This window comes from Streptomyces sp. NBC_00576, from assembly GCF_036345175.1.
In the GTDB taxonomy this organism is placed as follows: Bacteria; Actinomycetota; Actinomycetes; order Streptomycetales; family Streptomycetaceae; genus Streptomyces.
The window spans coordinates 4,487,062-4,544,732 of the sequence record NZ_CP107780.1 but is presented as its reverse complement, the minus strand read 5'-3'; the positions used below and the strand labels follow the sequence as shown (position 1 = coordinate 4,544,732).

General features: G+C 68.7%; 42 protein-coding genes and 1 pseudogene (2 of these 43 only partly in view). 27 read left to right on the top strand and 16 right to left on the bottom strand.

The annotated features are described in order from the left end of the window. Positions 1–948, top strand: partial view of an alpha/beta hydrolase gene (locus OG734_RS19275; protein ID WP_330288757.1) — the 3' portion only. The gene continues 21 nt to the left of window position 1, outside the view; 948 of the gene's 969 nt are visible here — the last part of the coding sequence; its start codon lies off the left edge, out of view; its stop codon occupies positions 946–948. 408 nt (positions 949–1,356) lie between these two features. On the opposite strand, the gene OG734_RS19270 is transcribed toward OG734_RS19275, so the two are convergent. The 3 genes from OG734_RS19270 to OG734_RS19260 all read right to left on the bottom strand — a co-directional run bounded on the left by OG734_RS19270 (position 1,357) and on the right by OG734_RS19260 (position 6,134). Then, positions 1,357–4,446, bottom strand: coding sequence for a S8 family serine peptidase (locus OG734_RS19270; RefSeq protein WP_330288756.1), 3,090 nt, complete (start codon positions 4,444–4,446; stop codon positions 1,357–1,359). 304 nt (positions 4,447–4,750) lie between these two features. Further along, entirely contained in the window at positions 4,751–4,945 is a 195-nt protein-coding gene (locus OG734_RS19265) for a zinc-binding dehydrogenase (RefSeq protein WP_330288755.1), read from the bottom strand. 241 nt (positions 4,946–5,186) lie between these two features. Beyond that, positions 5,187–6,134: an alpha/beta hydrolase gene (locus OG734_RS19260; RefSeq protein ID WP_330288754.1), complete on the bottom strand. Its 948-nt coding sequence runs from the start codon at positions 6,132–6,134 to the stop codon at positions 5,187–5,189. 657 nt (positions 6,135–6,791) lie between these two features. Here OG734_RS19260 and OG734_RS19255 point away from each other — a divergent pair. Both OG734_RS19255 and OG734_RS19250 read left to right on the top strand, forming a co-directional pair. Continuing rightward, a complete protein-coding gene (locus OG734_RS19255; protein ID WP_330288753.1) occupies positions 6,792–8,120 on the top strand; it encodes an MFS transporter in 1,329 nt (442 codons plus the stop codon). Positions 8,121–8,163: 43 nt separating this feature from the next. After that, positions 8,164–10,686 carry a family 78 glycoside hydrolase catalytic domain gene (locus OG734_RS19250; RefSeq protein ID WP_330288752.1) on the top strand — a complete coding sequence of 841 codons (2,523 nt, stop codon included), beginning with the start codon at positions 8,164–8,166 and terminating at the stop codon, positions 10,684–10,686. 54 nt (positions 10,687–10,740) lie between these two features. Here OG734_RS19250 and OG734_RS19245 read toward each other — a convergent pair whose 3' ends face one another. Both OG734_RS19245 and OG734_RS19240 read right to left on the bottom strand, forming a co-directional pair. Continuing rightward, positions 10,741–11,334 (bottom strand): TetR/AcrR family transcriptional regulator, encoded by a 594-nt coding sequence (locus tag OG734_RS19245; protein ID WP_330288751.1) that lies wholly within the window; start codon positions 11,332–11,334, stop codon positions 10,741–10,743. A gap of 184 nt (positions 11,335–11,518) precedes the next feature. Beyond that, positions 11,519–11,785, bottom strand: a complete 267-nt coding sequence (locus OG734_RS19240; RefSeq protein ID WP_330288750.1) for an HAD-IA family hydrolase — start codon at positions 11,783–11,785, stop codon at positions 11,519–11,521. Between the two features lie 183 nt (positions 11,786–11,968). Between OG734_RS19240 and OG734_RS19235 the strand changes: the two genes are divergently transcribed. The 3 genes from OG734_RS19235 to OG734_RS19225 all read left to right on the top strand — a co-directional run bounded on the left by OG734_RS19235 (position 11,969) and on the right by OG734_RS19225 (position 13,624). Beyond that, complete coding sequence (locus OG734_RS19235) at positions 11,969–12,856, top strand: helix-turn-helix transcriptional regulator (RefSeq protein ID WP_330288749.1); 888 nt, start codon at positions 11,969–11,971, stop codon at positions 12,854–12,856. 92 nt (positions 12,857–12,948) lie between these two features. Next, positions 12,949–13,083 (top strand): hypothetical protein, encoded by a 135-nt coding sequence (locus OG734_RS19230; RefSeq protein ID WP_330288748.1) that lies wholly within the window; start codon positions 12,949–12,951, stop codon positions 13,081–13,083. Between the two features lie 76 nt (positions 13,084–13,159). After that, positions 13,160–13,624, top strand: coding sequence for a PaaI family thioesterase (locus tag OG734_RS19225; RefSeq protein ID WP_443064876.1), 465 nt, complete (start codon positions 13,160–13,162; stop codon positions 13,622–13,624). 177 nt (positions 13,625–13,801) lie between these two features. Here the strand turns inward: OG734_RS19225 and OG734_RS19220 are convergent, their stop codons facing one another. Next, positions 13,802–15,178, bottom strand: a complete 1,377-nt coding sequence (locus tag OG734_RS19220) for a metallophosphoesterase (protein WP_330288747.1) — start codon at positions 15,176–15,178, stop codon at positions 13,802–13,804. Between the two features lie 397 nt (positions 15,179–15,575). On the opposite strand from OG734_RS19220, the gene OG734_RS19215 reads away from it, so the two are divergent. Beyond that, on the top strand, positions 15,576–16,556 hold the full coding sequence (locus OG734_RS19215; RefSeq protein ID WP_330288746.1) for an aldo/keto reductase: 981 nt from the start codon (positions 15,576–15,578) through the stop codon (positions 16,554–16,556). Between the two features lie 1,048 nt (positions 16,557–17,604). Here the strand turns inward: OG734_RS19215 and OG734_RS19210 are convergent. Further along, positions 17,605–20,250 (bottom strand): cellulosome protein, encoded by a 2,646-nt coding sequence (locus OG734_RS19210; RefSeq protein WP_330288745.1) that lies wholly within the window; start codon positions 20,248–20,250, stop codon positions 17,605–17,607. Between the two features lie 784 nt (positions 20,251–21,034). On the opposite strand from OG734_RS19210, the gene OG734_RS19205 reads away from it, so the two are divergent. The 6 genes from OG734_RS19205 (at position 21,035) to OG734_RS19180 (ending at position 30,441) form a co-directional block, all read left to right on the top strand. Then, positions 21,035–22,090 (top strand): LacI family DNA-binding transcriptional regulator, encoded by a 1,056-nt coding sequence (locus OG734_RS19205; protein ID WP_330288744.1) that lies wholly within the window; start codon positions 21,035–21,037, stop codon positions 22,088–22,090. Between the two features lie 140 nt (positions 22,091–22,230). Next, on the top strand, positions 22,231–23,478 hold the full coding sequence (locus OG734_RS19200; RefSeq protein ID WP_330288743.1) for a sugar ABC transporter substrate-binding protein: 1,248 nt from the start codon (positions 22,231–22,233) through the stop codon (positions 23,476–23,478). Positions 23,479–23,498: 20 nt separating this feature from the next. Then, a complete protein-coding gene (locus OG734_RS19195; protein ID WP_330288742.1) occupies positions 23,499–24,482 on the top strand; it encodes a carbohydrate ABC transporter permease in 984 nt (327 codons plus the stop codon). After that, on the top strand, positions 24,479–25,324 hold the full coding sequence (locus OG734_RS19190) for a carbohydrate ABC transporter permease (protein ID WP_330288741.1): 846 nt from the start codon (positions 24,479–24,481) through the stop codon (positions 25,322–25,324). Before OG734_RS19195 ends, OG734_RS19190 begins: the two co-directional genes overlap by 4 nt. Before the next feature lie 66 nt (positions 25,325–25,390). Beyond that, a complete protein-coding gene (locus OG734_RS19185) occupies positions 25,391–27,160 on the top strand; it encodes an amylo-alpha-1,6-glucosidase (RefSeq protein ID WP_330288740.1) in 1,770 nt (589 codons plus the stop codon). A gap of 86 nt (positions 27,161–27,246) precedes the next feature. After that, positions 27,247–30,441: an RICIN domain-containing protein gene (locus tag OG734_RS19180; RefSeq protein WP_330288739.1), complete on the top strand. Its 3,195-nt coding sequence runs from the start codon at positions 27,247–27,249 to the stop codon at positions 30,439–30,441. Positions 30,442–30,927: 486 nt separating this feature from the next. On the opposite strand, the gene OG734_RS19175 is transcribed toward OG734_RS19180, so the two are convergent. After that, on the bottom strand, positions 30,928–32,358 hold the full coding sequence (locus tag OG734_RS19175; RefSeq protein ID WP_330288738.1) for an MFS transporter: 1,431 nt from the start codon (positions 32,356–32,358) through the stop codon (positions 30,928–30,930). Between the two features lie 282 nt (positions 32,359–32,640). Next, on the bottom strand, positions 32,641–33,618 hold the full coding sequence (locus tag OG734_RS19170) for an aldo/keto reductase (RefSeq protein ID WP_330288737.1): 978 nt from the start codon (positions 33,616–33,618) through the stop codon (positions 32,641–32,643). A gap of 310 nt (positions 33,619–33,928) precedes the next feature. On the opposite strand from OG734_RS19170, the gene OG734_RS19165 reads away from it, so the two are divergent. Both OG734_RS19165 and OG734_RS19160 read left to right on the top strand, forming a co-directional pair. Then, positions 33,929–34,870, top strand: coding sequence for a helix-turn-helix transcriptional regulator (locus OG734_RS19165; RefSeq protein ID WP_330288736.1), 942 nt, complete (start codon positions 33,929–33,931; stop codon positions 34,868–34,870). 731 nt (positions 34,871–35,601) lie between these two features. Beyond that, the gene (locus tag OG734_RS19160; protein ID WP_330288735.1) at positions 35,602–38,892 is read left to right on the top strand and encodes a S8 family serine peptidase; all 3,291 of its coding nucleotides are present in this window, start codon (positions 35,602–35,604) and stop codon (positions 38,890–38,892) included. Between the two features lie 278 nt (positions 38,893–39,170). Here OG734_RS19160 and OG734_RS19155 read toward each other — a convergent pair whose 3' ends face one another. After that, complete coding sequence (locus tag OG734_RS19155) at positions 39,171–39,404, bottom strand: helix-turn-helix domain-containing protein (protein ID WP_190151577.1); 234 nt, start codon at positions 39,402–39,404, stop codon at positions 39,171–39,173. Beyond that, a complete protein-coding gene (locus OG734_RS19150; protein WP_330288734.1) occupies positions 39,404–39,955 on the bottom strand; it encodes a DUF2975 domain-containing protein in 552 nt (183 codons plus the stop codon). The genes OG734_RS19155 and OG734_RS19150 overlap by 1 nt, the downstream gene beginning before the upstream one ends. Positions 39,956–40,191: 236 nt before the next feature. Here OG734_RS19150 and OG734_RS19145 point away from each other — a divergent pair, with 236 nt between their 5' ends. Together OG734_RS19145 and OG734_RS19140 are read left to right on the top strand one after the other, a co-directional pair. Next, entirely contained in the window at positions 40,192–40,644 is a 453-nt protein-coding gene (locus OG734_RS19145; protein ID WP_190151575.1) for a hypothetical protein, read from the top strand. 412 nt (positions 40,645–41,056) lie between these two features. Further along, positions 41,057–41,548: a transposase family protein gene (locus OG734_RS19140; protein WP_330293709.1), complete on the top strand. Its 492-nt coding sequence runs from the start codon at positions 41,057–41,059 to the stop codon at positions 41,546–41,548. 219 nt (positions 41,549–41,767) lie between these two features. On the opposite strand, the gene OG734_RS19135 is transcribed toward OG734_RS19140, so the two are convergent. The 5 genes and pseudogenes from OG734_RS19135 to OG734_RS19115 form a co-directional block, all read right to left on the bottom strand. Further along, entirely contained in the window at positions 41,768–42,340 is a 573-nt protein-coding gene (locus OG734_RS19135) for a response regulator transcription factor (RefSeq protein WP_330288733.1), read from the bottom strand. Positions 42,341–42,784: 444 nt separating this feature from the next. Then, positions 42,785–43,048, bottom strand: a pseudogene (locus OG734_RS19130) (SDR family oxidoreductase); the annotation flags it as partial. Positions 43,049–43,072: 24 nt separating this feature from the next. Continuing rightward, positions 43,073–43,771: a flavodoxin gene (locus OG734_RS19125; RefSeq protein ID WP_330288732.1), complete on the bottom strand. Its 699-nt coding sequence runs from the start codon at positions 43,769–43,771 to the stop codon at positions 43,073–43,075. A gap of 68 nt (positions 43,772–43,839) precedes the next feature. Beyond that, a complete protein-coding gene (locus tag OG734_RS19120) occupies positions 43,840–45,114 on the bottom strand; it encodes an FAD-binding oxidoreductase (protein WP_330288731.1) in 1,275 nt (424 codons plus the stop codon). A 741-nt stretch (positions 45,115–45,855) separates the two neighbouring features. Then, on the bottom strand, positions 45,856–46,806 hold the full coding sequence (locus OG734_RS19115) for a helix-turn-helix domain-containing protein (RefSeq protein WP_330288730.1): 951 nt from the start codon (positions 46,804–46,806) through the stop codon (positions 45,856–45,858). 215 nt (positions 46,807–47,021) lie between these two features. On the opposite strand from OG734_RS19115, the gene OG734_RS19110 reads away from it, so the two are divergent. The 10 genes from OG734_RS19110 to OG734_RS19065 all read left to right on the top strand — a co-directional run. Next, complete coding sequence (locus OG734_RS19110) at positions 47,022–47,591, top strand: ester cyclase (protein WP_330288729.1); 570 nt, start codon at positions 47,022–47,024, stop codon at positions 47,589–47,591. 187 nt (positions 47,592–47,778) lie between these two features. After that, the gene (locus tag OG734_RS19105; protein WP_330288728.1) at positions 47,779–48,546 is read left to right on the top strand and encodes an SDR family NAD(P)-dependent oxidoreductase; all 768 of its coding nucleotides are present in this window, start codon (positions 47,779–47,781) and stop codon (positions 48,544–48,546) included. A gap of 44 nt (positions 48,547–48,590) precedes the next feature. Then, positions 48,591–49,436, top strand: coding sequence for an SDR family oxidoreductase (locus tag OG734_RS19100; protein ID WP_330288727.1), 846 nt, complete (start codon positions 48,591–48,593; stop codon positions 49,434–49,436). Between the two features lie 50 nt (positions 49,437–49,486). After that, entirely contained in the window at positions 49,487–50,254 is a 768-nt protein-coding gene (locus OG734_RS19095; RefSeq protein WP_330288726.1) for a glucose 1-dehydrogenase, read from the top strand. Between the two features lie 248 nt (positions 50,255–50,502). Beyond that, entirely contained in the window at positions 50,503–51,156 is a 654-nt protein-coding gene (locus OG734_RS19090) for a (2Fe-2S)-binding protein (protein WP_330288725.1), read from the top strand. A gap of 12 nt (positions 51,157–51,168) precedes the next feature. Beyond that, positions 51,169–52,149, top strand: coding sequence for an FAD binding domain-containing protein (locus tag OG734_RS19085; protein WP_330288724.1), 981 nt, complete (start codon positions 51,169–51,171; stop codon positions 52,147–52,149). Beyond that, positions 52,146–54,338 carry a xanthine dehydrogenase family protein molybdopterin-binding subunit gene (locus OG734_RS19080; RefSeq protein ID WP_330288723.1) on the top strand — a complete coding sequence of 731 codons (2,193 nt, stop codon included), beginning with the start codon at positions 52,146–52,148 and terminating at the stop codon, positions 54,336–54,338. The genes OG734_RS19085 and OG734_RS19080 overlap by 4 nt, the downstream gene beginning before the upstream one ends. Before the next feature lie 209 nt (positions 54,339–54,547). Then, complete coding sequence (locus OG734_RS19075) at positions 54,548–55,696, top strand: XdhC family protein (RefSeq protein WP_330288722.1); 1,149 nt, start codon at positions 54,548–54,550, stop codon at positions 55,694–55,696. 271 nt (positions 55,697–55,967) lie between these two features. Next, a complete protein-coding gene (locus OG734_RS19070) occupies positions 55,968–57,080 on the top strand; it encodes an NADH:flavin oxidoreductase/NADH oxidase (protein WP_330288721.1) in 1,113 nt (370 codons plus the stop codon). Between the two features lie 164 nt (positions 57,081–57,244). Continuing rightward, positions 57,245–57,671 carry the 5' end (the start) of an NADP-dependent oxidoreductase gene (locus tag OG734_RS19065; protein WP_330288720.1) on the top strand. It continues 560 nt past the right edge of the window, so 427 of the gene's 987 nt are visible here — the first part of the coding sequence; the start codon lies at positions 57,245–57,247; its stop codon lies off the right edge, out of view.

Here is a 57,671-nt window from a genome sequence, read left to right as displayed (position 1 = left end):
TTCGACCCCGAACTCGCCGCCGTTCTGGAGGTTGTCGCCGAGACGCTTCCTTCGACCTTCACGATCGACATGGTGCCCGCGATACGCCAGGGCATCGCAGCGGCCAGGCCAGATCCGGAGGCACTGGACCACGACGGGTTCTTCGAGGTGGAGGACCGAATCGTGCCGGGCCCCGAGGGCGCGCCCGACATCTCGCTGCTGATCGCCCGCCCGGCCGCATCCGCCGGTGCCCGCCCGGTCTTCTACCACGTCCACGGCGGCGGAATGGTCCTCGGCGACAACCGGACCGGGGTCGACATGGTGCTCGGCTGGGCGCGGGAGCTGGACGCGGTGGTGGTGTCCGTGGAGTACCGCCTGGCGCCCGAGAACCCGTACCCGGCTGCGATCGAGGACGTCTACGCCGGTCTGGTGTGGACGGCGGAGCACGCGCAGGAGATCGGCGGCGACGCTGAGCGGATCGTCATCGCGGGAGCCAGTGCGGGCGGCGGCCTGACCGCGGCGCTGGCCCTGCTGGCCCGGGACCGCAAGGGTCCGCAGCCGATCGGCCAGCTGCTGATGTGCCCGATGCTGGACGACCGCAATGACACGGTGTCCAGCCACCAGATGGCGGGCCTGGGCGTGTGGGACCACGCCTCCAACGAGATGGGCTGGACCGCGCTGCTCGGCGACCGGTGCGGCGGCCCGAACGTGCCCGCCTACGCCGCTCCGGCCCGGGCCGAAGACCTGTCCGGGCTGCCTCCGGCCTTCCTGGATATCAGCTCCGCGGAGACCTTCCGGGATGAGACCGTTGCATACGCCTCAAGGATCTGGCAGGCGGGTGGGGTCGCCGAACTCCACGTGTGGCCCGGCGGTTTCCACGGCTACGACATGATGGCACCGCACGCCGAGGTGTCCCAGGCGACCCAGGCGGCACGACTGCGGTGGCTGGGCCGTCTTCTCGGGGAGTGAGGAACGCGGAGCTCACCGCGCCATGAACGGATGAGAGAGCTTGCCGGGTGCCTGACCGCGCCGCCCCGGACGCCCGGTGCCGCGTCCAGGACAGGGCGCTCGGACCTCCCGCCCGTCCGTAACGGCGATGAACGCGTTTCGCTCCTCGCGGACGATCCGCCACATGTCCTTCGGCCAGAAAGGGTCAGGGCGGGCGAGCCGGTGATCTCCGCGACCCGGGCACCGGGCCGCTCGATGTCATCGGCGTTGTAGGCCGGTATCCATGCCTTCTTCGACCAGAGAGCTGACTTGTGTATTGCGGCGCCGTCGGGCGGGCGGTTCTGACCGCCCGACGGCCGAGTTAGTCGGGTAGTCCGCGTCGCCGCCCTGTTGGTACGTGGCGGCGGGCGGAGTTCCGTCGGGAGTCGGTTACTGCGTGAAGGTCAGGGTCGTGCGACCCACGGTGCTGGAGCCGTCGCCGTACTCGACGACCCCGAGATCGCGCTCACCCGGTACGGTCCCGGGCCAGGTGACCGTCAGGTCGCGCAGGTCACCGGCAACGACCTGCTGGGTGGCGGGGGTGACCACGGCGCGGACGGCCGGGGTGTTCTGGCCCACCTTCCAGGTCCACAGGGTGAACTGCTGGCTCGTCGAGCCCTCCGGGAGTTGGGACTGGACGACGTACACGTCGTAGTCGCCGGGCGGCAGGTCGGCGTGTTCGTCCGACCCCGCCTTGGTCGAGGCACTGAAGAGTGTGCCGTCGGCGTCGAACGCGTACAGGTCGAGGTCGCTGCCGGGCATGTGGTCGGCCTCCGTGGTCGCTACCCGGGTGAACGGGGCGTCCTGTGGGACGTGGATCTGTGTCTTCGCCACCGCGTCCGACGTGTGCGGGTCGGCCGCGAAGTCGGTGGTGTCGGTGCCGGTGAGGGTTCCGGTAGTTTTCTCCGGGGTGTAGATGTCCGCCTTCGCGGTCAGGTCGCCTGTCCAGCCCACCCGGGTGGTGAGCGTGGTGGGGTTCCGGCCGTCGACGGAGACCTCGTCCGGTGCGGCGAGCAGGGTAGCGCGCAGGGCGATCGGGCTGGTGACCCGGTGGTGGCTGTGGGCGTCGCTCCAGGTGAGGGAGCCGTCCGACCAGTCGCCGTAGGCGGCGTCGGTGCGGGTGAGCTTCACCTTGTAGGTTGCCGACTCGCCCGGCCTCAGGGTCAGCCGCTTCGGGGTGACCTGCGCCGTGTAGCCGGGTGGGGTCTGGAGGGTCGCCTGGTAGGTGGCGGTCGCCGTGGCCACGTTGGTGACGGTACGGGTAAGTGTCTGGTGGCCGGCCAGGTCGCCGACCGCGATCGACGCGTAGTTCAGGTCGCTCGGGTCGGTCCTCGGGGCGGTGGCGCAGGCGTCGGTGCCGTCGTCCGCGGTCGGCTCCTGGCCGATGGAGCACAGGTATGACGTCCAGTCGGCGGAAGTGGAGTCGTAGACCAGGCCGGGGTCGGCGGCGAGGGCCGGCCGGACCTGGCCGGCGCCGTAATCGAGCGGGGTCGCCGAGTCCGCACCCTGCTGGCCTGTGGGACGCTGCCGGCCGATGGGCTTGCCCTCGTTGTCGGTTGCCGAGGCCGTCGTCATCAGGGCCGACTTGACCTCCATCGGCGACCAGCCGGGGTGCAGGGACTTCAGCAGCGCCGCGAGGCCCGAGATGTGCGGGGTCGCCATCGACGTGCCGTCCATGAAGCCGAAACTGCCCGCGAATCCGGCGGCGCCTCCTGGCACGGTGCCCGCGGCGATCATGCTGCCCGGTGCGGAGAGGTCGGGTTTGAGCAGGTCGCCGTTACTGAAGGGGTCGGGACCGCCGGAGGAGAACTCGGAGACGGCGGGAGCCTGTGTGCGGACGCGCTGCGAGGGGGTGAGTTCGGCGGCGGCGCCCTCCGTCGCGGCGTATGCCCTGACCTTCGCGCCGTCCTCCTGGCCCAGCGGGAACATGGGGACGGAGAAGTCGCCCCAGAGGGAACTCTGGGAGCTGGACGGCGTGTTGGAGACGATGACCGCCACACCTCCGGCGTCCCGCACCTCGTCGGCCTTGTCGACGATAAGGTTGACGCCGCGGTCGCAGGCGACGATCTTCCCCTTCGCCTTGGCCGGGTCCAGCGTGCCTGTGAAGCACATCGCGGCCTCGGTGGCGTCCGCCGACTCTTTGCGAGCGTCGACGGCGTTGATCAGCGGGGCCGAGGGAACTCCCGTACTGAAGCCGCTGTTGGGGAACCGGCTTCCGTCACCCAGGACCAGCGCGTAGTCGTACTTCGTGTCATGGGTCGTGGCCGCCACCGTCGTGACCCAGGGGGCAGTGTTCTCCACCGTGTTCGGACCCGAGTTGCTGGCTGCCGCGGAGACGAAGACTCCTGCCTTGGCCGCGTTGAACATGGCCATGGAGGTCGGATCGCTCAGCGTGTTGCCGATGGAGAAGCTGATGACGTCGACGCCGTCCGCCACCGCCCGGTCGATCGCCGCCGCGGTGTCCACGTCCTGGCAGTACCTGTCCCAGCAGGCCTTGTAGACGGCGAGCCGGGCCGCCGGTGCGACGCCGCTGAGTGTGCCGCTGACGTTGGTGCCGGGGATCGACGCCGGGGTGTCGTAGTTTCCGGCGGCGGTGGTGGCGGTGTGGGTGCCGTGGCTGTCCGTGTCCAGGGGCGAAGGAACCTCGGCGCCGCTGGGCCCGGGTGCGCCCGCGTGGAACCAGTCCGCGCCGATCACCTTGTTGTTGCAGGTGATCATGGCCTCGGGGGCACTGTCGTCGCCCTCGACGCAGCGGCCGTGCCACTTCTTGGCGATGACCTCCGCGTCCGGGCGCGGTTCCGGAAGCGGGGCGAGCATCGGGTTCTCGGGGTCGAATCCGGTGTCGATCATCCCGATGATCATGCCTTCGCCCGCGTGCTCCGGGCCGCCGGCCTTCGACCACAGGCCCTTCTTCCCGGACAGGCCAAGAAAGCGGGGTATGTCGGGTGGCGGTGCTGTGACCGATCCCTCGGCGGCAGTCGCCGGCGTGATCGACTTCGTGATCGTGGTCGCTGTCGGGGCGGTGGGTGCGGAGTCGGCCGGGGCCATGCGGTCGGCCGGGGGCGTGATTCGGTGGCCCTTGCTGGGGGTCACCGACACCACGCCGGGAGTGTTGGCCAGCCTCGTGGCCTGCCTGCCGGTGAGGCGGGCGGCAAACCCGTTGAGCGCGTAGTCGTAGTCGTACAACTTCTTGACGCCCGGGACAGCGTCCAGCACGTCGTCACGGCGGGTGTCCAGGTGTCGCAGGTAATTCTTGACGGCGCCGGAGTCGGCATCGAACCGCTTCCCCGATTCGGGAGCGGTCTGCTTCAGGCGGGGCAGTCCGCCCTCGTACGTGGCGACCGGTTCATCGGAGAGTTGCACGACGTAGGTGCCCGCGCTGTAACTGCGGTTCGTCTGGCTGGAGTCGGGTGAGTCGGCGGCGGCGTGTGCGGACGCCGTACCGGCCAGTGTGAGGGATCCTGCGAGGAGAGGAGCCAAGAGCGCGGCGACGCCTCTCGGATGTCTATGACGGTGCATCAACTATGGTCCCAGTTGGTCGACTTGGCGTGACTTAACCCCCTGATCCCGACTGTCGCAGAAGTTGACACCGCGAGAAATCTTGAAAGTTTAAAATTCACCCACATTCACGGTAGCTGCACAGAGAAACGCTGCAGGGCTCGGCTGCGGAGTGACTGGCGGAACTTGTGTCGTCATCACCGGAAACACCTCCGGGCCGACGGGTGGGAAGCCCTTTTCGGTGGGCTTTCCACCCGTTGCCGAGCGACGACACTCGCGGTGATTCTCAGGTGGCTGCTGCGGGCGGGAACTCGAGGACGAGCCGCCCCCGCAGGCCGCCCTTCTCGAGCTGCCGATGAGCCTCGGCTGCCTGGTGCACAGGCAGGGTTGCCGCGACTCGGAGGGTGAGTTCACCTGACTCGACCTGTTCGCGCAGCTGGGTGATGGCCGCCGTGTCGGTGACGCGTGTGCGGACGTTCATGGGATACACGGTGATGCCGCGGCCGGGATCGGCGTCCCAGAAACACAGGACCGCGGGCTTACCTGGACCCAGGCGGAGCGCGCCAAGGGCCAGGCGTGGGGTCTGAAGACCATCGAGTCGTTCCACACGCACGGCACACCGCCGGTCGGCTGAGGGGACACGCTGCGGACCGGACGCGGCTCAACTGCCGCCAAGATCATTGACAAAAATGTTGCCCCTCCTGCGGCTACCCAGCGTCTGGCTACGAGGTCTCCTCCCCGAACGCCCGCCGCACCTGCTCCGCGATCAACGGGTACACCTCGCGCGCCCTGGCCTCGTCCTGGGCGTCGTAACCGTGGTCGGCGCCGGTGACGTCGTGATGGCCGACCAGCGATCCGGCCCTGCGGAGCCGGTCGGCGTAGGCCACGCCCTCGGCCTTGAGGAGGTCGTACTCGGCGGTGACGACGAAGGCCGGCGCGATGCCCTTGAGGTCGGCGGTGTCCGAGGGATGCGCGGGCGAGACCAGACGGTCGCCCCGCTGCTTCGGATCCGGGACGTACGCGCTGTCGAAGACGTCCGCCATCCACGGGCGCAGTGCCGGCTTGGGGATCGCGGCCCGCTTGTCGCGGCCGGCGGTGACGAGGTCGAGCGGCGCATAGTGCAGGACCTGGAGGGCGATCGACGGGCCGCCCTCCTCCAGCGCCTGGCGGGCCACCGCCGTCGCGAGGGCGCCGCCCGCGCTCTGGCCGCCCACGGAGAGCCGCTCGCCGTCCCACCCGTGTTCGCCCCCGTGCTCGGCGACCCACCGGACGACCTCGAACGCCTGCCGGGGCGGCGCGGGGAACTGGTGCTGCGGGGCGACCACGTAGTCCACGTTGAGCACGGCCACACCTGCCTCGACGACTATGCACCGGCACAGCGCGTCGTCCAGCTCGATCTGCGGCATGACGTAGCCGCCGCCGTGGAAGTTGACGTGGACCGGCGGGGGAGGGGTGCCCTCGGTGTCGGCGGGCAGGTACAGCACGGCGCGAGCGGGGCCGACCTCGGTCGGGATGGTCAGCTCACGCTTGGTGCACGTGTACTCGGGCAGACGGGCGAACCACGAGGCCTGTGAACCCCGCCCGCTTGCACGGCTGTTCGCCAACGCTACGACACGTTGCATGGCCTTGGCCGCGAAGGCGGCTACCGCCGGACGGGCGAGAAGGGGCACGGGAGTCTCCGTTCGGTCCGAGCGCTCGACCGCCACCGGGAGCGCACCTTGATTGATGAGAACAACAATCAGGAATCCTGTCAATCGGTGACCGGCCTTACCGAGCCTCTGCCGTTTCGGCCACGGCGAAATCAACGGCGGGCCGGTCTGACCGTCGAGCCTGGTGTCGTGCCGACCGAAGGCAGCCGTACCTACTCGGTCGAGTTGAACCGGGCCATGATGCCGACAGGGTTGTGTACCGGCCAACGCGGCGACGAGGCAGCTCGCCTCCGGGTCGGCCGCTTCCGTCGGCGACACGGCGGTCTGCCCCTCCCGGGTGCCTCCGAAGTGGTTTTCGCGCGACGCCGCCTGCCTTCTCGACGCTCCCACCCGCAAGACCGGCAGCTCATTCGCCAAGCACGTCGGCCCGCCAGGAAGCCGCTGATTCTCATGTAAGTGCCGAAGTCAACCTCCGATTCATCGGCATGACAGCGATCTTGCCTTGATCGCCCAACGGCCACGTGGGCGAGTCGGTGCCGATGGAGGTCACGAAATTACTTCGCCTCGATACCTACCAACTAGTTGGGAGCTTGTGCTCTACTGTGCCCACCCGATGGCGGAAACATGCCGTTCACCGCCCGGTATCCCCGTAGCAAAGGTGCTTCGAGAGGTGTTCCCATGCCGCACCAGCCTCTGATTCCAGCCACACCCGCCAAAGCGGACCGCTCCCCAGGCCCGTACAAGATCGCCGTACTCGGCGGTCTCGCTTCCTATCTGGACGCTGCCACGATCGTCTCGACGGCGGTCTCCCTCGTCCTGTTCCAGTTCGCCTTCGGGCTCACCCCGCTGACGATCGGCATCCTCTCCGGACTGCTGACCGTGACCATCGCGATCGGTGCCGCGATCGGCGGCCGACTCGGCGACCTCGTCGGTCGCAAGCGGGTCTACACGCTCGATCTGCTGGTGTTCACCGTCGGCGTCGCGGTGCTCTTCAGCGCGGTCAACACGCCCATGCTGTACGTCGGAGTGATCATCGCCGGCCTCGCCATGGGCGCCGACCTGCCGACGTCACTCGCCCTGATCGCCGAGAACTCGCCCGACGGCCTCAAGGGCCGCATGGTGAGTGTCACCTCGCTGCTGTGGTTGGGCGGCGTCGTGGTGGTCTCCCTGATGGCCGGAGTCGTCGCGCCGTACGGAGTGACCGGTGCCCGGATCCTCTACGCACACGTCCTCGTGGTGGCGATCGTCACCTGGTTCCTGCGCCGCTCGCTGCACGAGTCCACCGAGTGGCAGGCGGCACGCGCGCCCGGAAAGGCGGAGGCGCTCGGTGACGAGCGTTCGATGCGTGCCCTGCTGCACCCGAAGCTGCTGGTGCCGCTGCTGGTCACCGCCCTGTACTGCGCCTTCTGGAGCTTCACTGCGAACACCATCGGTGCCTTTCTGGGCTTCCTCTACGTCAACGTCGCGCACGTCTCCCTCAGTCAGGCCTCGCTGCTGGGGCTGGTGTCCGTGCCCTTCACGCTGGTGAGCGCGTTCGTCTTCCTCAAGGTCGCGGACTCCCGGGCCCGCCGCGCGTTCTTCGTCTTTGGCTCGGTGGTCCAGATCGTCGCCTGTGCGGCACCGCTGGTCATGGGATTCACCTCGGTGTCGTTGTTCCTGCTGGGCACCGGCTTCGGCATCGGCGGAGCGTTCGCCGGCGAGGGGATCTACAGGGTGTGGTCGCAGGAGTTCTTCCCGACCCTGTTGCGCGGGACGGCCCAGGGGATCACCCATGGCATCACCCGGGGCCTGGCCGCCGGCTTCGCCGTCATCACCCCGACGATCGCTGTCAGCAACCCACGACTGCTCGTCGCGCTGCTCGTCGTCTTCCTCGTGGTCAGCGGACTGATCGGCGCGATCGCCGTCCCCGCTCTCGAACGCTCCCGGCGCACCGCGCCGTGGGACCGGGAACCCGCCGGGAACGACACGCCCGTCGCCGACCCGGTCGGCGTGCCCGGCACCGCCTGACCGTATTCCGTTCGTACAACGCACCCAACGGAGCAATTCTCTCGTGATCGACAACCTGGCGGCCCAGCCCCCCGGAACCGACCATCGATCGCCGGCCCACATCCCCGGAGTCCCGCGGAACACGGCCTGGCGCGCACACTGGATCGGCCCCCACACCCCGGACCACGGGCCGGGACCCGCGGGGTTCGGGCCGCCAGACACCCGTGGCCCCTTCGGTCGCTACCTGTTCCGTACGACGTTCACCCTCGACGCCGTGCCGGAGGTCATCCCGGCCAGAATCACCGCCGACTCCCGTTATGTCGTCCACCTCAACGGCCGGGAAGCGGGCCGAGGTCCGGTGCGATCGCAGCCCCGGCGCCTGGCATACGACACCCTCGACCTCGCACCGCTCGCCCGCGCCGGCGAGAACACCCTGGTCGTCCTGGTCACCTACTACGGCAAGGCCAACTCCTTCTGGCAACCCGCCGCCGCCAACGGCGCACTCGGCAGGGACGCCGTCCTGGTCCTCGAGGCCGACCTCGGCGACCGGCTGCTGGTGACGGACGACACCTGGCGGGTACTGGCCCCCGGTGCCTGGCACAGCGCGGAGGCAGAGGGGATGGACGGCATCCCCGTCGAGTGCCTCGACGCCCGCCTGCTGCCCTCGGACTGGAAGTCGGGGGCGCCCGGCGCCGACTGGCAGAAGGCACGCATCGTGCCCGCACTCCATCTCGGCTCACTCGCCCGCTCGACACCGCCCGCCGATCCCTACGGGCCGCTGCGGCCCCGCCCGATCGGCCCGCTGGGCGGCGACACCGTCACCCCGGTACGCATCGCCGTGTCACCGCCCGCCGCCGTACCCGACGACCCTCATCCGGTCGGACATGTACGGACGTATCTGTCCACGCCGGACCTGCCGGACCCCGTGGCCACCTCCCTTCCCCTCACACTCACTCCCGGCACCGGCCGTGCCCACCACGTGGTCGTCGACATGGGCCGGATCGTCTGCGGCTTCGTGCGCCTCGACCTGACCGCTCCCTCCGGGACGCAGGTCGACCTCATGTACCGCGAGACGCCCCCCGCGCCCGGCGCGAACGACCCCTTCTCGGCCCCCAACACCGGTGCCCGGTACATCGCCCGCGGCCACGACGACAGCTTCGAGGCGTGCGAGGTGAACGGCTTCCGTTATCTGCACGCCCTCGTCACCTCCGACGGACCGGTCCACATCGACGCGATCGCCGTCCGCGAACACCTCTACCCGCGCGCCGGAGCGGCGTACTTCCGCAGCAGCGACCCCGAACTCGACGCCCTGTACACCGCCGGGGTGCGCACCGTCGCCCTCACCTCGCACGACGCCTTCGTCGACTGCCCCACTCGGGAGCAGCGCGCCTGGGTGGGCGACGCCGTGGTCCACCAGATGGTGCAGCTCGCCACGTCCACCGACTGGCGCCCGGCCTGGCACTACCTCGACCTGGCCAACTCGCCCCGCCCGGACGGCATCTTGCCGATGAGCGTCGTCGGGGAGATCGAACAGGGCGGCGGCACCACCATCCCCGACTGGTCCCTGCACTGGCTGCACGGCGTACACAACCTCTACCGCCACGGCGGTGAGCACGAACGCGACCGCCTCGCCGAACTCGCCCCCACCGCCCGGCGGATCCTCGCCTGGTACCTGCCGTTCCGGACCAACGACGGGGTGCTGAGCGATCTGCCGGAATGGAACCTCGTGGACTGGTCCAGCGTGTTCACCACGGGAACGAGCTCCATCGTCACCGCGCTGTGGGCGCGCGGCCTGCGCGAGTACGCCGAGATCAGCACCCTGCTGCGCAACGACGGCGAGGCCTCCTGGGCCCGACGGCACTGGGAAAGGGCGCGCAAGGGGTACGAAATGTTCTGGGACGAGCGTCGCGGCACCTACGTCGATCACCTGCTGAGCGGTGTCCAACAGCCCCCGGCCTCCCAGATCGCCGGCGCCGCCGCCATCGCGTCCGGGCTGGCCCCCGCAGCACGTCACCACCGGATCATCGACCGGATCATGGACCCCGGCCGGCTGGTCACCCGTTCCTGGATCGGTGGGGAGGGCGGCTACGACGCGGAGAAGATCCACGACGAGATGCGCGGCGTGCGGCGCATCGACTGGGACTCCGAGGAACAGGTCGTCCGGGCCCAGCCCTTTCTCAGTTACCTGGTCCACGACGCCGCGGCCCTCACCGGGCGGGTCCCCGAACTGGTCGGCGCCCTGCGGCGCTGGAGCCGCTTTCTGCACGACGGTTACGACACGTTCGGCGAGTGCTGGGGGTGGGGCACCCCGGCCCACGGCTGGAGTTCCACTCCGGCACGCGACCTCATGACGTACGTCCTGGGCGTCACGCCGGCCGAACCCGGTTTCGGACGAGCCCGTGTCGCCCCCGCCTACGGTGTCGTGGAACGCGCCGAGGGCGCGGTGCCGACACGCGACGGACTGCTGCACATGGCCTTCGACTCGTCGGGCGTCGAGGTCGACAGCCCCGTGCCGCTCACCCTCCTGCTCCCCGGTGGGCAGGAACGCTCATACGGAACCGGGCACACGCGCGTGCCCTTCATCTGATCCGAGGAACTCAGGAAGATCGTCCGTCCGGCGGCTCGCCGGGCGGACGATCCGTCAGGGCCTGGCCGCCTCACACAGCAGGCGCAACTGCCGAATCACCGTGACCGGATCCACCGTGTCCGGGCTCACCAGCCACTGGTTCTCCGCCCCCTCGCCCACGGCCAGGACGAGCGCCGCGAACGCCTCCGGGTCCACGTCCGCACGCAGTTCACCGGCGTCCACCGAGCGCCGTACGGCATCCGCCAGCGCGCCACGCAGCGTCGCGTACCGCCGGGCGACCCACTCCCTGGCCGGGTGCTCCTCACCCGAGGCCTCCGCGGTGAGGATGTGCGCAAGCTGGACCATTGCCCGGTTTCCGACGGCCTGAGCGGTGAAGGCGTCCATGTTCTCCAGGACCTCGAGCAGCGTCATCCCCAGCTCGGGCTCGGCGACCTGCAGCTCGGCGTCCCGGTGCTCCAGAAGCGCCAGCAGTACGGCCTGCTTGCTCGGGTAGTAGTGGAGCAGCCCGGCCCGCGTCAGCCCTGCCGCCTCCGCGATGTCATTGAGGCTTCCCGCACGGAAGCCGCGTGCGGAGAACACCTCCAGTGCCGCCACGAGAATGCGCTCGCGTCCGTCGCCTGAGCCGCGGACGCGGCCGTTGCTGCCCATTCGTCCATAGTAGTGAGGCTGATCACTTCCTCCATGACCGGGGCTCACGTCGTGCCGGCGGAACACCGGACCACGAGGACGACGTCGCCGAGGCCGGTGCGGCGTCGGTGAGGACGGCGGCGCGCAGTCCGTCGGCGAACGGGGTAGTCCGTCCGGCGCCCCACGGCGGATGCGTAGGGCAGGGTCAGAACCGCAGCAGGTCCGCGGCGGCGAGGCTGAGGACGCCGTCGCGCCATGTCAGGCCGCGCAGGTCGCGGACGACGATGGTGGCGTCGGTGGCCAGGCCGCGCTGCCCGACTCCGATGACGGTCGCGCCCGCCGCGGCTCCGGCTTTCGCCCCCCCCGCGGTGCTGTCCTCGAAGACGACAGTCCGCGCTGCGGCGAAGCCCAGCTTCTCCGCCGCCGAGCGGTAGCCGTCGGGCGCCGGTTTACCGTGACTCACGTCGCCCACGGTGATGAGTACGCGGTGCGGGCAGTCCCGCCGCCGTGAGACGGGCCCGGGCCAGGACGGTGACCCCGGATCTCACCACCGCCCACCGCTCGCGCGGCCTCGCGCGGGCGCCCGTTCTTCCGGGGGTCTGGCAGTACCCCTTTCAAGGGGTGAGGGGGCGGAAGTCCGCCGTACGGTGAGTGCATGGACCGCAGCACCGAGATCCGTGAGTTCCTGCGCACCCGCCGGGCCCGGGTCACCCCCGAGCAGGCCGGCCTCGCCCCGCATCCGGGCGCCCGTCGGGTGCCGGGGCTGCGCCGCGAGGAGGTCGCCCAGCTCGCCGGGGTCAGCGTCGACTACTACGTCCGTCTGGAGCGGGGCCGCTCCCAGGGCGTCTCCCAAACCGTCCTGGATGCCGTTGCCCGCGCCCTGCAGCTGGACGACACCGAACGCGCCCACCTCTTCGATCTCGCCCGGCCCACCGCGGCCCGTGCACGGAGTCGGCGGCCACCGGCGCCGCAGCGCGTGCGCCCGGCCGTGTACCGGGCGCTGGACGCACTCGCAGTCCCCGCCATGGTGCAGGGGCGGCGCATGGACATCCTGGCGGCGAACCGACTCGGTTACGCCCTCATCGCGGACTTCCAGGCCCGGCCCCACCGCGAGCGCAACGCCGCACGCTTCGTCTTCCTCGACGAGGCCGCCTCCGCGTTGTACACCGACTGGGAACGCGTTGCCGGGGACTGTGTGGCCACGCTGCGCCTGTACGCCGGACGCCATCCCGACGACCCGCAGCTCACCGAGCTGATCGGCGAGCTGTCCCTGCACAGCGACACCTTCCGCCGTCTGTGGGCCGACCACGACGTCCTCGCCCACACCACCGGCAGCAAACGCCTCCACCACCCCCTCGTCGGCGACCTCACCCTTGAGTACGTCGTCCTCGCCGTCGAAGGCGACGCAGACCAGAACCTCATCATCTACACCCCCGAACCTGCGTCCCCCTCCGCCGAGGCCATCGGCATCCTCGCCAGCTGGACCAACACCCCTACCGCCGCACCACTCGCCCCCGAACAGGCACACAAACCAGCCGACTGACCATCGCAAGGCGACTGCGCCACCGTGCTGCGAGGCCTCGATACTGCCGATGCCATCGCGCCGTCATGGGCGCCGACACTTTCGATGGCGCCGTGGGGAGCACCGTTTTGCCCGGCATCGAACTGAGTGCCGACCAGCTCGCCAATCTCGACAACCTCACCCCGGCAGCCAGCCCAGCAGCCAGCAACAGCCACAACGAGGCGGGCAAGCGGCTCCTGGAACGCTAATCTCACCCATCCGATGCCCCGCGCCGCGTCCGGCTGGCTGGTGATCCCAGCCCGCGTGGCGGCACCATGAAGGAGAATGATGCGAGAGCACCCCGCGCAGGAACAGCAAGAAGCGAGCCCTCAGACTCAGGCGCGCGTCCGGGACAGCTTCGCCCGCCAGGGCCTAATGCGCCACCTCGGCGCTGAGATCACCGAAATTGCCCCGGGCCGTGTTCGTATCGTCCTGCCAAGCCGACCCGAAGTGACCCAGCAGCACGGCTATATCCACGCCGGCGCCACCAGCGCCATCGCGGACAGTGCCGGCGGCTATGCCGCACTCACCCTGTTCCCCGAGAACAGCGAAGGCCTCACCGTCGAGTACAAGCTCAACCTCCTCTCGCCCGCCCTTGGCGATCAGATCGAAGCGGTGGGCACGGTCTTGAAGTCAGGACGTACGCTCACCGTGTGCCGACTGGAAGTGTTCGGAATACGCGACGGGCAGGCCAAACTCGTCGCGACCGGTCAGCAGACCATGATCCGCGTGGACACCCTCGCACCGTAGGCGCTCATCATCCCGGCGGGCCGAGACCGGCCGCCGTACCCGATAGAGCCCAGGCATGACATCACTCAACCGAGTTCCGGCAACGGCTGCAACTCCCCTCGCAGACACGCAATCTACGAATCGTCGCAGTTCAGAGCCAGTCAACGAGCTACTGCGGTTGGTAAGGCCGAGGCTGAATCAGGCCTGACTCGAGGCGAGTTCAACAACGGTGATGTCCGAGGGCGCGCCTACGCGGACCGGCGGGCCCCAGGCTCCGGCGCCGCGGCTGACGTAGAGCTGGGTGTCGCCGTAGCGTTCCAGGCCCGCGACCGTCGGGTTCGCCAGTTCGGCGATGAGGTTGCCGGGCCACAGCTGGCCGCCGTGGGTATGGCCGGACAGCTGGAGATCGACGCCGTGACGGACGGCGTCATGGATGACGACGGGCTGGTGGGCGAGGAGGACGGCGGCGCGGGAGCGGTCGCGGTCGCCGAGGGCCCGGGTGAAATCGGGGCCCTGGCCCTCATCCGTGCCGGCCAGGTCGTTGACACCCGCCAGGTCGAAGCCGGGCATTTCCGTGCGGGCGTTCTCCAGCGGCCGCAATCCCAGATCCCGCACTTTCTCGACCCATTGCTCGGCGCCGGAGAAGTACTCGTGGTTGCCGGTGACGAAGAACGCTCCGTGGCGCGCTCGCAGCTGTGTTAGGGGTTCGGCGGCCCGGCCGAGGTCCTCGACGCTGCCGTCGACCAGGTCGCCGACGACGGCGATGAGGTCGGGCTGGGTGGCGTTGATCGTGTCGACGACCTTCTGGGCGAAGCCGCGGCCCAGAACCGGGCCGAGGTGGATGTCGCTGACCACGGCGATCCTGAACCCGTGCGCGCTGCGCGGGAGTTTGGCCAGCGGAACCGTGAGGCGCTTCACCTTGGGGCCGCGGAGCACGCTGTACGTACCGTGGCCGACCGTGCCGACGGCGACGGCCGCGGCGGTACCGCCCACGACACGGGAGACGAACAGGCGACGCGAGGTACTCGCCGTTCCGGGGCGCGGCGGGGAACCGACCTCAGGTGTGCGCGGGTGCTCCGCCACGGTTTCGGGTGCCGCGATGTCCGGAGTGACGGTTCCGGACCCGCCGTGCGCGTCCGTCACCAGCCTGGGCTCCACGGGGGCGACGAGTTCCGGGTTCCGATCCGCCCTGGACCCGCCGGGCGGGGTGGCGACAGTCCCCACCGCCACGGGGGTGTCCTCGTGCGTGCCGGTGTCCCGCCGTACGAGGAGGCGCCGCAGCACAGGCCGGACGGCCTCACCCGCGAGCAGCGCGAGCACGAGGTACAGGAACAGCGCCATCCACAGGTACCCAGGCCAGGCAAGGCTCTGTTCGAGTAGGAACGGGGCTCTCGTCTCGGCTGCCAGGGCGCCAACGGTCAGCAGCGGCCCGGCCACGAAGACAGAGCTTCCGGCTCGCCGCAGGAGCGAGCCCAGGGGTGTCGTGTCGCGTACGAGACGGCGCCAGGCGTACAGGTGAAGCGCGCCGAACGCCGTCAGCAGCGCGATCCAGACGAGGGGGACGACGATGACCACGGCTGGGCGCAGTCCTTCCTTGAGACGTTCATGGGACGCATGGCTCCCACGACGACGTGTGACCGACCGCGTCTGATGACCTGTCGGGCGGTGCCCGTCACAGCCCGCGGAGCGACGACCCGTCGGCGGCCCCCGACATGTCAGGCAGCGTGCTGCGCAGGAACTCACGGATCTGGGTGCTGCGGTCCATGCACTCACCGTACGGCGGACCTCCGCCCCTCTTCCCCCGTGAAAGGGGTACTGCCAGACCCCCGGAAGAACAGGCCCCCGTACGGGCGCCCGCGCGAGGTCCTCGGGTGGTTGTCTGGATGGCGGGCCCACCGCACCGCACTGATCATGCATTTACAGGTCATGATCACCGACTGGGCCTGACGATCGCTACCGCAAGGAATACCTGATGAAGCACGTATCGCTGGGCGGACTGGATGTTTCGCGCATCGGTCTGGGCGCCATGACGATGGCCGGCACCTACACCACCGGCGGAGGGCTCGACGACTCCGAGTCGATCCGGACCATCCACCGGGCGCTGGACCTCGGGGTCACCCACATCGACACCGCCGAGATCTACGGCCCCTTCCACAGCGAGGAGCTCGTCGGCAAGGCCATCAAGGGCCGGCGCGACGACGTCGTCGTGGCGACGAAGTTCGGGCTCGTCTCCCACTCCGGTGGCGGCCCCGGCGTCACCGACAGCAGCGCCGCCAACGTGAGGACCGCCGTCGAGGGCTCCCTCAAGCGGCTGGGCACCGACCACATCGACCTGTACTACCAGCACCGCGTCGACCGGAGCACGCCCATCGAGGAGACCGTCGGCGCGCTGGCCGAGCTGGTCGCCGAGGGCAAGGTGCGCCACATCGGGCTCTCCGAGGCCGGCCCCGAGACGATCCGCCGCGCGCACGCCGTGCACCCGGTGGCTGCACTGCAGACCGAGTACTCGCTGTGGACCCGCGACGTCGAGGCCGAGATCCTCCCACTGCTGCGCGAGCTCGGCATCGGCTTCGTTCCGTACTCGCCGCTCGGGCACGGCCTGCTGACCGGGCAGATCCGCACGGTCGACGACTTCGCTGACGACGACTGGCGCAAGTCCAACCCACGCTTCATCGGCGAGAACTTCCAGCGCAACCTGCGCATCGTCGACGAAGTGCAGGCCATCGGCGCCGAGATCGGAGCCACCCCCGCGCAGACCGCGCTGGCATGGCTGCTGACCCGCGGCGACGACATCGCCCCCATCCCCGGCACCCGGCGGGTCGCGCGCGTCGAGGAGAACACGGCCGCCGACGGCATCGAGCTCAGCGCCGCTCAGCTCGACCGCCTGAACAACCTCACCCCCGCCTCGGGTGAGCGTCACAACGAGGCGAGCATGGCCGGCATCGAGGGCTGACCGCTGTGCGGCGCAGTCTCCGAAACGACTGAGGCGGCTGCTCGCGCCGGGCACGAGCAGCCGCTGATTCCGCCGGTATCGGCGTCCAGGATGCGTTCCCCGGCAGGGCTCGCGGCCATTGCGGTCGCGAGCGGTGTTGCGATGCAAGTCGTTGTGTGATGCCCGACGCTGCCTGCGTCAGTTCCTCTTCTCGCCCCCGTACAGGCGCTGCTGCGGTCCCGCAGCAGCATTACCGGCACTGGCACTGGAGAATGGTCGTTGCCTGGCGAGGCCAACACGCCATCTATTGCGTCGAGAGGTAACTGAGCCTGAGTGCAATCCTCAGCAAACCCCGTAAGGCGGCCGTGATGGCCGCCGCGGTGTGCGGCATCCTCGGAGCCGCGCTGTTCTCGCAGGCGCCGGCCTACGCGGGCTCTGTGCACGGCTCGACGAGCTGCTCCGCAGGCTCCGTCTTCAACGGATCGACCTGTGTTCCTCGATGACCGAAGGTGAGGCCTCCGGGGTGGTTGGGCCTCGCTCTCTGCCACGCCGGAGGCCTCGCTGTCACGGACGATGAGCGGCTGACCGGGCGGATCGCCTCTATGCGCCGGGGCTGTGTCTGACGGGCTTCGTATGAGGCTGGGCGCGGGCCTGCTTTGCAGTCGCGTGCGGACCGCCGCGTGACGCCCATTTCGTCATCGATCGGCCGACTCGGCGGCGCAACGGAAACGGGTCGCAGAATCACGAAGTTCTCGACCCCCGCGATACGGCCGGAAGACGTGTTCTTCGTCGGCCGTGTAGAACGACAGCGGCAGACAGAACCCACGATAGAGAATCGACCTCGAAAAGCGACCGCCTCCCGATCGCAGTTCTGACTCAATGCGGTCCATCAACGACCAACAGATCGAATAACCGTGGGCCGACTGTCTTGAGCTGTGGGTGCGGTTGGGCCTGCTCGCTTGAGAGGTAGTTGCGGCAAGGCCGATCCACTCCGGAGCCACGGAATCCGTCGAACCCAGGTGCCGACCGGGGTCCGGTTGGCACCTGGGCGTTCCGATGAGCCGGGCTGCTACTTCTCCGTCAGCGGTGTGACGGCGACCTGGTCGATCACCGGCGCGTAGGGGGATCGCTGGTCGTACTGGTTGTAGGTGTCGCCGTTGAAGTCGGGCAGCTCCTCGGCTGTGAAGGTGAGTCGGTTCGTGCCCTTCTTGAGGGTGACCGGGACGGTCAGGTCACGGAAGCTGTTGAAGTGGAAGGTGGTCGGGAACAGGATCTGGCGTGCCGGTCCACCGTTGACCGAGAGGTCGGCGTGGCGGGCGATCGGGTCGGGGTTGTAGTGGGTGGCGGGTGCCTGTTCGGCGTTGGAGTAGCGGATGGTCACCGCGTGCTGTCCGGCCCGCTTGGCGACGATGTCGAGGGTGAGGGCGTTGGCCTTTCCGTCTCCGATGTCGGTGACCGCCTTGCCGCCGGTGGCGAAGGTGTACGCCTCGGTGGCCTTGGCGGCGCCGCTCAGGGTGCCGCCCTCCGCCTGGTACACCTTGGTCGCCAGGTTGCCGCTCGACGCCGCGACCCGCAGCCGGTCGAGGACCAGGTTCTTCTTGGTGCCGGTGACGGTGATCTTGTTGATGCCCGCGGACAGGAAAACCCGTACGACGTCCGTGCCCTTCTTGCCGGCGCCCACCTTGGGGATATCGAGCGTGTCGCCGTTGAGGGACACCTTCGCCTTGCCGCCGCCGAGGTGGTCGAGGGAGACCGTCGCCTCACCGTCGGTGGAGGAGTGGACCCAGAAGGTCGCGGAGGCGCCCTTGGGCAGCGGCACCGCGCCCGGTCCCGAGGCTTCGGGGTGGGTGTAGCCGGGCCGGGTTCCGGTGAGGGTGGCGTACTCGGCCTCGTAGATCGCCGGCCGGGTCACGTTGTCGTCGCGCAGGGCCAGGTCGATCTTGTCGATGATCGCGTCGCCCTTGGTGACGCCCAGGTCGGCGTCCTTCGCGGCGAGCGTGATCTTGTGCTTGCCGGCAGTCAGCTTCACGGTGGTGTCGGTGTGGCCCCAGACCACCCACTTGTAGCCGAGCGTCAGGCGCAGCTCCTGCGGGTCCTTGCCGTCCACGCGCAGGAAGACGTTGGTGGGGCCCTGTTCCCTCACCCGGCCGTCCAGGTTGTAGGAGTTGGCGAAGACGCTGAGGTCGTAGGTGCCGGTTTGCGGGACGTCAACGTCGAAGGAGAGCACGCCGTCGGAGTCGGTGCGCAGGCCGCCGACGTTGTAGTTGCCGCTGGTCGCGAACTTGCCGACGTTGGAGGGTGTGCCCTCGGGTCCGTTCTTGGAGTAGCCGCTGCCGGTGTAGGTGGCGTTCTCCGCCTCGTAGGACTTCCGCCAGCTGACGGAGGGCTCGGCCGGCTCTCCGCCGTTGCCGCCGGGGGAGAGGATGACCTGGTAGGCGGACATCTCGTTCATGCCGGTCATCGGCAGGGTCACCGTGCCGTCCGTGCCGACGGTGACCTCCTGGTCCGCGAGCCGCAGCGGTTCGGCCGAGTCGCCGACCTGCCCGGTCCAGGGGATCTCCTGCACGGTGGCGTGCACCGTCTTCCCGAACAGCTTCGGGTCGACGTTGTCGAAGACGACGTTCGCGTCACCGCTTTTGCCGCCGAAGAGCGCCCGGGACTGCTTCTTGTCCGCGTCGAGCGTGGCCACGCCCTGGAGCGTGTACTGCTGGTTCGGATGGGGAGCGGTCACCTGCACCGTGTGCCCGGACATCTGCCCGTAGGCGTTGAACAGCCACCACTGGCCGTTGCCCTTGTTGGCGTCGACGGCCGAGTCGTTGAGGTTGCCGTCGATGTTCCAGTACGCCAGGTCGGCGTCGATCTTCGACTCCTCGATGGCGGAGACCCACTGAATGACCTGGCCGGGCACGGAGAGGTGGTAGTTGTGGCCGTACTCGTTGACGTTGATCGGCAGCGGGTCGATGCCGACCTCTTTCTCCCACTGCCGGTACTTGGCCACGCTGGTGCGGACCGCGGCGGGGCTGGACAGCTCGTGCCAGGTCATCACGTCCGGGACGACGTCATTGGCCTTGGCGTACTGCAGGAAGCCCTTGACCTGGTCGAAGAGGAGGGAGGTGTTCGGGCCGGCGATCCGCGCGTCCGGGTCCAGGCTCTTGATGAGGTGGTAGGTCTCCTTCCACGCCGCGAAGAAGTACTGCGGATTGTTCAGCCAAGAGACGTTGTTGTAGCTCCACGCGCCCGAGCCGAACATGTTCCCCTCGGGTTCGTTGAAGGGGACGTAGACGACGTGGTCCTTGTAGTCGCCCGTTGTCTTGACCTGAGCGACCTGCTTCTTGATCTTCTCCTTGAAGTCCGCGAGCCGCTCGGGGCCGTTGGCGCCCGGCCACTGGTACGGGAACCCTCGGTAGATGTCGGTCATGTAGATGTAGACGTCCTTGCCGCCCGAGTCCACGAACGGCGGCAGGATCTCCAGCGCGTCCGCACCCGGGTGCTGCGGCCCGTCCTGCGCCTTGGTGGACACCGTGCGCAGGTGCATGCCCTCGATGAGGTTGCGGCTCGGCGCGCCGTCGCCGTAGATCCCGTACAGCGAGCCGGAGGCACCGCCGTGGAAAGCGCCCGTGTCGGTGGCGAGATCGATGACGAGCTGTTCCGGATCGGCCGCCTGGGCCGTGCCCGCGGAGGGGATGGCGAGCATGGTGGCGAGGACTGCGGCCATGATGACGCCGGCTCCCGTCGTTCTTTGTCGTTGTCTCACTGAGGTCTCCGTGGATTCCATGACATCTCGGATGCTGGATCGGATGCGTTTCATGCGGGACGGGGCGGGTCCGTGCGGTGGTCCGGCCATGTCCCGCCAGGGGGTGAGTCGGTTCGACATGGGCCGCGCGACAGGAGCCCCCCGGTTCGGCGGCGCTCAGGTTCCGGGTTACGGACGCACTCGGCCGGCCTTCGGGAAGCGAACCGCATGCCGTTGCGGCGGGTGCGCCGAGTCAGCGAGGCACCACCGCCACGTACGAGCGCGACGGCCACTCGGTGGCATCCGCCGCCCGGAGGGGGAGCTCTGGGCGGCGGATGTATTAGGGGGTAAGGGCCCCGGCGACGCTCCGACGTGTGAGCGGCGCCTCGACAGCGGTCATGACCTCTTGATGGTTCGTCGAACCGGTTCGGGGAAGCTAGCATCGAGGAAACCAGCCAGCAATACCCCTGACATAGATCTCTTCGGTCGGGCATGGCCGGGCGTCCCTGGCGGCGCGGGGTGTCCCGTCCCGCCGAATGCGGCGCCCGGCCTCCTGGTGAGGGCGTGTGAACCCAGGCTGACCAGGCGTCACGCCTCCGCATGTCGAGGTTTCCGGCCCGTTACGAGAAATTTGACGCGGGGCGTTGACACTCGTCCGAGTTGCTCCTACCTTCACTTCACGCGAACCGGTTCGATGATCGGTGTCTGGCCGATTTTGTTCGCTGGAATCATCGAACCGATTCGACCGCTCTCAGCAAGGAGTCCCGTGAACATCGGTGAGATCGCCAAGCGGGCCGGTGTCTCGCGGAGCACCGTGTCCTACGCCCTGAGCGGGAAGCGCCCGGTGTCCGAGGACACCCGCCAGAGGATCCAGCGGGTCATCGACGAGCTGGGTTACCAGCCCAACGCGAGTGCGCGGGCCCTGGCCAACGGCCGGACCAACACCATCGGTCTGGTCTTCCCGCCCGCCGGGAACCACTACACCGGCATGCAGCTGGACTTCATCGGCAGCGTCACCGAGGCCGCCGCGGCCCACGACTACGACGTGCTGCTTTCTCCGAGCGGTGTGGACAGCGACCGCTCGTTCCAGCGGCTGCTGGGGGAGCGGCGGGTCGACGGCACGATCCTGATGGAGATCAGGCTGGAGGACGACCGGCTCGACCATCTCACCGCGGTGGATTTCCCCTCCGTCGCCATCGGCCGCACCGCCCACCCGGAGGGCAGCTGGTGGGTGGGCCTGGACCACACGGCACTCGCGGCGGCCTGTGTGCACCACCTCGCCGATCTCGGTCACCGCCGGGTGGCCTTCGTCAACCGGCCCGAGCAACTGCTGCGGGCCGGGTACGAGTCGGCCCGGCGCGGGCTGGACGGGTTCACCAAGGCCGCAGCGGAACGCGGGCTCACCGTCCGGACGTACTGCTGCGGTGACGACGCCGCCTCGGGCCTGGCCTGTCTGGAGCGGATCCTGCACGACGACCCGGCCACCACGGCTCTGGTCACTTTGAACGAGGCCGCGCTCGGCGGGCTGTACCGGGGGCTGGCCGAGGCCGGTCTCCATGTGCCACGCGACTTCTCCGTCACCGGAGTGGTGGCCAGCAGGTGGGCGGAGACGGTGACCCCGCAGCTCACCGCTGCGGACGTGCCGGCGGAACAGATGGGCCGCCTTGCCGTCGACCTGCTCGTCGAGCGGCTCGACCACCCCGGCACACCGGCCCGGTCCCACCTGCTCGCGCCGCCGATTTCGTTGCGAGCCAGCACTGGGCCCGTCGGCGCCAGGTCGGCCGACCCGGCTCCGGACTTCGGCGTCCAGACGCACCCCTGACTATCACCCCGCACACTCCCCTTCACCTCCGCACCCCGTACCGGCCGACTACGCAAGTCACCGTCCGGGGGCGGCGAGGCCGACAGGCCCCGATCACCCTCCCAGGGCACACCTGTGCCAAAAACCATGAGGAACACGCAATGAACCGATCTGCCAGACGGCGTCTCACCGCCGCAGTCCTGACCGTCGTCGCCGTCACCGCCAGCGCCACCGCCTGCGGCTCCGGCAAGAGCGACACCTCCGCGAAGGCCGCGGACGGCGGCGGTACGTACACGATCTGGGACCCGTACCCGCAGTTCGACAAGAGCTCGGCGTGGGCGAAGCTGCTGGACGCCTGTGGCACCGAGGCAGGCGTGAAGATCAAGCGGACCGCGTTCGACACCAGCGACCTGACGAACAAGGCACTGCTGGCGGCGCAGCAGGACAACTCGGCGGACGTCCTCATCGTCGACAACCCGGTCGTCTCCACCCTGGCCGAGGCAGGGGTGCTGACCACGACCGACGACAACAAGATCGACACCTCGGCCGTCGACGCCAACCTGCTCGGGGCCGGTCAGTCGGGTGGGAAGACGTACGGCACGCCGGTCGGCGCCAACACCCTCGCCCTCTACTACAACAAGGCGGTGCTGAAGGAGGCCGGCGTCGACATCGCCTCGGTCAAGGACTGGGCCTCGCTTACGGCGGCGCTGGCGAAGGTCGAGAAGGCCGGGAAGAAGGGCATCACCTTCTCGGCGATCGGCACGGAGGAGGGCAGCTTCCAGTTCCTGCCCTGGTTCTGGGGCTCGGGCGCGCAGCTCACTGACGTCGCCTCGTCCGAGGCGACGTCCGCGCTGTCGCTGTGGAAGGACTGGCTGGACAAGGGCTACGCCCCCAACTCGGTCATCAACAACACCCAGACGACCAGCTGGCAGGAGTTCGCGAGCGGCGACTACGCGTTCGCCGAGAACGGCACCTGGCAGCTCGCCAACGCGCAGAAGGCCGGCTTCGAGTACGGCGTGATCCCCGTCCCCGCCTCCACCGGGGGCAACGCGGCGGCCCCGACGGGCGGCGAGTTCGTCACCGTCCCGGTCCAGGGCGAGACCGGCCGCTACGCCACCTCCCAGAAGCTCGTGACCTGCCTGACCAGCACCGACAACCTCCTCGCCACCGACACGACCCTGTCGTACGTGGCCCCGACCACCGAGGTGCAGGACAAGCAGGTCGCCGCGAACGCCGAGCTCAAGCCGTGGGTCGACGCGGTCAAGGCGGCCAAGGGACGCACCAGCGACGACCTGGGCACCAAGTACCCCAAGATCTCCGAGCAGTTGTGGAAGGCGGTCCAGTCCGCGCTGAGCGGGTCGGCGTCACCGAAGGACGCGCTCACGGCCGCCCAGTCCGCCGCCAAGTAACCAGTGCCAGAGGCCCGTTGATGAACCGCACGACACCACCGCCGGATGCGCTGCCGGCACGCGGCCGGAACGGGGCGGCGACTGCCGCCCCGCCCCCGGCCCGCGCCGCCACGCGTCGGCGTCCCGCCTCCCAGCAGTGGGCCGCCTGGGCCTTCCTCGCCCCGGTCACCCTGTACCTCGTCCTCTTCTACGCCTATCCGCTCTACCGCAACATCGATCTGAGCCTGCGCAACTACACGGTCCGCTCGTTCGTGCAGGGGGACGCGCCCTTCACGGGCCTGGCGAACTACAGGGCCGTCTTCGATGATCCGACGTTCGCTCCGGCGCTGCTGCACACCGTGGTGTTCACCGCCGTGTGCCTGGTCTTCCAGTACGCGATCGGGCTGGCTCTCGCCGTCTTCTTCAACCAGCACTTCCGGCTCTCGGCCACCCTGCGCGCCCTGTTCCTGGTGCCCTGGCTGCTGCCATTGATCGTGTCGGCCTCCACCTGGTCGTGGATGCTCAACAGCGACTCCGGCGTCGTCAACGCCACCCTGCACGCCGTCGGTATCGGTCCGGTGAACTGGCTGACCTCGCCGTCCTGGTCGCTGGCCTCGGTGATCATCGCGAACGTCTGGATCGGCGTCCCCTTCAACCTGGTCGTGCTCTACAGCGGCCTGCAGTCCATCCCCACCAGCCTGTACGAGGCCGCCGCCCTCGACGGCGCGGGCCCCTGGCGGCGGTTCTGGAGCATCACCTTCCCGCTGCTGCGCCCGGTGTCCGCGATCACCCTGCTCCTCGGCCTCGTCTACACGCTCAAGGTCTTCGACATCATCTGGATCATGACCAAGGGCGGCCCGGCCGACTCCTCCACCACCTTCGCCACCTGGTCCTACCAGCTCGGCTTCGGCAACCTGCTGCCCGCCTTCGGCCCAGGAGCGGCCGTCGGCAACCTGCTCGTCGTCGCCGCCCTGGTCTTCGGCCTGATCTACCTGAAGGTCCAGCGAAAGCAGGCCCTGTCATGACCGCAACCGCCGTTGACACCCTGAAGCGCCGCGACCGCACGTGGGTCAAGACGACCGTCGGCGTCCTCCTCACCGCGGTCATGCTCTTCCCGGTGTACTGGATGGTGAATGTGTCCTTCACCCGTGACCAGGACATGCGCAAGTCCCCGCCCGATCTGTTCCCGGTCCACGGCACGCTGGAGGGCTACCGCGCCGTGTTCGACCAGCAGTTGCCCTACCTCGGCACGAGCCTGGTCATCGGCCTGGGCACCGTCGTACTGACCGTGGCACTGGCCGCGCCCGCCGGCTACGCGCTGGCGAAACTCCGCCCGCGCGGCGGGGGTGTGCTCAGCTTCCTTCTCCTGGTCGCCCAGATGGTCCCCGGCATCATCATGGCGATGGGCTTCTACGCCATCTACCTCAGCCTGGGCCTGCTCCAGTCCGTCCCCGGCCTGATCATCGCCGACTCCACCCTGGCCGTCCCCTTCGCCGTACTGATCTTCACCGCGTTCATGTCCGGCATCCCCGGCGAGCTGATCCAGGCCGCGCAGATGGACGGAGCAAGGGCCCTGCGCACGTTCTGGTCGATCGTGCTGCCGATGAGCCGCAACTCGATCGTCACCGTGTCACTGTTCGCGTTCCTGTGGTCCTGGTCCGACTTCATCTTCGCCAGCACCCTCGCCAACGGCGGCGCCCACGAACCGATCACCCTCGGCATCTACCACTACATCGGCAACAACAACCAGCAGTGGAACGCCATCATGGCCACCGCCGTCGTCGCCTCACTGCCCGCCACGGTCATCCTCGTCCTCGCCCAGCGCTACGTCGCCGCCGGCGTGACCGCCGGCGCCGTCAAGGACTGACCCCGGACCGTCGCCCCGCCCGGCCGACCGCCGATCACCCCTGCTCAAGAAATGAGTGCCGCCTTCATGACCGCCGTTCCGTCCGGCCCGGCCTTCTCCGTCCACGACATCCCGTTCAGCGCGCACGGCTCCTGGTTCGGCATCTCTCCCGTACTGGCGGAGAAGACGCGCGCCGAGGACCTTCACCTCGTCTCGCACCAGAACGGCATGCACGCCGTCCTGAGCCTGATCCCCCTCGACGCGGCGACGGGCGAGCGGGCGGAGACCCGCGTCGAGGCGACCCCGGGCCTGCTCAGCTGGACGGGTGCGGACGGGCGTATCGATCTCGCCTACGAGTCGCCGGACACCGTACGCGTGCACGGCACCGGTCTCGGGTTCGGCATCAGCGCGGCGGCTCGCGCCCTGACCCCGTTCAGCGGGACGTACTTCTACCGCGACCCGGTGGACGGCGCGCACGTGTTCACCTCCTACGAGACCGGGCGCCGCTACCGCGTCACCGTGCTGTCCGGCACGCTCGCCGACGTGACCGGCTCCCAGTCCCTGGGCGCCGGGGAGCGCGGTCTCACGGTCACCGGCGGGGCCGACGGCTCGTGGGAGGTCGCGGTCGAGGAACTCGACAGTGCGCGAGCGCCCTTCCGCTCGTCGGCGTCGTTCGGAGAGGTCGTGGAGGCCTCGCGGCAGTCGTTCGCCGAGTTCCTCGACGCGGTCGCCCCATGGCGCTCGGCCGCCACCCCGGCCGCCCAACTCGCCGCCTACGTGGTGTGGTCGGCGACCGTCCGCCCGGCGGGCCTGGTCACCCGGCCCGCCGTACTGATGTCCAAGCACTGGATGGACAAGGTGTGGAGCTGGGACCACTGCTTCAATGCCCTTGCCCTGGCCCCCGGTTGCCCCGGTCTCGCCTGGGACCAGTTCTCACTGCCCTTCGACCACCAGGACGAGACGGGAGCCCTGCCCGACTCGGTCACCCACTCCGAGGTCCTGTACAACTTCGTCAAACCGCCCATCCACGGCTGGGCCTTCGGTCACCTGCGCCAACGGCTCCCCGAGTCGCTCACCCCGGCGCAACTGACCGAGGCGTACGACAGACTGACCCGCTGGACGGACTTCTGGCTCACCGCGCGGCGTGCACCCGGAGCCGCCCTGCCCCACTACCAACACGGCAACGACAGCGGCTGGGACAACGCCACCACTTTCGACCCCGCCCGCGTGGCCGTCACCGCCGACCTGTCCGCCTTCCTCATCCTCCAACTGCGAGAGCTGGCCGACCTGGCCGCCGAACTGGACCGGCCCGACGACGCCCGCACCTGGACGCGCTCGGCTGACGCGACCCAGGCCGCGATGCTCGACCAGCTCTGGACCGGCGAACGGTTCGTCGCCCGCGGTGTGGACAGCGACGACACCTGGAGCAGCTCCAGCCTGCTCGACCTGATGCCCATCGTGCTGGGCGAGTACCTGCCCGAAAGCGTCAGCAGCGTCCTGGCCGACCGCATCGAGGCCCACCTCACCTCGCACGGTCTGGCCACCGAGCTGCCCACCTCGCCGCACTACCGCTCCGACGGCTACTGGCGCGGCCCGATCTGGGCCCCCGCCACCGTCCTCATCGAGGACGGCCTGCGCCGCGCCGGCCACGAACGCCTCGCGGACGAGATCAGCACCCGCTTCCGAACCCTGTGCGAAACCTCCGGCTTCGCCGAGAACTTCGACGCCCTGACTGGCCAGGGACTGCGCGACCGCGCCTACACCTGGACCGCCAGCAGCTACCTCCTCCTCGCCCGCGACGCCCAACAGCGCCGCGCGGATGCCGGGAGCAACGCCACTGCCACCACCGTCGCCTGACCAGCGAAGCGACAGCCCACCCACACGTCCGGCACGGGGGCCGGCGCAGCAACGAACCAGCCGTACCCCTGAAGGGACGTAAGCACATGCCACGAATCGGGCAAAGGCGCTCGACTACGAGACGCCTCCTCCACGGCATCACTCGAACACTGATTCCACTGACCGTCATAGCCGCCGCCACCACCGCGACGGCGACGCCGGCCTCCGCCGCCACCCCCACCCTCACCGTCGACCTGGGCACCACCACCGGAGCCCTCCACTTCGGTGCCTCCGGAGCGCTCTACGGCCTGTACGGCCCCGACGTGCCGACCAACAACCTCATCGAGGGAATGGGCCTCCAGACCACCAACACCAAGGCCCAGGACGGACAGCAGCACCCCGGCTCGGACGCGCTGGAGATCGCGAAGCCCTTCGCGGACAGCGGCGGCAAAGACATCATGATCTACATGACGGACGTGTACCGCACGTTCAACTACGAACGGACCAACTACGCCGCCTACCAGGCCGCGATGAAGACCCAGATCCAACAGATACTGGCCAGCCCCTACAAGGACCGGATCGTCCTCGTCCCCTACAACGAGCCCGACGGCATGTGGTTCCAGGGCATGCGCACCCAGGCAGGGCCGCTGGCCGCCTTCAACGCCGAGTGGCTGCAGACCTACAACTTCATCAAGGGTCTCTGGCCCACGGCACGAATCGCGGGCCCCAACGTCTCCAGCTACACGGAGTCCGCCCTCAAGGGCTTCCTCACCTACTGCAAGGCCAACAACTGCCTGCCCGACATCGCGACCTGGCACACCCTGGGCAGCCCGGCGGACGTGCGCAGCACCGTCGACAACTACCGTGCGGCCGAAACCTCGGTGGGGATCGGCTCGCACCTGCCGATCAACCTCAACGAGTACGCCTTCCGCTACCACCTGACCGACCCCGGCCAGATGGTCCAGTGGATCTCGGCGATCGAGGACGAGAAGATCGACGGCAACCTGCCGTACTGGAACATCAACGGCAACCTCGGCGACTCCGCCGCCGCCCAGAACACGCCCAACGCCCAGTGGTGGCTGTACAACTGGTACACCTCCATGAGCGGCAACACCGTCAAGGTCACCGGCGCCGAGAACGACGCCGCGTACACCCTCCAGGGCCTGGCGAGCCTGGACACGGCCAAGAAGCAGGCCCGCGTCATCCTCGCCGGGGGCGGCACGAGCGGTGCCTCCGACACGGTCATCAAGAACATCGACCCTGCGGTCTTCGGCAGCACCGTGCACGTCAGCGTCTTCCAGGACCGCTACAGCGGCTATATCGGCGCGGCGGCCACCCCGACCCGGCTCTCCGACGCCGACGTCGCCGTGGGATCCGACGGCTCGATCACCCTGCCCATCACCCTCGACGCGATGTCCGCGTACGAGGTGATCGTCTCCCCGGGCGGCACCGGCAGCACCACTGCCTCCGACAGCACCTGGTCGGCGAGCTACGAGGCCGAGAACGCCACCCTCAGCGGCAGCGGCTACAACATCAACACCGAGGGCACGCCCAGCAGACTCGACAAGTTCGCCACGTCCGGCACCAAGGACGTCGGCGGTCTGCGCACCGGGTCCACGACGGTGATCTCCTTCCCCGTCTCCGTCCCCACCACCGGCGACTACAACCTGTCGGTGTTCGGCAACAGCTACGCCAAGGACGCCGACGTCAAGGGCCCGACGAACGTGTATGCGCGGGTCGACGGCGGCGCCTCGACCAGGATCGACATACCGGTGGGCTTCCAGTGGGTGGTGTGGGGCCACAGTGACACCACCGTGCACCTCACCGCGGGCAGCCACACCATCACCCTGGCCACCACCGGCGACAACAACGCGAAGACCGTCGGCGACGCCATCATCGACAAGATCGACCTCCAGTACCAGGACGCCGCCGTCCAGGGCACCACGCTCTACGAGGCCGAGCAGGCCAACCTCTCCGACAGCGCCACCGCCACCTACACCTCCCAGGGCCAGTCCGGCGCCGGTGCGGTGAACCTCACCTCCGGCAAGTCCGCCACGTTCTGGGTCTACTCCGAGCGGGACGGCTACGCGGACCTGACGGCCCGCTACCGCAACACCGGCCAGGCCGCCCTCACCGTGAACGGCAAGGCCGCCGACGACCAGACCCTCTCCGGCGCGACGACAGGCGCCTGGTCCACCTCCGCCAACCGGGTCTACCTGAGCGCCGGCATCAACAAGGTCAAGGTGACCGGCACCAGCGGCACCCTCGCCCTGGACGACCTGGCCGTCACCCCGTTCAGCGCCGATGACGCCGTCACCACCGGCAACGTCGTCACCTACCAGGCCGAGAACGGCACCCTCACCGGCACCGCTGCAGCCGACACCACCTACAGCCAGGCCAACGGCGGCGTCGTCACCGGCATCGGCAACGGAACCGCCAACTCCCTCACCCTGAACGTCAACGCGCCCGAGGCCGGCACGTACGCCATGACCATGCGCTACGCCAACGGCGAGGAACTGCCCTCCAACCACTACAACCCCGACCTGTACGCCCTGCACGCCGACGTCAGCGTCAACGGCGGTGCCGCCAAGCGCGTCAACTTCGCCAGCACCCTGCACTGGAACCAGTTCAACGACTACACCGTGCCTGTGACCCTGACCAAGGGCGCCAACGCCGTCAAGTTCACGGCCTCACAGCTGTACGACTACGACGGCACGACCATCGGCCTGGTCTACTCCGGCGGCGGCAGCGACATCGGCCAGCCCATGCGCTCCAGCTCCGCACCCCACCTTGACCAGGTCTCCTTCGCACCGGCGGCCCTGCACATCGGTGCCTCGACCGGCTTCTCCTCCACGGCCGTCGCCCAGCACAGCTCGCTCTGCCTCGAAGACCCCGCCCAGTCCACCACCGACGGCACCCAGTACCGGCAGAACACCTGCGGTACCGGCCAGGAACAGGTCTTCGACTTCCACCCCGTCAGCGGTGCCACGGACACCTACACCGTCGTCAACCACTCCAGCGGTAAGTGCCTCGACATCTCCGCTCTCTCCACGGCCAACGGGGCCGCCGTCCAGCAGTGGACCTGCCTCGGCGCCGCCAACCAGCGGTTCACCCTCAGGCCCGTCACCGCACTCGGCAACAGCCAGGACTACCAACTGGTCGCCCTCAACAGCGGCAAGTGCGTCGACGTCAGCACCATCTCCACCGCACCCGGCGCCCTCGTCCACCAGTGGACATGTGACACCGGCAGCACCTTGACCACCAAGAAGAACCAGATCTGGCGCCTGCTCGGCAAGAGCTGACGCCCGGCATCCTGTGGGGTCTTCCGGCTGGCTCCGGCGGGCCCCACAGGTAAGGTCGGGCCCGACGCGTACCCGATGCCTCGTAAGCCGCGGGGCGTCGAGGGACGGCCTCGATCGGCTCAGCGGGAGAGTGCCCAGCGTGGCGGGTGGCGTTCGCGGAATGCGTGCATGCCTTCCGCGGCCTCCTCGCGAACAGGTTGGCGGAGAGTTTGACCAGCGTGAGACGGTCGAACGCCCCGAAAACCTTGTCGGCATCAGTGACCTGCCGTTGGGCGAGATATCCGTCATGGGCCGCGGGGGCCGTCCTCCGCAGGCACCATGCCTCGCCCGATCAGTGCTGGACAGGCACAGCCGCGCGCCCTCCATGCGAGGCGTCCCTGGTCGGGAAGTTCCCCGTTACCAGTCGGCAGACCCTGGCGGGGAGCAGAGCACCAGTTCAAAACTCCGTGTGCTCGATGCTGTCGAGCTCATCGCTGATCCATGTCGTCATGAGCGTGACTCCTTACCTGACCTGGATGAGTGTGCCGGGCTGTGCTTCAGCAGCAGGCTGGTGGCGGCGGTAGCGAGTGTCAGAAGTGCCGCGATCAGCAGGCTGGTGCGCAGACCGGGAAGGAAGGGCGCCCGGTCCGCGACCAGGGCACCGAAGACGGCCACCGCCAGGGCGCCGCCGACCTGGCGGGAAGCGTTGAACACACCGCTGGCCGTGCCGGCACGTTCGGCGGGGACGTGGTCCAGGAGCAGCGCGGTCATCGCCGGTACGGCGATCACGCCGCCGGTGCCGACCGGGATCATCAGCAGGACCAGCAACCAGCTGGGCGCCGACGCCGCAGGGAGGCAGAGCAGTGCCAGCCCCGCCGACATCATGAGCTGCCCGCCGATGATCGGCATCCGCGGGCCGAACCGCTGGGTGAGCCAGGCGGCCGCTGGGCTGAGAACGGCCGTCAGCGCGGTCATCGGCAGGAAGGCCATGCCGGTCTCCAGAGCGGACAGGTTCCGCGTCTGCTGGAGGTAGAGACTGAGCAGGAAGACCATGCCGTAGAAGCCGACGTTGACGGCGAAGCCCACTCCCACCGAAACGGCCATCGTCCGGGCACGGAGCAGTTCCAGGGGGACCATCGGGTGCTTCCCGCGTGCCTGCGACAACAGGAACACGGCAGCGGCCACGACGGCGACGGCCAGCGCGACCACTACACGCAGCTTGCCGAAGCCGTCCGCGCCGGCCTCGATCACGCCATACGTCAGACCGCCCATCGCCAGCACCACGGTGATCTGACCGATCCAGTCGAACGGCGCCGCCCGGCGGGGCGAGCGAGACGTACGGGCGAGGAGGAACAGCGCCAGCAGGCCGACCGGCAGGTTGATGAAAAAGATCATCCGCCAGCTGACCAGGCTGAGTACACCGCCCGCCACCGGTCCGGCAGCGGCACCCACCGAGCCGCCCAGGGCCCAGACCGAGATCGCCCGGGCCCGCTTGACAGGGTCGGGGAACGCTTCGCGGATCAGGGCCAGCGAGGCCGGCACGATCACCGCAGCACCTGCGCCCTGCACCAGCCGCGATCCGACGAGGACGCCCAGGTTCGGCGCCAGACCGCAGGAGACCGACGCGGCGACGAACACCGCGAGGCCCGCCCCGAACGCCCGACGCGCGCCGACGCGGTCGGTGATGGACCCGGCGGACAGCAGCAGGGCGGCGAACATCAGTGTGTAACCGTCGACCACCCACTGCAGGCCCGTCATGCCACCGCCGAAGCCACTGCCGATCGCCGGCAGCGCGACGTTCACGACGAGAGCGTCGAGCGTCATCACGAAGTAGCCGAGCAGTGCGGCTGCCAGAGCCCAACCGGCACTGGTACCGCGCTCTCCGGTACTGCTGCCAGTGCCGGCAGAGCTCTCGGAAGACGCGAAGGATGTGGACACGAGTAGGACTCCTGAGAACGGAAGCACGGAAGAGCTCTTCGACCGGCGACCAGCCCGCGGGTCGCGCGCGCCGCGCAGCAGGCAGATCTGTACGGGGAAGCACTGCTTCGGGGCCGCCCACTACCGGGTGCCGCATCCACAGGGTGCCGTAGCTCTTCCAGTCGTCGCCCGTACGTCTGTCTGCCCCATGCCCTCCGCGCACGGCGGGTCTGCGCCGGAATACGGGGGTGTCCCCCGTCCGCACGGTGGGGACGGGCGGCGCGGGCCACGAGGCCAGCCGGGTCAGCGCTCCAGGAGCCGCTTGCCCGCCTCGTTGTGGCTGTCTCCGGAGGCCGGGGTGAGGTTGTCGAGCTTGGCGATCTGCTCGGCGCTGAGTTCGATGCCGTCGGCGGCGGTGTTCTCCTCGACACGCTCGACGCGCTTGGTGCCGGGGATCGGGGCGATGTCGTCGCCCTGGGCCAGCAGCCAGGCCAGGGCCACCTGGGCCGGGGTGGCTCCGACCTCGTCGGCGACGGCCTTGACCTCGTCGGCGACGAGCAGGTTGCGCTGGAAGTTCTCGCCCATGAAACGCGGGTTGGTCTTGCGCCAGTCGTCGTCGGCGAGGTCGTCCGTCGAGCGGATCTGACCGGTGAGGAATCCGTGGCCCAGCGGGGAGTAGGGCACGAAGCCGATCCCCAGCTCGCGCAGCACCGTCAGCACCTCCGCCTCCGGGTCACGGGTCCACAGGGAGTACTCCGACTGCACGGCGGTGACCGGGTGGACGGCGTGGGCGCGGCGGATCGTCTGGGGGCCGGCCTCGGAGAGGCCGATGTGGCGGATCTTGCCCTCGGCGACCAGTTCCGCCAGCGCGCCGACGGTGTCCTCGATGGGCGTGTCCGGGTCGACCCGGTGCTGGTAGTAGAGGTCGATGTAGTCGGTGCCGAGCCGCTTCAGGGAGCCCTCGACGGCGGTGCGGATGCTCGCGGGGCTGCTGTCCAGGGAGCCGGCGGCGCGGCCCGAGTGGGAGAGGAATCCGAACTTCGTCGCCACGACGACCTCGTCACGACGGCCCTTGACGGCCTGGCCCACGAGTTCCTCGTTGGTGAACGGCCCGTAGACCTCGGCGGTGTCGATGAAGGTGACACCCAGGTCGAACGCCCGGTGGATGGTACGGATCGACTCGGCGTCGTCAGCGCTGTGTCCGGTGTAGAAGGCGCTCATGCCCATCGTGCCCAGACCGACGCGGGAAACGTCCAGGCTTCCCAGCTTGATGTGCTTCATGGCTACAGCTCCGTATGTCTCTCGGTTGCCTGTGGACGCGTCCGCACCACCCGCTGGATGCCGCTCGTACGGGGAGGCTCGTACGAGAAGAAGCAGCGGTTGTCGTGCTCCCCGAGTCGCTGCGGGCGGGACTCGGGTCCTCCTGCGGCGGTGCCGCGGTGCGTGTCGATCCTGTCTCTGAACAACATCGACCCTGCCCGCATCGGCCGCCACAAGGGAGTCCCTGTTGAGCCAGGGAGCGCGGTTCGGGGGTGTGACAGGGCCCCCCATGCGACTACCTCGCAGGTCACGGCACTGCGACACTGAAGTCATGACGAGTCAGCAGGAGCATGGCACCGAACTGGGGCGCTTCCTGCGCGCCCGCAGGGCCCAGGTGACCCCCGCCGAGGCCGGCCTGAACGCCGGCACCGGTCGGCGCCGCACGCCCGGGCTGCGCCGTGAGGAACTGGCCACCCTGGCCGGGATCAGCGTCGACTACTACGTCCGCCTGGAACGCGGCAAGGAGAACCGTCCCAGTCCCTCGGTGATCGACGCCCTGGCCCGCGCCCTCCTGCTGGAGGACGAGGAGCACGAGCACCTGCGCAGCCTGGCCGCCCTCGCCGCACGCACCGCATCGGAGCCACCGCCGACGCCCAGTCGCACTGTACGTCCCGGTGTGAAACTGCTGCTGGAGAGCCTGCGGCCCAACCCCGCTCACGTGGTCAGCCGCACTTTCGACCTGCTCGCCCACAACCCGGCCGGGCTGCGGCTCCTCCCCGGCATCGAGGACTGGCCGGCCAGGCAGCGCAACACCGCGCGCTACTCCTTCCTCCACCCCGCGGCCCGCGAGGTGTTCGACGACTGGGAGAACTCACTGCGCGGCTGCGTGGCCCGCCTGCGTGCCGTGGCCGGCACCGATCCCGATGCCCCCGACCTCGCCCAGCTCGTCGGTGAACTCCTCCTCAAGAGCCCGGAGTTCGCCCGCCTCTGGGAACGCTACGACGTCCGAGGACGCGCTTACGGCCACAAGACCTACCACCACCCGGAGGTCGGCACCCTCACCTTGGGCTACCAGTCCATGCAACTGGAGGGCACCCCCGGCCAGCGCCTGGTCACGTACTACGCCGAACCCGGCACTCCCGAACACGACGCGATCGTCCTCCTCGACATGACCGCGCACGAACAGTCCTACAACAGGACGGTGCAGACGACCACTCCCTCGGCCCACAGCCAGGGCACACGGCCGAACGGGGGCTCGCCTTTTACTTCCTGACGCGTCCACCGTGATGAAAATGCGGGAGCTTTTGGCGATCCCGCCTGCCGCCACGCGTTGATGTCCCTGGCCATCTGGGCCGCCACCAGAACCAGGCCAGCGTTGCCACGTAGTCCGACACGGAACCTCACTCCGAGGTGCGGGCAGTTCCGCGGGCTGCGCGTCCCAACGACAACCTCGTGTTCTTTGAACCCATCTGCATGCCGTGGGGGCAGGCACTCACCTGAGTCAACGTGGCCCCGACCGTCAGATCGCTGGGCAACATCCGCTTCGAAAGAGTAGCCCGGCCCCCTGTCAGGGCCGTCGGGAAGAGGCCGATCCCGGCCGAGCGGGTGACTCTCCCCAACTTGCTTGAAGGGGCTACAGGATATTCATTCGCGGGGACCCTGTCGCGGATCGAATCCCTCCCTGGTAACTGACGGCGCTGAAGTCACCTACGCCGCACCGAGCGCGTCCGGTCGCTGCGGCGACTCTCGCTCGAACGCGGCTTCAGGGCAGGCCCGTTGGCGGAGCACCAAAGCGTGAGACAAGACACAGGCGCGTGACCGCAGTTGATGAGATTTGCCTCTATCCCGTCGATCGACGTGGCGCGAATCCTTGGGCAGGCCGCCTGATCACGACAGTCGGACGGCCTGGTGGAGTACGGCGACAGAACCGCGACGGTCGCCGAACTCCCCTGACGGTCACCGTCACCCCGTGGCGGACGAACCGCCCCGAGGGAAAGGAATCGAATGCCCCCCACCACCCCCCACGTCCACCCGATGTCGGGTGGAAGACGCTTAACCCGCATAGCCGTGGCCGCCGGACTGACGGCCGTACTCACCACGACCGGGCTGATACCCCTGGCTTTCGCTGCCGAGGGCCACTCCTCTGCCGAGAGACCCAAGTCCGCGCATGACAAGCTCGGTTCGGCGGACGCCGAGCTGCTCGCCGAGGCGGAGGCCACCGGCGAGAAGAACGTCACGATGATGATCGCCACCGCTCCGGGGAAGACCGAGCAGGTTGCCGAGGAAATGGACGCGGTCAAGGGCGGCTCCGTCGGCCGCATCTACGACAAGCTCGGATACGTCCGGGCCACTGTCCCCACCGGCCGCGCGGACTCCGCCATCGCCGCCGCCGTGAAGCTCTCCTCCGTCCACGGCATCGACCTGCGCGACGAGATACGGCAGGAAGATCCGTTGCCTGCTGCCCACGGGGTAAATGGCGCTGCCGTGAAGGCGACTTCGGACACCTATTCCGGTCCCGGGAAGGACACCCCGGCCGAGAACCCGTACAACCCGTCCTTCGAGACGGGCGCCGTCGACTTCGTAAAGAAACACCCGAAGGCGGACGGCAGAGGTGTCACCATCGGTGTCCTCGACACCGGAGTGGACCTCGTGAGCCCGGCGCTGCAGAAGACCACAACCGGCGAGCGGAAGATCGTCGACTGGGTGACGGCCACCGACCCGATCGTCGACGGCGACGGCACCTGGCGCGCGATGACGACCGACGTGTCCGGGCCGGCCTTCACTTACGGCGGCCAGAGCTGGAAGGCCCCTTCGGGCTCGTACGGCGTCAACGTCTTCCGTGAGTCCGTCACCAGGGGCGGCAGGGTCGAGGACGGCCTGACCGACGGCGATGCGAACCGCGACGGTGACACCACGGACAGCTGGGGCGTGCTGTATGACGCGGCGGCCGGCGCGGTCACCGTCGACCTGAACAACAACCACGACTTCACCGACGACGAGCCGATGAAGCCGTACAAGGACGCTCATCAGATCGGCTGGTTCGGCACCGACGACCCCAAGACCGACATCGCCGAGCGGCAGCCGTTCGTCGTGGAGATCCGCAAGGACGTACCTATGGACCCGCTCGGCGGCGACTGGGTCGGCAAGAAGTCCGACTTCGTCAACATCGGCGTCGTCAGCAAATATCACGGCACCCACGTCGCCGGTATCGCCGCGGCCAACGGCCTGTTCGGCGGCAAAATGAACGGAGCCGCGCCGGGGGCGAGGATCGTGTCGTCCCGCGCCTGCATCTTCGGGGCCGGCTGCACCAACGTCGCGCTGGCCGAGGGCATGATCGACATGGTCGTCAACCGCGGCGTCGACATCGTCAACATGTCCATCGGCGGCCTGCCCGCGCTCAACGACGGCAACAACGCGCGCGCCGAGCTGTACACGCGCCTCATTGACACTTATGGCGTCCAACTCGTGATCGCCGCAGGCAACTCCGGCCCCGGCGCCAACACGATCGATGACCCGGGCCTGGCCGACAAGGTGATCTCGGTCGGCGCCGGCGTCTCCAAGGAGACCTGGGCCGCCAACTACGGTTCCGAAGTGGAGAAGAATTACGGCCTGTTCACCTTCTCCGCCCGCGGCCCCCGCGAGGACGGCGGGCTCGCACCGACCCTGGTAGCGCCCGGCTCGGCGGTCTCCTCCAGCCCGTCCTGGATGCCCGGCGCCCAGCTCTTCAAGCAGTACACGGGCTGGAACCTGCCTGCCGGCTACACCATGTACCAGGGCACGTCGATGGCGTCCCCGCAGACGGCGGGCGCGAGCGCGTTGCTACTGTCCGCTGCCAAGCAGCAGGGCGTTGACCTCACCCCCGTGAAACTGCGAACGGCGCTCACCTCGACCGCCCGCCACATCAAAGGACTTCAGGCGTACGAGGAGGGCGCGGGCCTGATCGACATCCAGGCTGCCTGGAAGGAGATCCAGGAGGGAGCGAACGCCCACGAGTACACCGTGAAGGCCCCGGTCGACACCGCGCTCGACCAGGCACTGAAGACGCCCGGCTTCGGTACCGGTATCTACGACCGCGAGGGCGGTCTCAAGGCCGGCCAGAAGAAGACGTACGACGTCACCCTGACGCGTACCTCCGGCCCCGACGGCCCGGTCCCGCACACGCTGCGGCTGAAGAACAACAAGTCCCGCACCTTCTCTCTCCTCGGCTCGCAGACGGTGGCACTGCCGCTGAACCGTCCGGTGACCGTGAAGGTCCAGGCCGCGCCGACGTCCGAGGGGATCAAGAGCGCCCGCCTGGAGATCGATGACCGAACGACAGCGGGCGTCGACAAGCAGGTCCTGACGACCGTGATGGTCTCCACGCCGGCCGAGTACACCTACTCCGCCTCGGGATCGGTACAGCGCAACAGCACGAAAACCTACTTCGTGACCGTCCCCGAAGGCGCCAACAGCCTGGAGATCAGGCTCGGCGGCCTGAAGGACGGTAGCCGGACGGTGGCGAGCGCGATCCAGCCGTACGGCCTGCCCGTCAGGGACGACGACCCCGACAGCCCCGATGTGGCCGCGTACCCGGCCCCGCAGGCCGGTGTTTGGGAGATAGCGGTCCAGTCGTCCTACGCCTCGAAGCTGCTCGACAATCCGTACAACCTGGACGTCACCGTGTACCGCACCTCCTTCGACCCGGAGCCCGCGACCGTGCCGGAGGCCAAGGCGGGCACACCGGCCGCCGTCTCCTGGACGGCCGAGAACGAGTACGCGCCGGTGAACGGCACCATCAAGGGCGGCCCGCTCGGCTCGTCGCGGACCACACGTCCCACCATCGCCACCGGCGACACACAGACCACCACGGTCGAGGTGCTTGAGGGCACCACGTCACTGGACGTCGCCATCGGCAACCCCTCGGACAAGGCCACCGACCTGGATCTGCGGGTGTACGACGCCGACGGCGACCTCGTTGGCATGGACGCGGACAGCGACGCCGAGGAGTCGGTCTCCGTGTCTCGTCCGTCCGCCGGCACCTACACGATCGAGGTGGTGGGCTTCGACATCGCCTCCGGTTCCACCGCCTACGACTACCGTGACCTGTTCTTCTCCACCGCCCTTGGCTCGCTTACTCCAGACGATGCGGGGCCGGTGCTGGTCGGCACGGGCGCCTCGGCGACCGTGTCCGCACACATCACGGCCGCGACCGCGGCACCGGAGAGCCGCGCTCTCTTCGGCGAGGTGCGCCTGCTCAACGACCGCGGGACCCTCGTGGGCAACGGCACTGTCAAGATCGGGAAGGTGACGCCGTAGACGCGGGTGACGCCACCGCCTCACGCCCGCCCGGCTGAGGCACCAGCCCACCTCCACGTCAGTGCCCGGGACGGCTCCGACCGCCCTGGGCACTGACGTCCGAGCTCGGGGACCAGGCCGCCGCCCACGGTGCCCCTGAACCGGAGTGCCACGACGATCAGTGAGCATCCGCCAACTTGAAGTCACAGGTCAAAGGGCTGGTGTGACCGGCTGTCGGGGTGCTCACGCTGGTCGTGGGCGGCAGTCTGCGGAGTAGATCGTCTGTCAGCGCGGTCGACTTAGGTCTGCTCGGTGGGGGCGTGGGTGATCAGGTCTCCCGGCTGGCACCGGAGGACCTCGCAGATCCTCGACAGGGTCGAGAAGCGGATGGCCTTGGCTCGCCCGTTCTTGAGTACGGACAGGTTGACAACGGTGATGCCCACCTGCGCGGACAGTTCGGTAAGGGTCATACCGCGCTCGACGAGGAGCCGGTCGAGGTGGATCCGGATCGCGTGGGGTTCCTCGTCGGGCATCAGATGGTCCCTTCGAGGTCCTCCCGCATGCGCACACCCTCGCGCATGATCTTCCCCATGATCACTGCGGTGAGGCCGGCGAGAACGAGCACCAGCGGCCCGGAGACCGTCGGCCCAGAACCCACGATCGGCGCCATGCTCCCGACGAGCCAGGACTGCGACCAGCCGACGACGAGGCCGGCCAGTGGCGTGCCCACGGTGACGAACCAGCCGAGAATAGAGAGCCGGTGCGCCACCGCCTCGGTGAACGGTCCTTGCCCCATAACGGCCTTGAGTAGCCGGGAGAAGAGCAGCAGCGCGAGCGCGCCGAACAGCAGCCAGGGCAGTTCGCCTCCGAGGTCGGCGGCGCGCTGCCCCACGGAGGGACTGTCCTGGCAGAGGCGCGTGGCACTGCTGGACGCCTTCACGCCCGCGCCCACCGGCAGTGAGTTCGCCAGTGAGGCGTTGCGCCAGAAGTCCGTCTGCACGCAGACGGCCCCGTCGTCGAGTATGTGCGTGACCCCCTTGCCGATGAAGGCGAGCCCGCACAGCACCGCCAGTACAGAGGTCACCGAGGCCAGAGTCCTCATGAGTCGCGTGTTCATCGCAGCCTTCCCCATCGATTTTCGATATGCCCACAGTAGAGGAGCATATCGATATTCGACAAGTCCGTGGCCGCTGGCGAGGCCTCGGCGAGCTGGAAGGTCAGCTGATCACCGTCTCTGCCCGCACTCCTGGGTGCTGGACGTCACCACCGTTTAGCCGGTTCCAGCTCGCCGTGGCCGGGCAGACTTCTACGATCCGGTGCATGGATCCCGAGCTGCTGGAGCGGATCACCGCGCGGCGCGCGGAACTGGACGAACTCGAAGAAGAGCTGGCCCAGCGGTTGGCGGAGGTGCGGGCCGAGCGGGACGAACTCGCCGTTGCCGAACGGGTCCTTGAGCGGATGAGCGAGCAGCTCACCGACGAACGTGCCTCGGCCGCGCCGGCGCCCGGGCAGGTGGGCGGACGAGCGGTGCTGCTGATCCCGCACCGCACGTCAGGCGTGGAGGAGACCACCCTTCCGCCGGACTACCAGCGCATTCTCACCGCCGTGGGGCAGGCCGCCGGACCGGTCATGGCCCGGCAGGTCGGCGACGCGCTGGGAATCGACGTCAACGTGCGGGCCAAGCTGGAACCGCTGCGCGGGAAACTTGTCAGACTGGTCGACCGCGGCTGGCTGCGCAAACTGCCCGACGGCCGCTTCACCACCCGCCTGTGATGTCCTGCCCCGCCGCCCAGAGCGGTGCGGCGCGGGCGTAACCGGGGCGCCCCCGGCGACCGTTGGAATTGTATGACGAAAACCAAAGAGCACGCCGAGGACACCTGCCCGCTTGTCTACCAGTGCCGTCTGCCGCTGTCCACGCGGACCGTCAACCACCTCGCCGAACTGCTGCGGCGGCACCTGAAGTCGATACGGTCCAGGTGGCGGATCCTGCCGCCCGGGAAGATCGCGGTGATCGTCCTGGCGGTGCTGCGCCATGACCAGCGCCTGGCCGACATGGCCGGCGGCAACAACGTCTCCGAGTCCACCGTCCGCCGCTGGCGCGACGAGCTGATCGCCCTGCTCGCCGCGCAGGCCCCGCGCCTGGACCGCGCACTGAAGAAGGTCGCCAGGCAGGGCGGGGAGAGTCCTGATCGACGGCACTCTCATCGCCACCCAGCGCCGCACCGGAAAGACCGACCGGCGCAACTACTCCGGCAAACACCATCATCACGGCCTGCACTTCCTCGCCCTAACCGACGAGCGGGGCCGACTGATCTGGATATCCGCCGCCCGGCCCGGCCGCACCCACGACAACACCGCCGCCCGCCAGGATCACGTCCTGGCCCACCTGCGCGCTGCCGGTCTCGGGGCGCTGGCGGACCTCGGCTTCCGCGGCCTGGACAACGACGTACTCGACCCCGTGATCGTCACCGGCTTCCACGCCAGCCGCACCCACAAGCTCACACCCGGCCAGAAGACCGCCAACCGCGTCCTCGCCGTCGGACGCGCACCGATCGAACACGGCTTCGCCCACCTCAAAAACTGGCGGATCCTCACCAAGCTCCGCACCGACCCCGCCCGCGCCACCCACCTCCTGCGCGCCCTGCTCGTCCTGACGAACCTTGAAGTCAACCGCTGACAGACGATCTGCTCCTCAGGCAGCCGCCCACGACCAGCGTGAGCACCCCGAGGGCCGGTCACACCAGCCCTTTGACCTGTGACTTCAAGTTGGCGGAGGCTCAGTGGAGACGGAGGGGATCCGAGCTACGGCCCCGGCCGGTACTCGCCGAGGCGTGCCCGTAGGCCCGTGGCCGAGACGACACGCCTCGCCCCGTCGGCGCAGGCGGAGGGCACCGATTCAGCAGGCGGCGCTCCGGCCGGCCGCCGATCCGCCTCGCGTCTGGATTCCGGGGGTATCGGTCGCGGATGGGGCGTCCAGGTGCCCGAGCCAGTACAGGATCGCCTCCGACAGACAGCGCGCGTTGAGCTTCACGTAGATGCGGCTCAGATAGTTCCGCACCGTCTTGTCGGTCAGGAACAGTTCCCGGGCGACGTCACTGACGCCCCGCCCGGAGACGAGCAGTTCCATGATCTGCCGTTCCCGCCGGGACAGTTGCCGCAGTCGATCGGCGGACGTCGCCGACTTCGTCCTCTCCGTCGTTCTGGTGCGCTCCTCCTCGTCGGCCCTGGCCCGGACGGCGACCCGGACCTGTTCGGCGGCGATCTCCGGGTCCAGGATGCTGGAACCGCGGGCGGCGCACCACAGCGCCTCGGCGAGCAGGTACGCGTACCGGTTCTCCAGGAGATAGCCGGCGGCTCCACTGTCCAGCGCCAGGCGCACGTCATCCCAGTCAAGCCCGTGGGCCAAGACCACGGCGGGCGGCAGCAAGCCCTCCACCTTGTCCGAGAAACACCTCAGCCGCTGTGCCATGCCGGATCCGTAAAACAGTATGACGTCGTCACTCGGGCGGAGCTCGTGCGGTTCCCGGACCAGTCGGGCGCTGACGCCGGCGAGAGATACCGGCCTGATGTCGTGACAGCTGACGAGAGCGACCGACAACGGTATCGGATAAGGAGGGTCCATTTGGAAAGCGAAGTGGTGAATCACTACAACTCCATGTGGGGGGAGTGTATCGGAGCCCTTTGTGGTTACCTACTCCGATGATATTGAAAGTTTTAGCATTTTGCTCATCTGGTGCAAAATAGCGATATGGCACACCGGAAACGGGGAAAAATTCCCAAAGAAGGCAAAGCGAGCAAGACCTCTCGCCGACCTTCAAAGCGTGGCGTCATGAGGGCTGACGGTTCGTGGGGTGGTGGAGGATGGGTGGGGTGCGGGAGTGCCGCTGTGCCCCGGTCCTCCGGGTCGGGCGCCGGGTGTGAGGCGGCCGGTGCGGATGGCGGCGACGACACCGCCGTCCACGAGCAGGTCGTTGCCGGTGATGAAGGTGGCGCCGGGGCCGAGGAGGAAGGCGGCGGCCTCGGCGATGTCGTCGGGAGTGCCCAGCCGGCCGGTTCCCGACGCGGAGATCATGGCGCGCATGATCCGGCCGTTGTCCCCGTCGGGTTCCTGCTGTCCCATGGGGGTGGCGATCACGCCGGGGCTGATGGAGTTGATCCGGGCTCCCCGCTCGCCCCAGGAGTTGGGATCAGCTGGCGAGCGTCATGAAACCCCGAGGCTGTCGAGCCAATCACCCACCCCCGCCTCTGCACTGCCCATGTCGTCTCGCGAGATCGTGAACGCATTACTGATCACGGTTGAATCAGCAAGCTTTTCGGTGACGATTTCAACAGTTCCCGACAGGCGGCTTCCACCGTGGGTGCTGAACAGGATGATGTTCTTTTTGCTGAAATCGTGCTGCTCAAGGAATGTGTACACCGGCATCGGCAGGCCGTACCACCAGATCGGATAACCGATGAACACGGTGTCATACTCTTCGAGGTTCGGGATCAGAGCCTTGAGTTTCGGCCTTTCGTTTTCTTCCTGCTGTTTGAGTGCAAGATCCGACAGCGTTTTATGATCAAGAGGCATCTCCTCTGCTGTCTCGATGCGGAACATTCCGGCACCCGTGCTCTCCCCAATGAGTTGAGCGACGTGCTGGGTGTTTCCGAGAACCTTGCCGTCAACGACGTGAGTACTGCTCTCCTCGTCCTCGGTCATGTTGGTCGGGTCATCGGTTTCCGGCATCGAAAAATAGGCGACCAGAGTACGCGATTTGTCCAGCGGAGGGGCGGTTTCCGAAGATCCGGAATCGCTGAGTGCCTCGCCTGCCCCTCCTACTATCGAGCAGCCGGCGACGCTACCTCCCGCCAATGCGACGGTGACCAGTGCAAGAAATTTCCGGCGCGTAGTGTTTGTCATCTCAGTGAACTCCGTTTCGTCGTCTATGTCGATTTCATTGGGGCGGCTTGGAAAGGTGGCCGCACCGTCTACATGGTGAGGCGTTCTTGGTGTATTCGCCGTGCAGAGACTCCGATGCGCCGCAGTAGACGCTGGTTTGCCAACACGGCGGGGTTCGGACCCACGATGAAGAACGCGCCCTTTGTAATTGCCTCCGCGGAAAGAGTGTCGGCAAGATCTTCGCGTCGAAACCGGCCAACATTGATGGTGACCTGCATCTGGCTACCGGACGCCGCCTGGTACTCCTCGAGCACGTCACGGTAATAGGCGTCTTCTGGGTTACGCACCGCCCACAGCAGGTGAATCTTTCGCGTGGTGTGGTGTGCTGCTGCCAGGCTGAGAAGGGGCGCCACGCCCGCGCCCATTCCGACGAGGACGAGCGGGGCTTCACGGTCCCGCCCTTGGATGATCGATTCGAAGCGGCCGAATGGCCCCTCCAGGCGGACGCGGGTTCCCACTTCGACATTGTCGAGGCGGCGAGTGAAGTCTCCGTGCTGCCGAATCGTGAAGCTCAGGGTCTTCTGATTGTCGTCGGTGACTGAGAAGGGGTGCCATTCTCTGCTCACGGAAGAAGACCCCTCGAAGCTGAGGAAGAAGAAGTCACCTGGCTGCAAGGTCGCCGCTTTGCTGTCGAGGCCCACCGACACCCTGCGGGTCGCCCCACCGCGCGTTTCGTTGTCTGTGACGGTCCCCATCAGGTACGTGTCGGGCGCGATCCATTTCTTCCAGACGTAGATGCCGAGTGCCATCACTGTGTACAGATCGAAAAGCACCATGAACGCAAAGTACTGGTTCACTCTCACGAGTAGGTGAGCGTGCAGCCAGATCATCGCCACGATCACCAGGTTGAGCCGATGAATCCACAGGGAAAGCCGACGACGGAAGACAGTCTCCAGAAGTCTCTTGACCGCCAGCAGCAGTCTCGACCTGTCGACGAACCACCCACTCATGAAGAACACCGAGTAGCACAGCACTGCGAGCGTCCCGTAGAACGCCCAATCCCCCAGAATTCGAGCCAGCCGGTCCGGCGAGTAGGAGTTGTCGCGGTGTATATAGGCCGCAGCGATTGCCACTACGCCGAGCGCCCCATGCAAGCCGTAGATGGACGGAAGTCCTACGAAACGGTGCAGCCAGGACGGTCTCACGCTGAGCACGATGGACAACAGCCACCATGTATATGCAATCAAGCCGAGGAAGACATAGAACTTCAGGCGTTCGGGTTCATCGGCCACGAGATCGTAGGTGAGCACCAGTGGGAGCGGAAACACCACCGCGAAGCTCCAGAACAGCAGTTTACGTAGCATCGCTAGGGCTCCACCCGGGTTATCCGGTCCGGCTCGCTCGACCGTTGTGCGGACTCAGGTGTTCTGGCATCGCTCACGAGCGAACCAGCTCGCCTGCCCGTGTCTCGCACATTTTGCAGGTTGACATAAACGAGTACTGCCACAGTCAGGGCAGCAACAGTGATCAGGACGATTGCTTTGTATTTCAGGTTCCCGCGTGGGCTCTTCTCGGTGAGGGCTTGCGTCGGTCGATTACCCAGCCAATGAGCTTTTCTGCCATCGGGTGACTTCGAGGCCTTACTCATCGAGTACCCCTCCTGTTTCCATTGCGTGGATCTCCTGTCTGTGCCCCATTGCGATGCCGATGACCGTTCTTCTGCGGAGGATTCAATTGCGGCGGAGACATGGCTCCGCACAGCCTTGGTGACAGCCCAGGCCTCGACGTTTCGTTCAGGACGGGGAGTGAGGTGCATGAGGCAGCCACACGTTGCGGGGGCGTACGTCAGGAATCCCACATGGGTTTCATCGCGCACTCGACGACGGCGCGGCTCCCTGACAGATAGTGGTCCTCGGGTTCGCCGGGGGCTGGTCTGGCGTCGGCGATATCGGCCAGTGCGGCCAGGAACATGACGCCTGTGCGGTGAAGGCCATGGCGCAGCCGTGGGTCAGGGCATCCGCGGCAGCCGATGCTTCGGTGGCGGATCGTGTCGCTGGGCCGCAGATGTTGACGACTCCCGCGGATCGAGACGCGTGGCTCGTCGGTCAGTCGGAGGTCTCGGCCGACCCAGCCGACTCGGCCGGCTCGGACTCGTCGATGTCGTCGTTGGTTGCGGCCCAGCTGGCTAGCAGGTTCAGGGCGTCCTGCGAACGTGACGCGGGCTCGGCGGTGTAGGTGAGGAGGCTCTGGCTGGCGTCGCCTCCGAGAGGGAAGGTCTCGAAGGGCAGGTCGAGGTCGCCGACGACCGGGTGGTGGAAGCGTTTCAGGCCGGTGGTGTGGATGCGGACGTTGTGGGCGGCCCAGCGGCGGCGGAAGTCCTCGCTGCGGGTGGACAGTTCCCCGATGAGGTCGGTCAGGCGTCGGTCGTAGGCGTCGCGGCCGGCCTCGGCGCGCAGCATGGCGACGACGTCGTTGGCGACCTGGTCCCAGTCTCGGAAGAACTCGGGTGCGTGCGGGTCGAGGAAGACGAACCTCGCGTTGTTGGGCGGCCGCGCCGGGTCGGCGTAGACCGGGGAGAACAGCGCGCGTCCGAGGTGGTTGGCGGCCAGGATGTCCAGGCGTCCACTGAGGACGAACGCGGGTGTTCCGGTCATCGAGTCGAGGACCCGCTGCACCGCGGGCCGGACGCGCTGCTGGGCGGGCTTGCGGCGAGGGGGACGGGTCGTGCCGGCGCCGCGCAGGAGGTCGAGCAGATGGATGCGCTCGGCCTCGTCGAGTCGCAGCGCTTGCGCGATGCCGTCGATGACGCTCTCGGAGACGCCGGTGGCGTTGCCGCGCTCCAGCCGGGTGTAGTACTCGCTGGAGATGCCCGCGAGCAGGGCGACCTCCTCCCGGCGCAGCCCGTTGACCCGCCGCCGGTCGCCCCCGTACGAGGGCAGTCCGGCCTGCTCGGGGGTGACCCTGGCCCGTCGCGTGCCCAGGAATTCCCGGATCTCTGCACGGAAATCATCACGCATATCGCGATTGGTGTCATAGGGGTCGTTTCTGCCTGTCATGCGCTCCACTCTACGAGCGCTTTCCTCTGTCTGGGGGTCCCTGTCAGTGACCCCCTCATCAGGGACTCCCAAACTCCTGTGACAAACGGTTCTGTTGGTGGTGCACCGCCCACGGTGGTGTGAACGGCCCGGATACGGCGGTGCTTCCGCAGCCCTGTCCAGCCCTTCCGCGGCGCCGTCGGCGCTGCGAATCCCCGGAATCAGAAGGATGAGTCATGCGTCGATACACCAAGCCGGCCGTCGTCGTCACGGCGCTGGGAGCGCTCGGCCTCGCGGCCTTCGGATCGGGTGCCGCGGACGCGGCCGGCGGCAACACCGGCTCCGGCTCGTCGCCTCGTGTCAAGGCGGAGTCCGTCTCGTGGAACCACGGAACCGCGCAGGTGAACAAGCGCGTCATGCAGCGTTTCACCAGTGAGTTCCTGCCCACCGGCGATCCCGCGTTGGCGAGGAAGTTCATCAGCCCGAACATCGTCATGCACTTCGGCGGAACGACGCAGCAGGGCCGGGACACCTACCTCGGCATCGTCGCCGCCAACATGAAGGCCTTCCCCGACCTCAAGTGGACGGTGGAGGACATGCGGGCCGAGGGCGACACCGTGGCCATCCGCTACACCATGACCGGCACGCACGAGGGACCCTTCGCCGGAGTCGAGGGCACGGGCAAGAAGATCCACGCGGAGAGCTTCGCGTTCTACCGCCTGTCCCACGGCAAGATCGTCGAGGAGCGCGCCCAGCTCGACATGCTCGGCATCCTCACGCAGATGGGCGCCATCCCCGCCGCGTAGCAGCGGAGCGGAGTTCTGTACTTCACCCGGCTCCGTCGCACCCGCCCCTGCGCCAACGCCATGACCGGCGCTCGCCGCGTCCCTCGGCTCGGCGCGGCACGTACGGGCCCCCGCCGCCCCTGCGCCGCACATTCCAGAGAACCAAGCATCCAGAGAACCAAAGAAACCAAGGAACAGGACTCCTCCCATGGCAACGAAGCTGTCTGGCACTGTCGCGCTCGTCACCGGTGCGAGCAGCGGTATCGGTGCCGCCACCGCCCGCCGGCTCGCCGAGGACGGCGCCTCCGTCGCCCTCGTGGCCCGCCGCAAGGACCGTCTGACCGACCTCGCCGCCGAGATCGAGAAGGCCGGCGGCATCGCCCTGGTCGTGGAAGCAGACATCACCGACCGCGCCCAGGCCGAGGCCGCCGTACAGCGGACCGTCGAGCACTTCGGACGCCTCGACACCCTGGTCAACAACGCCGGCCTGATGCTCCTGGGCCCCGTCGTCGGTGCGGACGCCGACGAATGGGAGCGCATGATCGCCGTCAACGTCCAGGGCCTGCTCTACACCACCCGCGCCGCCCTCCCGCACCTGCTCAAGGCCGCCGAGGACGGGCCCCGCCGGGTCGCCGACATCGTCAACATCAGCTCCATCGCCGGTCGCGTCGCCTGGAACGGCTACGGCGTCTACAACCTCACCAAGTTCGGCGTGAACGGCTTCACCGAGTCCCTGCGCCAGGAGGTCACCCAGCGCCACGTCCGCGTCGGTGTCCTCGAACCCGGTGGCGTAGACACCGAGTTGGGTTCGCACAACGACCACAAGCCCGAGGTCCGCGAAGCGATCGGCACCTTCTACGAGCAGACCGAGGTCCTCGCCCCCGATGACATCGCGGACGGCGTCGCCTACATGGTCACCCGTCCCCGCCATGCCTCCATCGGCGAACTGTGGATCATGCCCACCGACCAGGCCTGACCCCGCCCGTCGCCATCCACCGCCAACCATTTCAAGGAACCCTCATGAGCAAGGTCATTCTCGTCACCGGTGCCGGACGCGGTCTGGGCACCGACATCGCCCGCGAGGCCCTCGCCGCTGGCCACCAGGTCGTCGCCACCGGCCGCCGCCCCGACGAGGTCGAGAAGACCCTCGGCGGACCCCAGGACAACCTGCTGGTCACCAAGCTCGACGTCACCAGCCTGGAGGACGCCGAGGCCGCCGCGCAGGCCGCCGTCGAGCGCTTCGGCCGTATCGACGTCCTCATCAACAACGCCGGCAACTTCTTCGCCGGCTACTTCGAGGAGATCACGCCCGCGCAGATGCGCCAGCAGATCGAGACCAACCTCTTCGGCCCGATGAACGTCACCCGCGCCGTCCTGCCGATCATGCGCAAGCAGCGCTCCGGGCACGTCATCACCCTCTCCTCCTCCGCCGGCATCATCGGCCAGGAGTTCTGCGTCGCCTACGCCGCCTCCAAGTTCGGCGTCGAGGGCTGGATGGAGTCCCTGCGCTACGACGTCGAGCCCTACAACATCCACACCACGGTCGTCGAGCCCGGCTTCTTCCGCACCGAACTCCTCGTGGACGCCTCCACCACCTGGCCCGAGCCGACCATCGCCGACTACGCCGAACGCACCACGGCCACCATCACGGCATGGAAGAGCATGAACGGCCAGCAGACCGGCGACCCCGCCAAACTCGCCCGCGCCCTGCTCACCATCGCCGACCAGGACAAGCCCCTGCAGCGCTTCGTTGCCGGCGCCGACGCCATCGAAGGCGTCACGGCCAAGGCCCAGGAACTCCTCGCCCAGGCCGAAGCCTCCCGCGAGCTGGGCGGCGACCTCGGCCACGACGACACCAACGCCTGACACACCCACACCCAGGCTTTGACCGGCCGCTGATCGGAGCGACGCGCACCATGAATCCGACCTACGACTTCGAGAACAAGGTGGCGCTCGTTACGGGCGCGGCATCCGGCATGGGGCTCGCGACGGCCCGCGCCTTCGCCGAGGCCGGAGCCGCCGTCGTGCTGGCGGACGTCGGCAAGGAGGCTGTGAAGAGCGCGGCCGAGGAACTCGCCTCGGCGGGCCACCGGGCGATCGGCGTCGTCTGTGACGTCACGGACGAAGGCCAGACGGCCGCGATGGTGGAACGCGCGGTCACGACGTTCGGCCGCCTGGACATGGCGTTCAACAACGCCGGTGTGCAGGTACCGCCCAGTGACGCGGCCGACGAGCCGGCCGAGAACTTCGACCACGTGAACGCGGTCAACCTGCGCGGCGTCTGGGCCAGCATGAAGCACGAGCTTCGCCAGATGCGAGAGCAGGGCAGCGGTGCCATCGTCAACTGCTCTTCCCTGGGCGGGCTCTTGGGCATGCCACAACGCGCGGCCTATCACGCGTCCAAGCACGGCGTGATCGGCCTGACCAAGAGCGCGGCCGTCGAGTACGCCCCCAGGGGGATCAGGATCAACGCCGTGTGCCCCGGAGTGATCGACACTCCCATGGCCGCAGGCATGCTCGAGAGCCAGGCCGACGCCATGGCGGAGATCATGAAGGAGCAGTCGATCGGAAGGCTGGGGCGCGCGGACGAGGTCGCCGCAGCCGTTCTCTGGCTGTGCAGTCCGGGGGCCAGCCTTGTGGTCGGTGTCGCTCTCCCCGTCGATGGCGGCTTCACCGCTCACTGACCGAACGCCCTCCTTCCCACACGCTGACGAACGACGCCGGACCGCCACGCACGACCGGCACCGCGCATCTCGGCAGGCCGGCGGAATCCCTCACGTTCTGCCGCCACATCTTTCATCGCAACCGACCAGTACGGGACCGCTGTTCGCCCCAGTGGTGACCAGCGAGACGGGCTGCGCCGAACCGGTTCCGCCCCCGGGCACGCCGACGAGCAAGGCCCTCAACCTTCCGCCGATCCGAAAGCGTAGAGATGTCCACTGAACTCACCGAGTCAGCCGTTCCTCCCCCCACCGATCCCACTGCCGAGCCTGCTTCGGCATCGTCCCGGCGCACGTTCATCGCGACGACCACCGCAGTCGGCGGTGCCGTCGTAGCCGGCGGCCTGGTCGCCGGGTCGCCCCTGCTGGGTGCCGGGGAGGCGGCCGCCGCCGAGGCACCACCGAGCAGCCGCGTCTCGCTGACCGTCAACGGCAAGCGGCACACCGTCACGGTCGACAACCGGACCTCGCTCCTCGACCTGCTGCGCGAGCACCTGGACCTGCCCGGCTCGAAGAAAGGCTGCAACGCCGGTGCGTGCGGAGCCTGCACCGTGTTGGTCGACGGGCGCCGGGTCAACTCCTGCCTGACGCTGGCCGTCCGGCTGGAAGGCGCCGAGGTCACGACGATCGAGGGCCTCGCCTCCGGTGACCAACTGCACCCGCTGCAGAAGGCGTTCATCGAAGAGGACGCCTTCCAATGCGGCTACTGCACGCCCGGACAGATCATGTCCGGCGTCGGCTGCATCCAGGAGGGCCACACCGGCTCCAAGGACGAGATCCGGGAGTGGATGAGCGGCAACATCTGTCGCTGCGGCTGCTACGTCAAGATCGTGCGCGCGGTCGAGCAGACCGCCCAAGGGAAATGAGGCCCGGTCTCCATGTATCCCTTCTCCTTCACCAAGGTCTCGGACACCCGTGCGGCGGTCAACGCAGGCCGCGCCGGCGGACGTTACATCGCCGGCGGCACCACTCTGGTCGACCTGATGCGTGAGACAGTCGAACGCCCCGAAACCCTCGTCGACATCAGCGACCTGCCGTTGGGCGAGATATCCGTCACGGGCCGCGGGGGCCTGCGCATCGGCGCCCTGGTGCGGATGGCGGATGCCGCCGCCCACCCCAAGGTCCGCGCCACCTACCCCGTGATCTCGCAGGCGCTGGAGCTGAGCGCGTCGGCCCAATTGCGCAACATGGCGACCATCGGCGGCAACATCATGCAGCGCACCCGCTGCACGTACTTCCGTGACGTGACAGCGGCCTGCAACAAGCGCGAGCCGGGCTCGGGTTGCGCGGCGCTCGAAGGCTACAACCGCACCCACGCCATCCTCGGCACCTCCACCGACTGCGTGGCCACGCACCCCTCTGATGTGGCCGTGGCCTTCGCCGCACTGGAGGCGACCGTCCACCTGCTCGGCCCGGACGGTGCACGCAGCATCCCCTTCGCCGACTTCCTGCTCCGTCCCGGCAGCACCCCGAACCGCGAACAGGCCCTCCGCAAAGGTGAGTTGATCACCGCCGTGGAGGTCCCCGCCCTTCCGCGCCCGCTGAAGTCCGGCTACCTGAAGGTGCGTGACCGGCAGTCGTACGAGTTCGCGCTGACCTCGGCGGCCGTGGCGCTGCACATCCGGGGCGGGGTGATCCGGGAGGCGAAGGTCGCCGCCGGAGGGGTGGGCACCGTGCCGTGGAAGCTGTCGGCTGTCGAGAAGCACCTGGTCGGTGAGCGGCCGTCGAGCCGGCTCTGGGCTGCGGCGGCCGAGCACGCGGCGGCCGGTGCCCGCCCGCTGCAGCACAACCGCTTCAAGGTCGAACTCCTCACCCGCACCGTCGAGCGCCAGCTGCGCATCGTAGGAGGTACCAAGTGAGCCCGCAGCCCCAATCGGCCGTCGGAGCGCCGTTGTCCCGCGTGGACGGCCGGCTCAAGGTGACCGGGAAGGCGACCTACGCCGCCGAGCACGACATCGAAGGCGTCGTTCACGCCGTCATCGTCGACAGCACCATCGGCCGCGGACGCATCACCGGCATCGACACCCGCGCCGCCCTCGCCCAGCCCGGCGTACTGAAGGTGATCAGCCACCTCAACGCGCCCGTGCTGCCCTACCGCGGCAACCCGGAGTCGTTCGATCCGCCGGGCAGGCAGCTGCGGGTTTTCCAGGACGACAAGGTCCTCTTCCGCGGTCAGCCGGTCGCCGTCGTGGTCGCCACCACACTGGAGGCCGCCCAGCACGGGGCCGAGCTGGTGAACATCCGCTACGACGCCGAGAAGACGTCGACCGACATGACCTCCGCACCGGCTGGCGAACCCGTCACCTACGCGCGGGGCGACGCGGACAAGGCGTTCGCATCGGCCCCCGTGAAGGTGGACGCGACCTACCAGCAGGCCCGCGCCCATCACAACGCGATGGAGCTGCACGCGACCATCGCCCGCTGGGAAGGCGACAAGCTCACCCTGTGGGACAAGACCCAGTGGCCGAAGGGCACGCAGAAGGACATCGCCGCAGTCTTCGGCATCCCGAACGACTCGGTACATGTCATCTCCCCGTTCGTCGGCGGCGCGTTCGGCAACGCGATACGCGCCTGGCCGCACATCACCATCTCGGCCCTCGCCGCCCGCGAGACGGGGCGTCCGGTCAAGCTCATGCTTACTCGCAGGCAGCTGTACTTCGGGGTGGGCTACCGGCCCTCGTACGAGTACCGGGTGCGCCTCGGCAGCGACCGGCGCGGCCGGGTGAGCGCCATGGTCCAAGACCTGAAGGCCGAGACCTCGACGTACGAGAACTTCACCGAGAGGGTCCTGCACACCGGGCAGATGCTCTACAGCGCCCCCCATGTCAGCCAGGACTACCGGACCGTGGCGCTGGACGTGAACACGCCCATCTGGATGCGCGGCCCCGGCTTCGCCACGGCCGGCTTCGCCATCGAGTCGGCGATGGACGAACTCGCCCACAAGCTGGGCATCGACCCCATCGAGCTGCGCCAGCGCAACGAACCGGAGGAGGACCCGGCCGAGCAACTGCCGTTCTCCACCCGGCGGTTGCGCGAGTGCTACACCGTCGGCGCCCGCGAGTTCGGCTGGCACCGCCGCAACCCGCGGCCGCGCTCCACCCGCGACGGCGACTGGCTGATCGGCACCGGCATGGCCGCCGGCACCTACGACGTCCTGCGGAACGCGGCCCAGGCCCGCGTCAGACTGGACGCCGACGGCACCGCCCTGGTCGAGGCCGCGACCAGCGACATGGGCCCTGGCACCTACACCTCCCACACCCAGGTCGCCGCGGACGCCCTCGGCCTGACCATGCGCAACGTGACCTTCCGGCTCGGCGACTCCACCATGCCGCCGACCCCGCCCCACGGCGGCTCGCAGACCATGACCAACGTCGGCTCCGCCGTCCAGGACGGCTGCGACAAAGTACGTCTGCAGGCGATCAAGCTCGCTGTCGAGGACCGGCGCTCACCGCTGTACGGTGCCGACGCCGACGACATCGTGGTCCGCGCCGGACGCCTGCACATTCAGCGCGACCCGGCACGTGGAGAGACCTACCGGCAGCTTCTGGCCCGCAACAACCGCACCCACCTCGAAGTCCTCGGCACCTGGACTCCGGGCGAGGCCCGGCACTCCATGTACACGTACGGTGCGATCTTCGTCGAGGTCGCCGTCGACGCCCGCCTCGGGCTGGTCCGAGTGCGGCGGATGCTCGGAGTCTTCGACGCGGGCCGCATCATCAGCCCCAAGCTCGCCGACAGCCAGGCCCTCGGCGGCATGGTCGGCGGCATCGGCCAGGCCCTGCTCGAACACACCGTCACCGACCACCGCGACGGCCGGATCGTCAACGCCGACCTGGCCAACTACATGGTTCCGGTCAACGCCGACATCCCCGACCTGCGGGGGATCTTCCTCGACGGCGGTGAGGACCGCCATGCCGACCCCATCGGCGTCAAGGGACTCGGCGAGGTCGTCTTCATCGGCGTGGCGCCCGCCATCGCCAACGCGGTCTTCCACGCCACCGGCCGCCGCGTCCGCGAACTGCCCATCACCGCCGAAGCCCTGCTCTGAGCCGAGGCCCGAGACGAGCCCCCGGGCGGTCCTGTGTCGTAGGGCGCCGGTCGCCCGGGGTGCTCACGACCGTCCGGCGGCGGACCTGACCCCGCCGCCGGACCCCGGGGCCGTCGCCGTGTCACGTCCCCCGACGACACGGCGGCGGCCCGCCCAAGCACACCCACCAAGCCGTCGTCGCACGCACGCCGTCCCCCACGGAGGCACCCATGCTGAACATCGCGGACACGCTGCACGACTGGTGCCGCGAGGCCCGCCCCTTCGCCCTCGCCACCGTCATCCAGGTCAGCGGCAGCGCACCCCTGCCACCCGGCACCGCCCTCGCCGTCGACGCAGACGGCACGGCGGTCGGCAGCATCTCCGGCGGCTGCGTGGAAGGAGCCGTCTACGAACTGTGTCAACAGGTCCTGGCGGACGGCGGTATCCCCGCACGAGCCCGGTTCGGCTACTCCGACGACGACGCCTTCGCCGTCGGCCTGACCTGCGGTGGCGAAATCGAAGTCCTGGTACAGCAGGTGGCGCCAACGGCCCAGCCCCACCTCACTGTCGCCCTGGAAGAGGTGGTGTCGGGCCGTCCCACCGCCGTGGCCCAGGTCGTCGATGGCCCGGACGAACTCGTCGGCCGCATGCTCTGCCTGTTCGGCGACGGCAGCGCCCACTACGGAACCCTGGGCGGCGCGCGAGAGGACCGGGCGGTGGTGGCCCAGGCCCGCGCACTGCTGCGCGCCGGGCGCACCGGCCTCGTCGAGGTCGGCGGCGACGCCGACACCTGCCCCGACCGTCTGTCCGTACTCGTCCACACCCACGCGTCCCGCCCCCGCATGTTGATCTTCGGCGCCGTCGACTTCGCCGCCGCCCTCAGCCAGGCCGGGGCCTTTCTCGGCTACCACGTCACCGTCTGCGACGCCCGCCCCGTCTTCGCGACCCCCGCCCGTTTCCCCCACGCCGACGAAGTCGTCGTCGACTGGCCCCACCGCTACCTGGAACACACCGAAGTCGACCCCCGCACCGCCGTCTGCGTCCTCACCCACGACGCCAAGTTCGACATCCCCCTCCTACGCCTGGCCCTCGACCTCCCGGTCGGCTACGTCGGCGCCATGGGCTCCCGCCGCACCCACGACCACCGCCTCGACGCCCTGCGCGCAGCCGGCGTACCCGACAACCGACTCACCCGCCTGCGCTCCCCGATCGGCCTCGACCTCGGCGCCCACACCCCCGAGGAGACGGCCATCTCCATCACCGCCGAGATCATCGCCCACACCAACGACCGCACCGGCCTGCCCCTGTCCCACAGCACCGGACCTATCCACCAATCCGCCTCGGGCGACCTTTTACCGGCCGCACGAACAGCCGCGTGACGACCCGACCGTCGCACCGCAAAGGGGGTGCCCGCCATTCGCAGGCGGCCGCTCCCTCGGTGTGGCCGCCCCCGGCAGCAGGAGCTCACCGGGACACGGAATGCCTCTCGGCTGCAAATGAGCCGAGGCCAGCGGTGGTTCTCCGGCCCGCACACCGCACTGGATCGTTCGCCTGCCCCGACGGCCCGGATCCGAAGAGATGCGGCACCCCCAACCGCCCAAGGTATTGGCCGCCCGAGGCCGACATGACCCAACCGATGAGGAACCATCCGTGAGTGCCCTGTTCACCCCCCTGACCCTGCGGTCCCTCGAGATCCCCAACCGCGTCTGGACATCCCCGATGTGCATGTACTCCGCCGCCTCCGACGGCCCGGAGACCGGGGTGCCGACCGACTTCCACCTCACCCACCTGGCCAGCCGGGCTGCCGGCGGCGCCGGTCTGGTGATGGCCGAGGCGACCGGGATCCGGCCCGACGGGCGCATCACCCCCTGGGACCTGGGCCTGTGGAACGACCGCCAGCAACAGGCGTTCGCCCGCATCACCGCAGCCATCCGCTCGCACGGCTCGGTCCCGGCGATCCAGCTCACGCACGCCGGCCGCAAGGCGTCCGTCGACAAGCCCTGGCTCACTGGCGTGTACATACCCCAGACAGAGGGCGGCTGGCAGCCGGTCGCCCCCAGCCCGGAGCCGTTCACCGGACGGCCCGCTCCCCACGAGCTCACCCTGGACGAGATCCAGCAACTCGTACGAGACTTCGCCGAGTCGGCGAAGCGCGCCTTGGCCGCCGGCTTCCAGGTGGTCGAACTGCACGGCGCCCACGGCTTCCTGATCCACTCCTTCCTCTCCCCAGCCTCCAACCACCGCACCGACACCTACGGCGGCAGCTTCGAGAACCGGCTGCGCTTCGCGCTGGACGTCGTCAACGCCGTACGCACGGTGTGGCCCGAGAACCTGCCGGTCTTCTTCCGCACCTCGGCCACCGACTGGCTGACCGAGAACCCCGACGACGACCGCGAGGGCTGGACCAGCGACGACACCGTCCGCCTCGCCAAGGAACTGCGCGCGCACGGCGTCGACCTGCTGGACGTGTCCAGCGGCGGCATGGTCGCCGACGCCACCATCCCCGTCGCACCCGGCTACCAAGTCCCCTTCGCCGCCCAAGCCCGTGCGGCGACCGGCATCCCCACCGGCGCCGTCGGCCTGATCCTGGACCCCGCCCAGGCCGAAGACATCGTCGCCAGCGGACAGGCCGACGCCGTCCTCCTCGGCCGCGAACTGCTGCGCAACCCCTACTGGCCCCAGCACGCCGCCCTCGAACTCGGCGCCGAGCCCCGCTGGCCCGAGCAGTACGGCTACGCCGTACGACGGAGCAGCAAGCGCTGAGAGAACGGCACCCGCCACACCAGCACATGACCCGCGTCGCGCCACGACGGCCCCCGCCGGTCGGCACTTCGCCATCAACATCGCAAGACGGTCCTCACGCTCCCTGCCCGCCGCGGGCGGGCCTGAGCCGACCATCGGCACCCCCGGAAAGGAACACCCCGTTCATGCACGCACAGCAGTCCTCATCCATGCAGGCGATCGGCGTCCGAACCTATGGCGGCCCGGAGGTGTTGCACGCCGTCGAGTTGCCACAGCCGCACGCCGGTCCTGGTGAGGTGCGGGTTCGGGTGCGTGCCGCCGGGGTGAACCCGGCCGACGTCATGCTCCGCGACGGCTCCCTCGCCGAGTGGTACCGCGACCTCGAACCTCCCTTCATCCCCGGCATGGACGTGGCGGGAACGCTCGACGAGGTCGCAGACGACGTCAGATCCACCTACGGACTGTCCGAGGGCGATCCGGTGATCGGCATCGTCGACAACCACGGCCGTCACGGCGGCTACAGCGAGTACGTCGTCCTGCCGGCCTCGTCGGTCACGCGTCAGCCTGCCGGGACGACGTTCCCGCAGGCCGCCTCGTTTCTCATGAACGCGC

Bases quoted from the DNA above. Each gene is read 5' to 3' on its own strand.
- OG734_RS19265 (WP_330288755.1), bottom strand. From the start codon at position 4,945: ATGAACGTCCGCACACGCGTCACCGACACGGCGGCCATCACCCAGCTG.
- OG734_RS19255 (WP_330288753.1), top strand. From the start codon at position 6,792: ATGCCGCACCAGCCTCTGATTCCAGCCACACCCGCCAAAGCGGACCGC.
- OG734_RS19245 (WP_330288751.1), bottom strand. From the start codon at position 11,334: ATGGGCAGCAACGGCCGCGTCCGCGGCTCAGGCGACGGACGCGAGCGC.
- OG734_RS19235 (WP_330288749.1), top strand. From the start codon at position 11,969: ATGGACCGCAGCACCGAGATCCGTGAGTTCCTGCGCACCCGCCGGGCC.
- OG734_RS19225 (WP_443064876.1), top strand. From the start codon at position 13,160: ATGATGCGAGAGCACCCCGCGCAGGAACAGCAAGAAGCGAGCCCTCAG.
- OG734_RS19215 (WP_330288746.1), top strand. From the start codon at position 15,576: ATGAAGCACGTATCGCTGGGCGGACTGGATGTTTCGCGCATCGGTCTG.
- OG734_RS19210 (WP_330288745.1), bottom strand. From the start codon at position 20,250: ATGGCCGCAGTCCTCGCCACCATGCTCGCCATCCCCTCCGCGGGCACG.
- OG734_RS19200 (WP_330288743.1), top strand. From the start codon at position 22,231: ATGAACCGATCTGCCAGACGGCGTCTCACCGCCGCAGTCCTGACCGTC.
- OG734_RS19195 (WP_330288742.1), top strand. From the start codon at position 23,499: ATGAACCGCACGACACCACCGCCGGATGCGCTGCCGGCACGCGGCCGG.
- OG734_RS19190 (WP_330288741.1), top strand. From the start codon at position 24,479: ATGACCGCAACCGCCGTTGACACCCTGAAGCGCCGCGACCGCACGTGG.
- OG734_RS19185 (WP_330288740.1), top strand. From the start codon at position 25,391: ATGACCGCCGTTCCGTCCGGCCCGGCCTTCTCCGTCCACGACATCCCG.
- OG734_RS19180 (WP_330288739.1), top strand. From the start codon at position 27,247: ATGCCACGAATCGGGCAAAGGCGCTCGACTACGAGACGCCTCCTCCAC.
- OG734_RS19170 (WP_330288737.1), bottom strand. From the start codon at position 33,618: ATGAAGCACATCAAGCTGGGAAGCCTGGACGTTTCCCGCGTCGGTCTG.
- OG734_RS19165 (WP_330288736.1), top strand. From the start codon at position 33,929: ATGACGAGTCAGCAGGAGCATGGCACCGAACTGGGGCGCTTCCTGCGC.
- OG734_RS19160 (WP_330288735.1), top strand. From the start codon at position 35,602: ATGCCCCCCACCACCCCCCACGTCCACCCGATGTCGGGTGGAAGACGC.
- OG734_RS19155 (WP_190151577.1), bottom strand. From the start codon at position 39,404: ATGCCCGACGAGGAACCCCACGCGATCCGGATCCACCTCGACCGGCTC.
- OG734_RS19145 (WP_190151575.1), top strand. From the start codon at position 40,192: ATGGATCCCGAGCTGCTGGAGCGGATCACCGCGCGGCGCGCGGAACTG.
- OG734_RS19135 (WP_330288733.1), bottom strand. From the start codon at position 42,340: ATGGCACAGCGGCTGAGGTGTTTCTCGGACAAGGTGGAGGGCTTGCTG.
- OG734_RS19125 (WP_330288732.1), bottom strand. From the start codon at position 43,771: ATGACAAACACTACGCGCCGGAAATTTCTTGCACTGGTCACCGTCGCA.
- OG734_RS19120 (WP_330288731.1), bottom strand. From the start codon at position 45,114: ATGCTACGTAAACTGCTGTTCTGGAGCTTCGCGGTGGTGTTTCCGCTC.
- OG734_RS19115 (WP_330288730.1), bottom strand. From the start codon at position 46,806: ATGACAGGCAGAAACGACCCCTATGACACCAATCGCGATATGCGTGAT.
- OG734_RS19110 (WP_330288729.1), top strand. From the start codon at position 47,022: ATGCGTCGATACACCAAGCCGGCCGTCGTCGTCACGGCGCTGGGAGCG.
- OG734_RS19105 (WP_330288728.1), top strand. From the start codon at position 47,779: ATGGCAACGAAGCTGTCTGGCACTGTCGCGCTCGTCACCGGTGCGAGC.
- OG734_RS19100 (WP_330288727.1), top strand. From the start codon at position 48,591: ATGAGCAAGGTCATTCTCGTCACCGGTGCCGGACGCGGTCTGGGCACC.
- OG734_RS19095 (WP_330288726.1), top strand. From the start codon at position 49,487: ATGAATCCGACCTACGACTTCGAGAACAAGGTGGCGCTCGTTACGGGC.
- OG734_RS19090 (WP_330288725.1), top strand. From the start codon at position 50,503: ATGTCCACTGAACTCACCGAGTCAGCCGTTCCTCCCCCCACCGATCCC.
- OG734_RS19085 (WP_330288724.1), top strand. From the start codon at position 51,169: ATGTATCCCTTCTCCTTCACCAAGGTCTCGGACACCCGTGCGGCGGTC.
- OG734_RS19075 (WP_330288722.1), top strand. From the start codon at position 54,548: ATGCTGAACATCGCGGACACGCTGCACGACTGGTGCCGCGAGGCCCGC.